The organism is Streptomyces niger, assembly GCF_000718305.1.
Taxonomy (GTDB): domain Bacteria; phylum Actinomycetota; class Actinomycetes; order Streptomycetales; family Streptomycetaceae; genus Streptomyces; species Streptomyces niger.
Map to the genome: position 1 here is coordinate 344,941 of NZ_JOFQ01000003.1, position 57,519 is coordinate 402,459.

The 57,519-nt window shown below is 72.9% G+C and carries 48 protein-coding genes (2 of these 48 cut by a window edge); 25 read left to right on the forward strand and 23 right to left on the reverse strand.

The window, feature by feature from the left end; all coding sequences use genetic code 11:
- Window positions 1-823, forward strand: the 3' portion of a protein-coding gene (locus IF20_RS08125; protein ID WP_052864311.1) for an SDR family oxidoreductase. It extends 743 nt beyond the left edge of the window; the window shows 823 of its 1,566 coding nt (coding positions 744-1,566); the start codon falls outside the window, past its left edge; the stop codon is at window positions 821-823.
- A gap of 94 nt (window positions 824-917) precedes the next feature.
- On the opposite strand, the gene IF20_RS08130 is transcribed toward IF20_RS08125, so the two are convergent.
- A complete protein-coding gene (locus IF20_RS08130) occupies window positions 918-1,166 on the reverse strand; it encodes a hypothetical protein (protein ID WP_052864312.1) in 249 nt (82 codons plus the stop codon).
- Between IF20_RS08130 and IF20_RS08135 the strand changes: the two genes are divergently transcribed.
- The 4 genes from IF20_RS08135 (at window position 1,165) to IF20_RS08155 (ending at window position 4,179) form a co-directional block, all read left to right on the forward strand.
- Window positions 1,165-1,455: a MarR family winged helix-turn-helix transcriptional regulator gene (locus IF20_RS08135; protein WP_052864313.1), complete on the forward strand. Its 291-nt coding sequence runs from the start codon at window positions 1,165-1,167 to the stop codon at window positions 1,453-1,455. The two genes, IF20_RS08130 and IF20_RS08135, sit on opposite strands and share 2 nt — an antisense overlap.
- A gap of 318 nt (window positions 1,456-1,773) precedes the next feature.
- Window positions 1,774-2,256: a hypothetical protein gene (locus IF20_RS08145; RefSeq protein WP_052864315.1), complete on the forward strand. Its 483-nt coding sequence runs from the start codon at window positions 1,774-1,776 to the stop codon at window positions 2,254-2,256.
- 61 nt (window positions 2,257-2,317) lie between these two features.
- Window positions 2,318-2,875, forward strand: a complete 558-nt coding sequence (locus IF20_RS08150) for a GNAT family N-acetyltransferase (protein ID WP_052864316.1) — start codon at window positions 2,318-2,320, stop codon at window positions 2,873-2,875.
- Window positions 2,876-3,288: 413 nt separating this feature from the next.
- Window positions 3,289-4,179: a hypothetical protein gene (locus tag IF20_RS08155; protein ID WP_052864317.1), complete on the forward strand. Its 891-nt coding sequence runs from the start codon at window positions 3,289-3,291 to the stop codon at window positions 4,177-4,179.
- A gap of 71 nt (window positions 4,180-4,250) precedes the next feature.
- Here the strand turns inward: IF20_RS08155 and IF20_RS08160 are convergent, their stop codons facing one another.
- Window positions 4,251-5,807, reverse strand: a complete 1,557-nt coding sequence (locus IF20_RS08160; RefSeq protein WP_234426568.1) for an APC family permease — start codon at window positions 5,805-5,807, stop codon at window positions 4,251-4,253.
- 201 nt (window positions 5,808-6,008) lie between these two features.
- On the opposite strand from IF20_RS08160, the gene IF20_RS08165 reads away from it, so the two are divergent.
- Window positions 6,009-6,407: a VOC family protein gene (locus IF20_RS08165; RefSeq protein ID WP_052864319.1), complete on the forward strand. Its 399-nt coding sequence runs from the start codon at window positions 6,009-6,011 to the stop codon at window positions 6,405-6,407.
- Window positions 6,408-6,501: 94 nt separating this feature from the next.
- Here IF20_RS08165 and IF20_RS08170 read toward each other — a convergent pair whose 3' ends face one another.
- On the reverse strand, window positions 6,502-7,284 hold the full coding sequence (locus tag IF20_RS08170; RefSeq protein WP_234426569.1) for a glutamine amidotransferase-related protein: 783 nt from the start codon (window positions 7,282-7,284) through the stop codon (window positions 6,502-6,504).
- Window positions 7,285-7,483: 199 nt separating this feature from the next.
- Between IF20_RS08170 and IF20_RS08175 the strand changes: the two genes are divergently transcribed.
- Complete coding sequence (locus IF20_RS08175) at window positions 7,484-8,488, forward strand: LysR family transcriptional regulator (RefSeq protein ID WP_110943992.1); 1,005 nt, start codon at window positions 7,484-7,486, stop codon at window positions 8,486-8,488.
- Window positions 8,489-8,491: 3 nt separating this feature from the next.
- On the opposite strand, the gene IF20_RS39020 is transcribed toward IF20_RS08175, so the two are convergent.
- Together IF20_RS39020 and IF20_RS08180 are read right to left on the reverse strand one after the other, a co-directional pair.
- On the reverse strand, window positions 8,492-8,647 hold the full coding sequence (locus IF20_RS39020) for a hypothetical protein (protein WP_199896525.1): 156 nt from the start codon (window positions 8,645-8,647) through the stop codon (window positions 8,492-8,494).
- A complete protein-coding gene (locus tag IF20_RS08180) occupies window positions 8,644-9,096 on the reverse strand; it encodes a MerR family transcriptional regulator (protein WP_052864320.1) in 453 nt (150 codons plus the stop codon). Before IF20_RS08180 ends, IF20_RS39020 begins: the two co-directional genes overlap by 4 nt.
- Window positions 9,097-9,238: 142 nt before the next feature.
- Here IF20_RS08180 and IF20_RS08185 point away from each other — a divergent pair, with 142 nt between their 5' ends.
- The gene (locus IF20_RS08185; protein ID WP_052864321.1) at window positions 9,239-10,474 is read left to right on the forward strand and encodes an MFS transporter; all 1,236 of its coding nucleotides are present in this window, start codon (window positions 9,239-9,241) and stop codon (window positions 10,472-10,474) included.
- Between the two features lie 196 nt (window positions 10,475-10,670).
- Here IF20_RS08185 and IF20_RS08190 read toward each other — a convergent pair whose 3' ends face one another.
- A complete protein-coding gene (locus IF20_RS08190; protein WP_052864322.1) occupies window positions 10,671-12,170 on the reverse strand; it encodes a UbiD family decarboxylase in 1,500 nt (499 codons plus the stop codon).
- An 87-nt stretch (window positions 12,171-12,257) separates the two neighbouring features.
- Between IF20_RS08190 and IF20_RS08195 the strand changes: the two genes are divergently transcribed.
- Entirely contained in the window at window positions 12,258-13,157 is a 900-nt protein-coding gene (locus tag IF20_RS08195; protein WP_052864323.1) for a helix-turn-helix transcriptional regulator, read from the forward strand.
- A 27-nt stretch (window positions 13,158-13,184) separates the two neighbouring features.
- Here the strand turns inward: IF20_RS08195 and IF20_RS08200 are convergent, their stop codons facing one another.
- Window positions 13,185-14,396, reverse strand: coding sequence for an ANTAR domain-containing protein (locus tag IF20_RS08200; protein ID WP_234426570.1), 1,212 nt, complete (start codon window positions 14,394-14,396; stop codon window positions 13,185-13,187).
- A gap of 287 nt (window positions 14,397-14,683) precedes the next feature.
- Here IF20_RS08200 and IF20_RS08205 point away from each other — a divergent pair, with 287 nt between their 5' ends.
- From IF20_RS08205 to pstS (IF20_RS08235), 7 genes are all read left to right on the forward strand, one after another.
- Window positions 14,684-16,219: a purine-cytosine permease family protein gene (locus IF20_RS08205; protein WP_052864324.1), complete on the forward strand. Its 1,536-nt coding sequence runs from the start codon at window positions 14,684-14,686 to the stop codon at window positions 16,217-16,219.
- A gap of 65 nt (window positions 16,220-16,284) precedes the next feature.
- Window positions 16,285-17,019, forward strand: a complete 735-nt coding sequence (locus IF20_RS08210) for a nitroreductase family protein (RefSeq protein ID WP_052864325.1) — start codon at window positions 16,285-16,287, stop codon at window positions 17,017-17,019.
- A 90-nt stretch (window positions 17,020-17,109) separates the two neighbouring features.
- Entirely contained in the window at window positions 17,110-19,257 is a 2,148-nt protein-coding gene (locus tag IF20_RS08215; protein WP_052864326.1) for an FUSC family protein, read from the forward strand.
- 7 nt (window positions 19,258-19,264) lie between these two features.
- Window positions 19,265-20,767, forward strand: coding sequence for a CoA transferase (locus tag IF20_RS08220; RefSeq protein WP_052864327.1), 1,503 nt, complete (start codon window positions 19,265-19,267; stop codon window positions 20,765-20,767).
- Window positions 20,768-20,944: 177 nt separating this feature from the next.
- Entirely contained in the window at window positions 20,945-22,144 is a 1,200-nt protein-coding gene (locus IF20_RS08225) for an alpha/beta hydrolase (protein ID WP_052864328.1), read from the forward strand.
- Between the two features lie 114 nt (window positions 22,145-22,258).
- Entirely contained in the window at window positions 22,259-23,980 is a 1,722-nt protein-coding gene (locus tag IF20_RS08230) for a chitinase (protein ID WP_052864329.1), read from the forward strand.
- A 171-nt stretch (window positions 23,981-24,151) separates the two neighbouring features.
- Window positions 24,152-25,294: a phosphate ABC transporter substrate-binding protein PstS gene (gene pstS / locus IF20_RS08235; protein WP_234426571.1), complete on the forward strand. Its 1,143-nt coding sequence runs from the start codon at window positions 24,152-24,154 to the stop codon at window positions 25,292-25,294.
- Between the two features lie 32 nt (window positions 25,295-25,326).
- On the opposite strand, the gene IF20_RS08240 is transcribed toward pstS (IF20_RS08235), so the two are convergent.
- Genes IF20_RS08240 through IF20_RS08260 form a run of 5 tightly spaced genes read right to left on the reverse strand, consistent with a single transcriptional unit; the run spans window position 25,327 to window position 32,801 of the window.
- Window positions 25,327-25,944, reverse strand: a complete 618-nt coding sequence (locus IF20_RS08240; RefSeq protein WP_199896526.1) for an HPP family protein — start codon at window positions 25,942-25,944, stop codon at window positions 25,327-25,329.
- A complete protein-coding gene (gene narI / locus IF20_RS08245; RefSeq protein WP_199896535.1) occupies window positions 25,941-26,666 on the reverse strand; it encodes a respiratory nitrate reductase subunit gamma in 726 nt (241 codons plus the stop codon). The genes IF20_RS08240 and narI overlap by 4 nt, the downstream gene beginning before the upstream one ends.
- A complete protein-coding gene (narJ, locus tag IF20_RS08250; protein ID WP_110943956.1) occupies window positions 26,663-27,385 on the reverse strand; it encodes a nitrate reductase molybdenum cofactor assembly chaperone in 723 nt (240 codons plus the stop codon). Before narJ ends, narI begins: the two co-directional genes overlap by 4 nt.
- Window positions 27,382-29,085, reverse strand: coding sequence for a nitrate reductase subunit beta (gene narH, locus IF20_RS08255; protein ID WP_052864331.1), 1,704 nt, complete (start codon window positions 29,083-29,085; stop codon window positions 27,382-27,384). Before narH ends, narJ begins: the two co-directional genes overlap by 4 nt.
- Entirely contained in the window at window positions 29,085-32,801 is a 3,717-nt protein-coding gene (locus tag IF20_RS08260; protein WP_052864332.1) for a nitrate reductase subunit alpha, read from the reverse strand. Before IF20_RS08260 ends, narH begins: the two co-directional genes overlap by 1 nt.
- A 434-nt stretch (window positions 32,802-33,235) precedes the next feature.
- Here IF20_RS08260 and IF20_RS08265 point away from each other — a divergent pair, with 434 nt between their 5' ends.
- Window positions 33,236-33,742, forward strand: a complete 507-nt coding sequence (locus IF20_RS08265) for a MarR family winged helix-turn-helix transcriptional regulator (protein ID WP_110943957.1) — start codon at window positions 33,236-33,238, stop codon at window positions 33,740-33,742.
- Window positions 33,743-33,755: 13 nt separating this feature from the next.
- Window positions 33,756-35,246 (forward strand): MFS transporter, encoded by a 1,491-nt coding sequence (locus IF20_RS08270; RefSeq protein ID WP_199896527.1) that lies wholly within the window; start codon window positions 33,756-33,758, stop codon window positions 35,244-35,246.
- Here IF20_RS08270 and IF20_RS08275 read toward each other — a convergent pair.
- On the reverse strand, window positions 35,224-35,772 hold the full coding sequence (locus tag IF20_RS08275) for a GNAT family N-acetyltransferase (protein WP_110943958.1): 549 nt from the start codon (window positions 35,770-35,772) through the stop codon (window positions 35,224-35,226). The genes IF20_RS08270 and IF20_RS08275 overlap by 23 nt on opposite strands.
- On the opposite strand from IF20_RS08275, the gene IF20_RS08280 reads away from it, so the two are divergent.
- Window positions 35,771-36,370: a helix-turn-helix domain-containing protein gene (locus IF20_RS08280; RefSeq protein ID WP_052864335.1), complete on the forward strand. Its 600-nt coding sequence runs from the start codon at window positions 35,771-35,773 to the stop codon at window positions 36,368-36,370. The genes IF20_RS08275 and IF20_RS08280 overlap by 2 nt on opposite strands.
- A 31-nt stretch (window positions 36,371-36,401) precedes the next feature.
- Here the strand turns inward: IF20_RS08280 and IF20_RS08285 are convergent, their stop codons facing one another.
- Window positions 36,402-37,682, reverse strand: coding sequence for a benzoate/H(+) symporter BenE family transporter (locus IF20_RS08285; protein WP_110943959.1), 1,281 nt, complete (start codon window positions 37,680-37,682; stop codon window positions 36,402-36,404).
- 155 nt (window positions 37,683-37,837) lie between these two features.
- Between IF20_RS08285 and IF20_RS08290 the strand changes: the two genes are divergently transcribed.
- The 3 genes from IF20_RS08290 to IF20_RS08300 all read left to right on the forward strand — a co-directional run bounded on the left by IF20_RS08290 (window position 37,838) and on the right by IF20_RS08300 (window position 40,466).
- Window positions 37,838-38,392: a helix-turn-helix domain-containing protein gene (locus IF20_RS08290; protein ID WP_052864336.1), complete on the forward strand. Its 555-nt coding sequence runs from the start codon at window positions 37,838-37,840 to the stop codon at window positions 38,390-38,392.
- A gap of 201 nt (window positions 38,393-38,593) precedes the next feature.
- Window positions 38,594-39,178, forward strand: a complete 585-nt coding sequence (locus IF20_RS08295) for a nucleosidase (RefSeq protein ID WP_052864337.1) — start codon at window positions 38,594-38,596, stop codon at window positions 39,176-39,178.
- Window positions 39,179-39,344: 166 nt separating this feature from the next.
- A complete protein-coding gene (locus IF20_RS08300; protein ID WP_052864338.1) occupies window positions 39,345-40,466 on the forward strand; it encodes an NADH:flavin oxidoreductase in 1,122 nt (373 codons plus the stop codon).
- A 25-nt stretch (window positions 40,467-40,491) separates the two neighbouring features.
- Here the strand turns inward: IF20_RS08300 and IF20_RS08305 are convergent, their stop codons facing one another.
- The 4 genes from IF20_RS08305 to IF20_RS08320 form a co-directional block, all read right to left on the reverse strand.
- Window positions 40,492-41,412 (reverse strand): alpha/beta hydrolase fold domain-containing protein, encoded by a 921-nt coding sequence (locus IF20_RS08305; protein WP_052864339.1) that lies wholly within the window; start codon window positions 41,410-41,412, stop codon window positions 40,492-40,494.
- An 84-nt stretch (window positions 41,413-41,496) separates the two neighbouring features.
- The gene (locus IF20_RS08310) at window positions 41,497-42,963 is read right to left on the reverse strand and encodes an APC family permease (protein ID WP_110943961.1); all 1,467 of its coding nucleotides are present in this window, start codon (window positions 42,961-42,963) and stop codon (window positions 41,497-41,499) included.
- Between the two features lie 439 nt (window positions 42,964-43,402).
- A complete protein-coding gene (gene pstS / locus IF20_RS08315; protein ID WP_052864340.1) occupies window positions 43,403-44,566 on the reverse strand; it encodes a phosphate ABC transporter substrate-binding protein PstS in 1,164 nt (387 codons plus the stop codon).
- A gap of 62 nt (window positions 44,567-44,628) precedes the next feature.
- Window positions 44,629-45,234 carry a flavodoxin family protein gene (locus IF20_RS08320; RefSeq protein ID WP_052864341.1) on the reverse strand — a complete coding sequence of 202 codons (606 nt, stop codon included), beginning with the start codon at window positions 45,232-45,234 and terminating at the stop codon, window positions 44,629-44,631.
- 202 nt (window positions 45,235-45,436) lie between these two features.
- Between IF20_RS08320 and IF20_RS08325 the strand changes: the two genes are divergently transcribed.
- Window positions 45,437-46,897, forward strand: a complete 1,461-nt coding sequence (locus IF20_RS08325; protein ID WP_052864342.1) for an aldehyde dehydrogenase family protein — start codon at window positions 45,437-45,439, stop codon at window positions 46,895-46,897.
- A 68-nt stretch (window positions 46,898-46,965) separates the two neighbouring features.
- Here the strand turns inward: IF20_RS08325 and IF20_RS08330 are convergent, their stop codons facing one another.
- The 4 genes from IF20_RS08330 to IF20_RS08345 form a co-directional block, all read right to left on the reverse strand.
- The gene (locus tag IF20_RS08330; protein ID WP_052864343.1) at window positions 46,966-47,376 is read right to left on the reverse strand and encodes a hypothetical protein; all 411 of its coding nucleotides are present in this window, start codon (window positions 47,374-47,376) and stop codon (window positions 46,966-46,968) included.
- 90 nt (window positions 47,377-47,466) lie between these two features.
- Window positions 47,467-48,462 carry an AraC-like ligand-binding domain-containing protein gene (locus tag IF20_RS08335; RefSeq protein WP_052864344.1) on the reverse strand — a complete coding sequence of 332 codons (996 nt, stop codon included), beginning with the start codon at window positions 48,460-48,462 and terminating at the stop codon, window positions 47,467-47,469.
- 149 nt (window positions 48,463-48,611) lie between these two features.
- Window positions 48,612-49,997: an MFS transporter gene (locus tag IF20_RS08340; RefSeq protein ID WP_110943963.1), complete on the reverse strand. Its 1,386-nt coding sequence runs from the start codon at window positions 49,995-49,997 to the stop codon at window positions 48,612-48,614.
- Window positions 49,998-50,104: 107 nt separating this feature from the next.
- Window positions 50,105-51,004: a LysR family transcriptional regulator gene (locus IF20_RS08345; protein ID WP_052864345.1), complete on the reverse strand. Its 900-nt coding sequence runs from the start codon at window positions 51,002-51,004 to the stop codon at window positions 50,105-50,107.
- Between the two features lie 125 nt (window positions 51,005-51,129).
- Between IF20_RS08345 and mdlC the strand changes: the two genes are divergently transcribed.
- Entirely contained in the window at window positions 51,130-52,722 is a 1,593-nt protein-coding gene (gene mdlC / locus IF20_RS08350) for a benzoylformate decarboxylase (protein ID WP_052864346.1), read from the forward strand.
- A gap of 21 nt (window positions 52,723-52,743) precedes the next feature.
- On the opposite strand, the gene IF20_RS08355 is transcribed toward mdlC, so the two are convergent.
- Window positions 52,744-57,207 carry an HAD-IC family P-type ATPase gene (locus IF20_RS08355; protein ID WP_052864347.1) on the reverse strand — a complete coding sequence of 1,488 codons (4,464 nt, stop codon included), beginning with the start codon at window positions 57,205-57,207 and terminating at the stop codon, window positions 52,744-52,746.
- Window positions 57,208-57,423: 216 nt separating this feature from the next.
- Here IF20_RS08355 and IF20_RS08360 point away from each other — a divergent pair, with 216 nt between their 5' ends.
- A protein-coding gene (locus IF20_RS08360) for a hypothetical protein (protein ID WP_052864348.1) crosses the window boundary here: on the forward strand, window positions 57,424-57,519 show its start. Its footprint extends 237 nt past the window's final position; only the first 96 of its 333 coding nucleotides appear in the window; it begins with the start codon at window positions 57,424-57,426; its stop codon lies off the right edge, out of view.

Sequence of the window (57,519 nt, forward strand, 5' to 3'; positions counted from 1 at the left end):
CGTACCGATGCTCACACCGCGGCTGTCCAGCCTGTGGGTGGGCGTCGTGACCCCCGTACCCGCCTCCCTCGCGCGGCCGCTCACCGAATCGTTGCGCCACGAGGTGGTCTGCCGCGAGCACGACATCGCCCAGTACGTGCCCGACCGCGCCGGGCAGCCGCTGCCGTCGCCCCTGCCGTTCGATGAATCGCTGGCACTCGCACTGCGGCGGGTGCGGGAGGCGGCTGTCGTCACGCGCTGGTCGTCGGCCTCGGTGCCCGGTGCGCCGAGCGATCCGCTGCCCACCGACCCGGACTGGGCGGGCGGCAGCCTGTACCAGGACGAACGGCAGCTCACGGTGGATGCTCCGCGCGAAGCCCTGTGGCGGGTGATCGAGGGCATCGGCGGTGACAACGGCTGGTACTCCTTTCCGCTCGCCTGGGCGGTGCGCGGCTGGCTGGACCGCTTCGTAGGCGGTGTCGGGCTGCGCCGCGGGCGCCGCGACGCCGAACGGCTGCGGATCGGTGACTCGCTCGACTTCTGGCGGGTGGAGGAGATCGAACCCGGTCATCTGCTGCGGCTCCGCGCCGAGATGCGCCTGCCGGGACTGGCGTGGCTGGAGATGTACGCCGAGCGCGACGAGGACGGCCGTACCCGCTACCGGCAGCGTGCCCTGTTCCACCCGCGCGGGCTGTCCGGGCACGCCTACTGGTGGAGTGTGGCCCCCTTCCACGCCGTTGTCTTCGGCGGGATGGCACGCAACATCACGCAGGCCGCCGCGAAGAGCATGAGCGCGCCCAAGAAAGGCCGCACGCACGAACGCCGGCCGGACCCGCCCCACTGACAAGCCCGATGATTCGAGTGCGGTGTCACGAATCCACCGAGCGGGCCCAGTGCTGCTGGGCCCGCAGGGTGATGTGGGGTTCGCCGGCGCGCGGTCAGGCGGGGAGCAGCTCCCTGCGGCGGTTGCGGCGGAGGGAGCGGAGGGAGCGGAGGGCGACGGCCAGGCCGGTCAGGGTGAGGAGCGCTCCGACGAGGGGGAGCGTGTGCAGGCCGCCCGGAGCGGTGTTGATGACCCGGCCGCCGAGCCAGCTGGCGAACGCGGCGGCGACCTGGAACGCGGAGGCGTTGACCGCAATGGCGAGGGTCGGTGCCGAGGTCGCCGTGGCGAGGCCCCGGGTCTGCATGCCCGGGATGATGGCGAAGGCCAGCGCCCCGACGAGAACTTTCTCGGCGGCTGGCTCTCCGACCGGGCCCAAATGCGTCCTCGACCGGCTGGAGCGGCAGGGGCTGCTGCGGCGTGAGCCGCACCCCTCGGACCGGCGCGCCACACAGATCGTCCGCACGCCGGAGGGCCTGCGCTACCGCGACGAGGTCCTGCAACGGCTCAGCGAGCACTCACCGTTGACGTCACTGGCCGACTCCCGGCAGGACGCATTGCGGGATCTGCTGCGTACGCTCGTCGCGGAGCATTGAGCCGCAGGCCCAGGGAGCGCTCAGCCGCGGTTCAGGACGAGCTCGTCCGGATGCCGCCGGCCACGTTCCGGGACGGCGCCTTCGGCCGCTACGGAGACCACCCCACGCACCGGTGGACCACCCACGGCAGCACCGCCGAGAACCGGACCACGTTCAGCACCGCCCAATGCTTCGGCTGCTTCGACCAGGGGGGCGAAGCGGCACGGCTCGGTGGCCGCGGTTGCTCGAAGAGCTGATGTCAGTGGGCCGCCCTACGCTTCGCGCGTTGCTGCTGAGACGTAGGGACAGGAGGCTCCCGTGACCGCCGAGGAAACAGCCATGACCGCCGAAGACGCGACCATGAAGCGCATCGAAGAGGCCATCGGGCTGCAGCACGCCGGTAATACCGACGCCGCCCGACAGCGGTTCACCGACATCTGGGCCGAGATCGCCTCGGGCGGTGATCCCTTCCACCGTTGTGTGCTCGCCCACTACATGGCCGACCTGCAAGAAGACCCGCGGGAGGAGCTGGAGTGGGATCTGCGGGCACTGGCGGCGGCAGGCTCGGTGACCGATGACCGGGCGAAGCAGCACCACGCGTCGTTGGCGATACGCGGATTCTATCCGTCGCTGCACCTGAACCTCGCCGCCGACCATCACAAGCTCGGGGACGACGACCGGGCGCGGGACCAGTTGTCCCAGGCCCAGCAGTACGTCGACGCTCTCCACGACGACGACTACGGACGGGGCATCCGGTCGGCGATACAACGCCTGGCCGCGCAGTTGGACGCAACGGCCGGCAAGGCGCAGGGGGACGTCTGAGCCGGTCCGGTGGTTGTCGTGCGAGGATTCGGGGACCGTTGGTGGTCGGGTGGAGGATGAGATGTTCGCGATTTCTCTGGGTGACGGGGCCGAGCTGCGGCCGTTGGAGCCGTGGCAGGCCGCGGAGTTCCTCGCACACATGGACCGCGGGCGCAACTACATCGGCCGGCACGTCGGGCTCCCCGACGCCGCGACCGACCTCGACTCCGCCCGGCGCTGGCTCCAGTCCTACGCCGACAAGGCCGCGGCCGACACCGGCCGGCTGTACGGCATCTGGCTCGACGGGCTCCTCGTCGGCGGTGTGCTCTTCCGGGTCTTCGATGCGGCCGAGGGCACTTGTGAGGCCGGTTGCTGGCTGGAGCCGGCCGCCGCCGGGCGCGGCCTGGTCACCCGTGCGGTGCGCGTCATCATCGACTGGGCGGTCCACGAACGAGGGATGCACCGCGTGGAGTGGCAGGTGTCCGCCGAGAACACACCGAGCATCAACGTGGCCAAGCGGCTCGGGATGACCCGCGACGGAGTGCTGCGCGAGAACCACCCCTACCGGGGCGCCCGGCAGGACACCGAGGTGTGGTCGGTGTTGGCGCCCGAGTGGTGTGCTGCGACAAACGGCCACTGAAGGGCACTTTTCTGCCGTCCTTGAGCGCGGCCACCGTGCCGTGTCGAGGGGCTCGATGCCCGTTCTCCCGGGCCGGCCCGTTGGTCGGCCGGCCCGGACAACACCGTGGTGGCGCGCTGCTGCCGTCCCTGTTCGCGGTGGGTTTTCAGGGGCGGCATGCGGGTGGTGCGGGGGTCGCTTCCGCGGCGAGGCCGTTGGCACCGCACACTTTCCCGCGCGCTTTGGTCGCCCGGTCTCCGGTTCACCGATTCGGGGCGGATGCGCACCGAGTGTGCCCACGCAGGTGCATTGATGCGTACTCTCTCGGGAACTCGACAACGTCACAGCGGCACACAACACCACGACAGCCCCGTAGGCTGCTCGCAGCACCATCGCGAAATAGCCATGGTGGCCGGAAACAGAAAGGCAGCATCATGACTTCCACCGTCAGCACGCCCGGCAGCATCGAGAACACAACGGCTCTGCTGGAGTCCGAACTCCCCGGCCTGGAGGCCCAGCAGCAGAAGCTGGAGAAGGAACTCGCCGCCGTCACCACACGGTTGGACTCGGTGCGTACCGCCCTGCAGGCGCTCCAGTCCCTCTCGGGCAACGGTGTCGCGCCGGCGTCCGCCACCGCCGCCGCGTCCGCTTCGGTGCCCGCCCCGGCGGCGGCCCCGAAGGCGGAGACCGCAGCGCCCGCCGAGTCGGCGAACGCAACGCCGGCCGGCACCACCGCGGAGAACACCGCAGCGGAGAAGGCGGCTTCCGCGCCGGCGACCGAGGAGAAGGCCACGGCCCCGGCCACCACCGTGCCCAAGGCCCGTAAGGCGCCCGCCGGCACCGGCCGCAAGAAGGCGGCGAAGGCTCCGGCCGCCGCGCAGGGCCGCAAGCGCAGCACGGCCGGCAAGACCGAGGCCGCCAAGGCCGGCACCACCGCGAAGGCCGCCAAGTCCACCAAGGCGGCCAAGTCCGTCAAGGACACGAAGGACGCCACCGCGGACGCCAAGGCGAAGGACGCCAAGGCCCAGGACACCACGGCGAAGGACGCCAAGGGCAAGGACGCTGTCGCCAAGCCCGCCGTCGCGGCGAAGAAGACGGCGGCGGCCGGTTCCGCCAAGGACAACGGCGGGCTGACCGAGCAGGTCGTCAGCGCCCTCGCCGAGAGCGGTGCCACTCCCGTGCGGGCCCGTGACATCGCCCAGGCCGTGGGCCGTGCCGACTCCCCGGCCGGTGTCAACGCCGTACGCAGCACCCTGGACCGGCTGGTCGCCACCTCCCGCGCCCAGCGCGCCGGTCGTGGCCTCTACCGGGCGACCGCCGGCTGAGTGCGGTCGCTCCCCCGCCCCGTCGCCTCAGGGCGAGCCGGGCCGGCCACTCGCAGGAAGGGCCGTGCCGGTCACTCGGCCTCGGGGCGGGAGGCCGCCCGTTGGCGGACGCCCGAGCGGACCGCCCAGAAGAACACCGCCGTGGCCAACACGGCGACGGCGAGCGAGTCGTACGGGGCGGGGAGCAGCCCGGAGCCTTCGAAGGTACCCAGCCCGGAAAGCACCGTGAGGGCGGCGAGGTAGGTCACCAGCCAGGCACCGGCACGCAGTTCTTCGGCGATCGGGCGGTGGCCGGGCCCGGCGTCGGCGCCCTCGCCCGCTCCCGACCGGCGCATGGCCAGGAAGATCAGCAGGCCGCCCAGTACGAGGGGCAGTGCCAGCCGCAGGTCCTGCCAGCCCGACCAGTAGACGAACTCACTGGCCACCACGAAGCTGAGCGGTGCGATCCACCGCAGCCCGCGGACCCAGCCGGCGGTGCGGCCGCCCGGTTCGGCGCGGAAGACGGACACGGCGACGGCGGATGCCGCGTAGATCAGCAGGTACATGTCGCCCATGACGCTGACGATGTCCTGCCAGCCGCCGAACGGCAGGAGGAACACCATGATGACGACGAGATTGATCACCAGGGCGCGGCGCGGGACGCCGAACCGCTCGTTGACCTTCATGAAGTACCGGGGGATCGTGCCGTTCTTGGCCAGTGCGTAGGTGTGCCGCGCGTTGAGCGCCACGCCTACGTACGCCGAGCCGCCGGGCGAGATCACCGCGTCCGCGTAAAGCAGGCTGGACAGCCAGTGCAGGTTGAGGACCAGGGCGAGCTGGCCGAACGGCGAGTCGAAGGAGACGCCCTGCCAGCCGTTGCCGAGCAGGTGCTCGGGGACGGTGAAGAGGAAGGCCACCTGGAGGGCCAGGTACATCAGGACGGCGAGGCCGATGCTGGTGAGTACGGCGGCCGGGATGGTGCGGCGGGGGTTGCGGGTCTCGCCGGAGAAGTCCAGTGGAGCCTGGAAGCCGTTGACGGAGTAGACGATGCCGCCGCCGGCCAGCGCGGTCAGGCACGCGACGTAGCCGTACGGCGCGAACCCGCCGTGGTCGGTGAGGCGGCCGGAGTGCCAGCCGGAGGCGACCAGTGCGAGGACGGTGACGATCGGTACGGCGATCTTGAAGATCGAGACGAGGTTGTTGAGCCGTGCGAAGAGCCGCACGGCGAACCAGTTCCCCGCCGTCAGCAGGGTGCTGAGCGCCGCGGCCAGGGCCAGCCCGGAGAGCGTGAGGGTGTGGCCGTTGTAGATGCCCGGGAGGTAGTGGGCGGCGTACTGCATGATCGCACTGATCTCGGCGGCGGTGGCACCGACGGACAGCAGGACGGACCAGCCGATGAGGGTGCCGACGAGGCGCCCGCTGGCGAACAGCGGCCAGCGGACGGTGCCGCCGCCCTCCGGCCGGGACGCGCCGAGCTCGATCATGACCAGTGCGACCAGGCCGCACAGCAGTCCGGCGCCCACCCAGGACAGCAGGGCCGCGGGGCCGGCCGTCTGGGCGGCGTACATCGCGGCGAACAGCCAGCCGGAGCCGACGATGTTGGAGAAGCCGATCCCGGTCAGGCCCCAGAACCCCAGGTCGCGACGCAAGCGACGCTCCTCGGCCTGGATCCCGATCGGTGCGACCGACACGGCTTCGCCGCCCCCGCCTGCTGCTGGCACCTGATGCCCCGTCACGACACTGGCCTCCTGGATTCGCACTGTTCGCTCGCCGGACCCTACTCGACGGACACCGAAGCGGAGGAATTCATTCCGACGCGTCCGCGCGGGGGAGGCACGTAGGCTCGGCTCATGCTCAGACTTGGCTTTCCGGTCATCGGCGTGGTGGACGTGGCCCGCGCCGTGGCGTTCTGGACGGCAGCACTGGACCTGGTCGAGACCGACGAGTGGCGGAGCGAGACCTGGCGGACGCTGAACCACGCCGACGGGTCCGGTCGCGCGCTGGCGCTGATGCGCAGCGAATCACCGGTCGAGCCCTACCCGCGTCTCCACCTCGACCTCTTCGTCGACACCACCGCCGAACAGGAAGCCGAGGTCGAACGGCTCATCGGGCTGGGGGCGAGCAAGGTGGACTGGGACCGGTACCCACCCGCCCCCGACTTCCTCGTCCTCGCCGACCCGGACGGCAACGCCTTCTGCGTCGTCGACCTGAGCAAGGCACCGAGCGGCAGTCACCTGCCGGAGGAGTAGCCGGCTCGGCCGAGTAGCCGGTGCCGGACGAGTGGCCTGTTTCGGACGAGTAGCCGGCTCGGCCGGCGAAGTGGGGGGTGAGCGCTTCTCGTACTCAGTGCGGCGAGACCGTGTGCCCGGCCGCGTGGTCCACGGCCGCCGCGGCGAGTGCGCGGACGGCGGGGTGCGGGCGGGTGCCGTCGCCGGCGAGCTCGGGCTGGAAGAGGGTGGCCAGGAAGAAGGGGTGGTCGGGGAGCTCCGCCATCCGCACCTCGCGCTGCCGGCCCGCCGGCCCACCGTCGGCAACGGCCGCCTCCGCACCGCTCCCCGCGCCGCCCTCGTCGACACCGCTGAAGCGCAGTCCGTGAGCGCGCAACACGTCGAGATGGGCCGGGTCGGGGCCGTACGAACAGCGGTACTGCTCGACCGTCCGCTCGGCGCCCAGCACGCGCTCCGCCAACGAGCCGGGCATCACCTCCACCGCGCCTTCGTGGCCGCGCAGGGAGCAGGCCAGCGGGACGATCAGCAGATCGTCGGTCGCCGATTGGTTCTCGGCGTGGCCGGCGCGGGTGAGCCCGCAGACGTTGCGCGCGTATTCCAACAGGGCGTGCTGGAAGCCACCGCAGGTACCCAGGAACGGGATGCCCTGCTCACGTGCGGTGCGCACCGCCGCTATCGCACCCGCTTCGCTGCGGTACGGGCTGCCCGGCACCAACCAGACGGCGTCGAAACCGTCGAGAGCGCCGGCGAGTTCCGCGTCCGGCGTCGGGATCCAGTACGCGTCCAGGACGAGCCCGTCGCGCCGGGCCAGCGCGTCGAGGAGGGCGGGGATACGGCCGTGGGCCAGAACGCCGGGCGAGCGATCGCCCACCAGCGCGATGCGGGCGACGCGGTCCACCGGTGCGGCCGGCTTCGGAGCAGAGGACGACGCCAGCGCAGGAGAAGGCGAAAGGGAAGGCGAGGAGGAACGGGAAGGTGAGGAGGAACGGGAAGAGGAAGGGGAAGGAGAAGGGGAGTTCATGGCCACATCCTGGTCCTCGCCGCCCGTTCAGCGCCAACGATGATTCGTGAGCGGTCCATCAGCAATACTGATGACCATGGACCCGCACCTTCTCCGTACCTTCGTGACCGTGGTCCGTTGTGGTTCCTTCTCCGAGGCGGCCCGCGAGCTGGGGTACACGCAGTCGGCGGTGTCCCAGCACATCGCCGCGCTGGAGGCCGACCTCGGCGCTGCCCTGTTGCGGCGGCGGCCGGTCGCCCCGACCGGTGTCGGTGAACGCCTGCTGGAGCATGCCGGGCCGTTGCTGTTGCGGCTGGACGCCGCCCGCGCGGACATCGCGCGGCTGACCACCGCGCCCGCCGCCCGCGTCGTCGTGGGCGTCGCACCGCTTGCCATGACACACCGGCTCGGCGCGGCGCTGGCTGCGTTGCGCCGTCAACAGCCGCTGGTGGAGGTGACGGTACGGGCCCTCGGCCGCGAGGCCGTCGCGCGGGACGTCGCGACCGGCGGCCTGGACCTCGGTCTGTTCGACGGTGCGACCGCTCCCCATGACCCGCTCCACCTCGCCGACACCGGCCCGCTCACGACGCGGGCGGTCACCGAACAGCCGTTGGCCGTCGCACTGCCCGCCACCCACCCGCTGGTCGGCCGGGCGGGCCTGCGCCTGTCCGACCTCGCCGACGCCCAGTGGATCGACGCACCCGACACCGCCGTTCCGCTCGCGCAGCTGCGGGCCGCGAGCGAAACGGACGGCTACCGCCCTGCGCTGCGTTACGACGGTACGGACGTACACGGGCTCCGCACCCTCGTCGCCGCCGGACACGGGCTCGCGCTGCTCCCCCGGCCGGCGGTCGGTGACGTGCCCGGTGCGGGTACCGCAGCCGCCGGGCTCGGGGTGGTTGCGGTGCCGCTCTCGGCGCCCCGCCTCGTGCACCGGATCGAGGTGGTGCACAGCAGCGCCGTCGCGGGCCCCGCCGCACTCCTCGCCACGGCACTGGCGGCCGACACCCGGAGCAAAGACCCGGCCGGCACCCCGAGCAGAGGCCCCGCCGAGCCCCCGACCGAGGACGCGGTCGAGGAACGGGGCGTGCGGGCCGGCTGACGGTCAGGCGACCGGGGCGGTGAAGCCGCCCGGCGGCGCCCCGTGGAGCGCCGTCACCGTGACACGCCCCAGGTGTCGTCCGGGCCGCATCGATCCGCCGGCCACCTCCAGGCCGTGCTCGGCCGGCCGCGCCGTCATCCCGTATCCGTGCGCGCTCACGCCTTGTCGGTCGGTGGCGGGAGGAAGTCGTCGACGAAGTCCTCGCCGGACAGTGCGGCGTCCACTCGGGAGCTGACGTACGCGCCGGTCATCGGGCACTCCAGCGCGCGGTCCGTCCGGCAGCCCAGCATGTGTTCCAGCACCGCGGCGGCCCGGGTGAGGCTGCGGATGCGGGCGAGCATGACCTCGCGTTGCGCGCTGATCATCGTGCGGCGGTCCGCGACGCTGTCGCTGTTGACGACGGCTGCGGTGTCGGCGACCGACATCAGGCCGTCGTCGCGCCACAGCTGCACGTAGGCGAGCTGTTCCAGGGCCGCACGGTCGTAGTACCGCACACGGCCGCGCCGCTCGGTGGAGCGGACCAGGCCGCACTCCTCGTAGTAGCGCAGCGCCGGCACCGACAGGCCGAAGGCCTTCGCCACCTCACTGATCGACCACAGTTCGGGCATCGCCGTTCGCCACCTCCGGGTTGCGCTCAAGTGCGCTTGAGCGTGAACACTACCGTTGCCGTCCCCCGGGACCCGCGTGCGTGCCGCACCGTCCGCCCGCACCGCATCGCCCGGCACCGTTTCCGCCGCTCAAGGGGCTGTCATGACCGTTTCCCCGTCCGCTTCCCCGTCCGCCGGTTCCACCACCTCCGCCGCCCCTACCGCCGCGCCGCCGGGTGGCGCACGCGCCTCCGGCGCACTGCTCGTCGTCGGGTTCGTGTTGCTCAGCCTCAACACGCGGGTCGCCTTCGGGCAGGTCGGCCCCCTCGCGCCGGTGGCGGGGTTCAGCAGTGGGACCGTCACACTGCTCGGCCTGCTGCCGCCGCTGTGCATGGGGCTCTTCGCGCCGCTGGGCGCGTTCGCGCGCCGGCATTACGGTGCGGAGCGCGGGCTGTTCGGGGCCAGTGCGGTCCTGGTCGTCGGCGCGGTGCTGCGCATGGCGGGCATGGCCGGGCTGGTCGCCGGTACGGTCCTGGTCTCCCTCGCCACCGCCGTGGTGAACGTCCTGGTGCCGGTGTGGGTGCACGCACGGTTCGCCCCGCGGCGCGTCGGCACGATGATGGGCGTCTACGCACTGTCGATGGGAATCGGCTCGGCGGTGGTCGCCGCCCTCGTCGTACCCGTCGCGCAGGCCGGCGGCGGCGCCTGGCAGCCGGCGATCGGCATCGCCGTGGTGCCCGCGCTGCTCGCCCTGGTCGGCATCGCCCCGCAGGCGGTCCGGCGGCGCACCGTGCCGGCCCCCGCCACCGCGACCTCCGGCGCCGTTCGGCGGCGGCCGGTGGCCCGTACCGCGCTCGGCTGGAGCCTGACGGCGTTCTTCGGGCTGCAGACGCTGATGTTCTACACCACGCTCGCCTGGCTGCCGTCCGTGCTGGTGGCGGCGGGCACGAGCCGGACGGCGGCGGGGACGTACCAGGCCGTCTTCATCCTCGGCATCGCGGCGGGCGGGTTCGCGGCCCCGGCGCTGGCCGGCCGGCGCACGGACCAGCGGCCGCACATCGCGGCGGCCATCGCCGTGCCGCTGTTCGGCTTCGCCGGGCTGCTGCTGGCCCCGGCCGCCGCGCCCGGCCTGTGGGCGGCCGTCCTCGGTGTCGGGCTGGGCGCGGCGCAGTCGCTCGCGGGGGTGCTGTACGTCCGCCGGGGCACCGATCCCCAGCACGTCACCGCGCTGTCGGCGATGGCGCAGACCTGCGGGTACCTCGTGGCGGCCACCGGACCGGCGCTCGCCGCCTGGCTGCACGCCACCACGGGCTCCTGGCAGGCGCTGCTCACGTCCTTCCTCGGCCTGTTGGCGGTGAACGCCGTCCTCAGCATGCGCGCCGGGCACGATCCCCGGTGAGCGGGCCCCGGAGCGGCCGCGGCCGGGTCACCGTCCGGCCCGTGACCCGCTGTGCACCGACCCGCCGCGCACCGACCCTCTGTGCACCGATCCGCTGTGCACCGTCCCGACGGGCTCGACCGCCCCGCCGCCCCGCTCGCTCCGAAGCGCCGACCACTTCAACCGCTTCGACCGCCCCGATCGCCCCGACCGCCCGTCAGCGGTAGCCGTAGGACGCCCAGTTGTCGAGGACGTGCTGTTGCATCTCCGCAGGGAACGAGGTGCGGAAGGAGGCGGTGGTGCCGCGCGAGGCGCCGCGGAACTGCTCCGGCTGAAGGCAGCTGATGACCGCCTTGCCGCCGCGCCCGGAGGCGACTTCGTCGGGGGTGAGGTAGGGCACCATCGGGATGCCGGGGGCGTCGGGGAAGCAGTACTCGTTCTCGCCGGGGCGGTAGCGGGTGGCCATCGCCCACACCACCTGGTCGATGTCGGTGATGTCGATGTCGTCGGCGACCAGGATCACCTTGGGGACCAGCCAGCCCGCATGGGAGCCGAACAGCACCTCGGCCACCCGCTCCACCAGTTCGCGTTCGCCGATGTCCAGCCGGGCCAGCCGCTCGATGTCGACGGAGAGGACGATCCAGCAGGTGGCGGCCTCGTACGAGCACCAGGCCAGGTCGATGGGGAGGCCGGCCGAGCGGAGCACGTCCAGGGCCGCCGCGGAGATCATCGTGCCCCAGACGGTGTGGTTCTCCTCCGGGGGCAGGCCGGCCGCGCAGACGGGCAGGACCGGGTCGTGGCGGTGGGTGACCGCCTCGACGTGGAAGACCGGCTGCGGCTTGCTGCGGCCGAAGGAGTAGCCGTGGTACTCCCCCATCGGCCCCTCGGGCGCCGTTTCGTCGTGGCTGATCCAGCCCTCCAGGACGATCTCGGCGTTGGCGGGGACGTACAGGTCGTGGGTCTCGGCCTTGACGACCTCCACCGGGCTGCCGGTCAGCGCGCCGACGTAACCGTCCTCGTCGACGTGGGCCGCGAGCGGCATGCCGGCGGCGGCGAGCGCGGCGGGTGGCGCGCCGAGGACCATGGCCCACGGCGTGGGCTGCCCCTTCTCCCGCCACATGTCGTGGATCATGCCGATGTGCTGCTGCGGCATTGCCGGACCGACGAGTGTGGTGCGGCCGTTGAGCATGGTGCGGGCGACCGACCAACTCGTCCAGGCCCCGTCCGGGCTGCGTACGACGTGGAAGCCGTAGGTGCCGAAGTACCGGCCGCCGTCCTCCTGGTGCAGCAGCGGTACGGGGAACGCCGTCAGGTCGACGGCGTCGCCGGTACGGATGTTCTCCTTGCACGGGCCGTCCTCGACGACGACCGGCGGCACCGGGTCCGCGTGCATCGCCCGGATCAGCTTCTCCAGGATGTCGCGGGGTGTGCTGTCACGCGCCAGCCCGAAGTGTGCGGCGAGCCGGCCGTACGCCCCCTTGCCGGTGCCGTCGGCGGTGCTCGGGCCGGCCGGTGCGCCGAGGATGCGGAAACCGGGTGCGGCGCCGGTGAGGCGGTTGAACAGCGGGGCGGGGGCCTTGGTCTCGTAGACCCGCCGGGTCACCGCGCCCACCTCCAGCTCCGGATCGACCGGCTGGTCGATGGGTACGGCGTCGCCGGCCGCGAGCAGTTCGTCGAGGAAGTCGCGGAAGTTCAGCGCCGGGCCGTGTTGTGTCATGGACGGTGCCTTTCACGTAGGTGAGCGCGTGCGGCTCCGACGCTAGGTACGGAAAATGCACTGGTCGGCACGGACTGAGGACAGGACATGAGCAGAAGCGGACACCTTGCGATCACGGAGGTCCGGTTCCCGGCCACCCCGGGCGGCCCGCCGGGTGTGGAGGTGGTCGACTTCGCGGGGCTGGTCGCGGCTGCACGCGGCCGCGGTGAGGACGAGTACGGCCCCCGCAGGCCTGTCTTCCACCAGCTGATCGCGGTGAAGTCCGGGGTGCTGCTCTGCTCCGTGGACTTCGCGGAGTACGTGGTGGAGGAGGGCGGCTGGGTGTGGGTGCGGCCGGGGCAGGTATTGCAGTTCCGTTCCGACCTCACGGCGGCGGAGGGCACGGTCGTCCTCTTCCAGCCCAGCTTCCTCAGTACGGCCACCGCCGACATCGCGCACGTGGACCAGCGGCCCCGACGGTTGCCGCTGGTCCCCACGGGCGCCGCGCGCGGTCCCGTACGGCACACCCTGGAGATGCTGGAGAGCGAGTACCGCCGGCTGGCGGATCTGCCGCTGGAGGTGCATGTGGAGGTGGTCCGGCACCTGCTGTCGATCCTCGTGCTGCGCCTGTCCCACCTGCCGGGCGATCAGCCGGGCCCGACGGCGGCCGGCACGGCGTTCCGCCGCTTCCAGCAGGCCGTGGAGCGCGACTTCACGCGCAGCCATCACGTGGCGGACTACGCGGCCGCGCTGGGCTACAGCGTCCGTACCCTCACCCGTGCCACCCGCGCCGCCGTCGGGTGCGGCGCGAAGCGGTTCATCGACGACCGCATCGTGCTCGAAGCCAAGCGGCTGCTGCTGCACACCGACCTGTCGGCCACGGCGGTCGGCGAGCGCCTCGGGTTTCCGGGGGCCACGGTGTTCAGCCGCTTCTTCCGCGAGCGCGCGGGCGAGACCCCGGCCGCGTTCCGGCTGCGCGCCACGGGGGCGCGGCCGTCGTCCCGCTGACGGTTGCTCCGCTCGCCGCCGCGCCGGTCAGGCGCTGAGGGCCAGGCGGTGGAGGTGCTCGAGGGCGTCGAGGACGACGGTGCGCTGGTGCCAGGCCAGCCAGCGGCCGGCCTGGTCGCCGATCCGGTCCATGGCGCGGGCCTGGGCCGGGCCCAGCAGATGGACGGGGCGCTCGTGGTGGCTGGAGACCATGCCGAGGCAGATTCCGCGCCCGGTGGTCAGCGGCGTGCTGTGGGCTGCGCGGCTGCCGGCCTGGAGGATCTTGTAGCGGGCTTCCTCGCTGAAGACGGGGTCGGTGGCCACGTCGGTGACGGTGACCCGGGTGACGTTGCGTGCCGCCTGCGCGCAGGAGGTGCCGTCCTTGCCCACGACGTCGAAGTAGTCGACGAACTCCTCGTTCAGGCCCTGGTGCTTCTCGATGCGCAGCCCGCCGGCATGGCGGTCGGCGAGCTGTACGTTGCCCATCGCGGTGTCCGAGATCAGCAGGGTCTGGTGCAGTACGGCCGAGATCACGGCGCCGCGGTTGGCGGATTCCGAGTTCACCTGCGGCAGCGCCGTCAGTTTCGGCGGACGGGTACGGACGCGGTCGGGGAACCAGCGTGTCTCGCCCTCCTCGGGACGGGGTGCGCTGAGCACCGCGGAGGCCAGGGAGCGCAGCTTGACGTTGTGGCGTTGCGAGGCCGTCTGCAGCAGGGTGAAAGCGGCCTGGCCGTCGCGCAGCCGGTACCGCTCCTGCAGGACGCCTTGGGCCTGTGCGATGAGGGGGTGGGTGCGGACCTTGGCCTGCAGGTCGCGCACCTTGCCGCGCAGCCGGTCGAGTTCCTCGCGGGACAGCGCGTCCAGCTCCGTGGCCGGCAGGGGTACCGCCGCGCTCGCGCCGCCGTTCCACAGGGAATCGGGCAGGTCGGGTACGCAGGCGGTGATGAGGTCGTGGATCTCCGGCAGCAGGATTAGACCGGAGTCGGCCACCTCGTCGACGGCGAGGGCCCGGGCGGCTTCGTCGGAGGGCGCGGCCACCATGAGGTGGATGTCCCGGCTGCCCAGTTCCGTCGCGCACTTGGCGAGGGCACGGGCGGCGGCGCCGGACATCCGCCGTACGCCGGACAGGTCGACCGCGACCGCCTGCGGCTGTCCTTCGGTCTCCAGGATCGTGGCGAAGAGCGGGTGATCGGCGGATTCGAGCATGCCGTCGGCGCCGAGCATCTGCAGCCAGCCGGCCGCGGCAGGCAGACGAATCACACCGGACCAGATTCCCTGCGCTCCCCTGTCGTTCATCACGCCTCCGCATGCAACCGTCCGATACCTGAACGGCCGGCAGGGGGCCGTGCAGGGTCCCAGTGGAACATCTTTCTTCCGGCCCGTCGCCGGCGGACGGTGTCCATCAGCCCACCGAGACACTTGTCACCATCCGGCGGCCGGGCACAGACTGTGCGTCCGGACAGCAGTCGCACGCCTCCGACCAGCAAAAACGGCAAAACAGCAAGATCTGTGAGAACAGCCCGGCAGCAAGAAGAAAGCAGAGCACCGTGACGACGTCGATCACCGAAATCGAGACCTACGGCGTGGAGCGGATACCTGACGAGGACCGCTCGGCCCGCCCGCTGGACCTTTTCCGGCTGGCTTTCGGCGGGGCCAACACCTTCGCCACGTGCGTTCTCGGCGCCTTCCCGGTCCTGTTCGGGCTGTCGTTCGTGCAGGGGCTCGCGGCGACCGTCCTCGGGCTGGTCGCCGGCGCGGCGTTGCTGGCTCCCATGGCGCTGTTCGGCCCGGCGAACGGCACGAACAACGCCGTCTCCTCCTCCGCCCATCTCGGCGTGCACGGCCGGATCGTCGGATCCTTCCTCTCCCTCCTCACCGCCATCGCGTTCTTCTCCATTTCGGTGTGGTCCTCCGGGGACGCGCTCGTCGGCGGCGCGCACCGGCTCGGCGGGGTCCCGGAGTCGGGCGTGCTGTACGGCCTGGCCTACGCGCTGTTCGGCGGGCTCGTCCTCGTGGTGTGCCTGTACGGCTTCCGGTTCATGCTGCTGGTCAACAAGGTCGCCGTGGTGGCGGCGTCGGCGATGTTCGTGCTCGGCGCCTTCGCGTTCGCCGGGGATTTCGACCCCGGTTACGCGGGCTCGTTCGCCTCGACCGCCGACCCGCTGTTCTGGCCGTCCTTCATCGGCGCCGCGCTGATCGTGCTCTCCAACCCGGTGTCCTTCGGCGCGTTCCTCGGCGACTGGTCCCGGTACATCCCCGCCACCACCCCGCGGCGCCGGGTCATGGGCGCGGCTTTCCTGGCCCAGCTGGCAACGCTGCTGCCGTTCGTCTTCGGGCTGGCCACCGCGTCGGTCATCGCCGAGAAGGCCGGGCGGTATCTCGACCCGGCCGCGCCGAACTACGTGGGCGGTCTGCTCGCCGTGTCGCCGGGCTGGTACTTCCTGCCGCTCTGCCTGATCGCGCTGATCGGCGGCCTGTCCACGGGAACCACCGCGCTGTACGGGACGGGGCTGGACTTCTCCAGTGTCTTCCCGCGCTTCAGCCGGGTGCAGGCCACGCTGTTCATCGGGGTGCTGTCGATCGCGTTCATCTTCGCTGGGCGCTTCGCGCTGAACCTCACCCAGTCCATCTCCACGTTCGCCACGCTGATCATCACCTGCACCGCACCGTGGATGGTCGTCATGATCCTCGGCTACGTCACCCGCCGTGGCTGGTACGACGGGGACGCCATCCAGGTCTTCAACCGCCGTCAGCGAGGCGGCCGTTACTGGTTCACGCACGGCTGGAACTGGCGCGCCATGTCCGTCTGGCTGGTGTCGGCCGCCGTGGGGCTGCTGTTCACCAACCTGCCGGGCCAGTTCGTCGGCCCGCTCGGGGACCTGGCCGGCGGCGCCGACATCTCGCTGCCGGTAGGTCTCGTCCTCGCGGCGGTGCTGTACCTCGCGCTGCTCGCCGTCTTCCCCGAGCCGCGTGCGGTGTACGGGCCGGCCGGCCCCCGGTTCGTCCGGGCGGCGACCGCCCAGGTCCCGCCGATCACCGGCGGTCCGGAGACGCCCGCCGACGTACCGGCAACCGCCGGCTGAGCGCCTGCCGTACGGGGGCGACGGGCCGGCGCTGTCACGTGACGCACCACCTACACTCGGCGGCCATGATCGACACTACGACCACCTCCCCCGCCGCCCCGTCCGCCCACCAACCGCCGCTGTTCGACACGATGTCGACCATGCGCGCCATGCGCCGGCTGAAGCCCGATCCGGTACCGGACGAGCTGCTGGACCAGCTGATACAGGCGGCGGTCTGGGGCCCCAGCGGCGGCAACATGCAGCGTTACGAGTACGTCGTCGTCACGGACCCGGAGGTGATGGCGCGGCTGGCGCCGCTGTGGAAGCGGTGCGTGGACGCCTACCTGGCCACCACCGGCAGGCACGGGCCCGAGGGAATGCCGGAGGCGGCGTACGCGCGGATGGTCGCCGCCATCGAGTACCAGCGCGACCACTTCGCGGCAACGCCCGCTCTGATCATCCCCTGCTACCGGATGCCCGAGCTGCAGACGGACGATGCCGGGGTGCAGGCGTACGTGGCGGCGCTGGGCACGACGGCGGCGGCGGAGCTGGCGGGGACGCAGGAGCGCTTCACGGCGCTGGCCGAGGGCTCGTGCGTCTATCCGGGCGTGCAGAACCTGCTGCTCGCCGCGCGCGGCCTCGGCCTGGCCGCCAACATCACCATCTGGCACCTGATGCTGGAGTCGGAGTGGAAGGACGCCCTGGGGATCCCCGCGGGCATGCGGACGTTCGCCGCGATTCCGGTCGGCTGGCCGATGGGCAACTTCGGCCCGGTGCGGCGCCGCCCCGTCTCGGAGGTCGTGCACCGCAACGGGTGGTGACGACGGTGTGACCGTACGGCGGGAGGGTGGCCCGGCTCACGCCCTCTCCCGCTCGCCTCACCCGCATTGTTAGGTGTAGTATGCATCTATATGAGTGAGGTCAAGGCATGGGGCTCCGCCCTCCAGCACAGCTTCCGGGCTGCGCTGAAGGTGGAGCGCGTATTTTCGGATCCCTGGGCGATCGCCCGGGCCGTACTGGCCGTCATCGCGGCATCGGTCATCGGCGCACTGCTGGACGACCCGCTGGCCTGGGCGATGATGACCGTGGGCACCTTCATCTGCGGCATCGGCACACTGCTGGCGCCCATCCGGCACCGCGCGGTGAACGCCCTCGCTCTCGGCGCGGGCTTCACGCTCGCCACGCTGATCGGGGTGTTCCTCCACCCGATGGGCTGGTGGTTCCTGATCGTCCTGGCGCTCGCCGCCTACCTCGCCGGCCTGTGGCGCGCCCTGGGCGTGGCCCCCGGCATCCGCGCCTGCCTGGTCACCATCGGGCTCATGATCACCGCGGACCTCTCCCCCGGCATCTCCGCCGGGCTGACGATGGTCCAGTGGATCGCGGCCGGCGCCGCACTGGTGGTACTCGTCCAACTGCTGCCCCCGTACGGCCGGCGCCACCAGGCCCAGCGCAAGGCGGTGGCGGCCGTGTACCGGACGCTGGCGGACACCGCCCGGGCCGGCGAGCCCGCGCCGTACCTGTCGTCCGCGCCCTTCTCCGCGGCCCGCTCCGCCCTCGACCTGCTTCCGGGCTTCGCGCGCCCCGCAGCGGCCCCGCTCTACGGGCTGCTCACGGAGGCGGAGAACATCCGGCGCGCGCTGCTGTTCCTGCCCACGGGCCGGGCGGCGCGCCTGCCGCGGCCGGCCATCGCCGAGGCACTGGACGCGGTCGCCCGTACGGTACTGACCGCTCAGCGCCAGGACGCCGACGCCGAGACCGCCCGGCTGCTGGACTCCTGGACCGGCCCCGAGGCCGAGACGCTGCGCCCCCGCCTCCGGGAAGCGGCGCGACTGGCCGACCACTGGCTGGAATCGCGCGGCCCTGACGGGCTGGACCAGGTCCTGGACGCTTTCCCGGCCGAGAACGCACTCCGCTCCGGATGGCGCCGGCTGCGCGCCGAGCTGCGTCCCGGCGCCCCGCTGTTCCTGCACGCCATCCGCATCGCGGTCGGCACCGCGGCCGGTGAGGCGGTGGGCCGCGCGTTCGGCGACTTCTGGGGGTACGCGCTGCCCGACCACGGCTTCTGGGCGGCACTCACCACGATGCTGGTGCTCTTCCCCGACTACGGGCACACCTTCGCCCGCGGCTGGGCCCGCCCGATCGGCTCGATTCTCGGCGGGCTCGCGGCATGGGTCGTGCTGCTGCCGAGCGGGTGGTCCGCCGGCTGGCTGGTGGCCGTGGCGACGGTCCTCGCGGCGTGCGTCTTCCTCACGCTCCGCGTCGGCCAGCTCGTCCTGAACTTCTTCATCACCGCCTGGATCGTCTTCCTCATCTCCCGCCTCGGCTCGGCCCCGCACCTGATCGAATGGGGCCGCCCCGCCGACACCCTGGTCGGCGCGCTGCTCGGCCTGGTGGTCTTCGTGGCCATCCCGACGTACCACCACCACCGCACGCACGAGCTGCTGGCCGACTGGCTGCGGGTGCAGCGGCGGCTGCTGCCCGCGCTGGTCACCGGGTACGCCGAGGCCGGAGCCGCGGACGCCGCGGAGATCGACGTACTGCGGCGGCAGGCCCGGCAGGCGCGCGAGCGCCTGGACGGGGCGATCGCCAGCCTCGGCCACGAGCCGCGCCGGCACCGCTCCCGCTGGTCCGCCGCCGAGCTGACCGGGATCCAGCACGCGGTCTACGAGATCAGCCGGTGCGCCTCGGTGCTGTACGACCGGCAGCCGGGCAGCGCGGCGGACGCCGTACCGGAGACCGCCGAGTTCGCCGCGGTCCTCGACCACCACCTGGCGGAGCTGGCCGCCGTGGTCGCCGCGAAGGGCCGCCCGGCGCCGGGCGAGCTGCGCGCCGCCTTCGACACGACGGCCACCCGCAGCGGCCTCGCCGACCTGGTCGACCCCGCCGCGCCCGACGGCGTCGCGCACGCCCGCGGCCGGGCCCTCACCCTGTGCCTGCGCACCGTGACCGCCGTCGAGGAGCTCGTCTCCCGGCTGGCGACCGGCCCGCAGGACCAGGCGACCACCTCGTCCACCGGCCCGGCTGCCCGCCGGGCCGCCACCACCCACGCAGGGAGCTGATCCACCGATGACCACGGGGAACGCGCACACGCTCACCCAGCGGATCGAGGCCGCCGTCGCCGCGCCGGCGACCGACGACGCCTTCGACGTCCGGGCCGCCTTCGCGGAGGTCCTCGCGGGCATCGGCATGAGCCCCGAGGACACCGGGGGCGAGATCACCTTCCACGGCGCCGACCCCGTCGTACCGAGCACCCTGCGCCTCGGTGCGGCGGCCGGCATCGCGCTGGCCGTCAAGTCCGCCGCGCTCGCCAAGCTGTGGCGGCTGCGCGGCGGCGCGGGCCAGGACATCTCCGTCGACCTGCGCAGCGCCCCGCACCGGCTGTGCCCGTTCTACGACCGCCGCTGGGAGCTGCTGAACGGCTATCCGCCGGCCTCCACCGCCAACGTGAACCAGGCGCTCGGCTTCTCCTTCTACCCCACCGCCGACGGCCGCTGGGTGATGCCGCTGAACCCCTACCCCGGCATCAAGACGGCCGCCCAGAAGCTGCTGGGCACCCCGGACGACCCGGACGCCGTGGCCGCGGCCGTCGCCAAGTGGAAGGCCGCCGACCTGGAGCAGGCCGGCGTCGAGGCCGGTGTGGTGATGCCGGTGCTGCGCTCCCCGTTGGAGATCCTGGACGAACCGCAGTACCGCGACCACCTCGCACACATGCCGCTGATCCAGATCGAGAAGATCGGCGACAGCCCGGCCGAACCCCTGCCGGAGGGCGCCGAGCAGCCTTTGTCGGGCATCCGGGCGCTGGGCATGGGGCATGTGATCGCCGGGGCGGGCGCGGGGCGGGCGCTGGCGCTGCACGGGGCCGACGTACTGAACATCTGGCGCCCGGGCGAGCACGAGCACGACGCGACGTACACCACCGCCAACGTCGGCGTCCGCTCCGCCACGCTCGACCCGCGCTCCGCGGACGGTTCGGCGCGGCTGCGCGAACTGCTGGGCGGGGCCGACGTGTTCTACGCCAACCGGCGCCCCGGCTACCTGGAGAGCATCGGGCTCGGCCCGGAGCAGGCCGCGGCGGCCCGGCCCGGCATCGTGCACGCGACGGCCACCCTCAACGGCCCCACCGGGCCGTGGGCCGACCGGGTCGGCTTCGATCAGACGGCCGGCAGCCTGGTCGGGATGATGAACCTGGAGGGCGACGGGGAGCGGCCCGGGCTGCCGCCGATCCTGGTGGTCAACGACTACATCGTGTCCTGGCTGATGGCCGCCGGGGTCAGCGAGGCGCTGGCCCGCCGGGCACGCGAGGGCGGCAGCTACCGGGTGCACGTCTCGCTGACCCGGGCCGCGCTGTGGATCCTCAGCCTCGGCGTCTTCGACAAGGCGTACGCGGCCGAGGTCGCCGGCACCGGCGAGCGCCACGCCTACCTCGACCCCGAGACGTTCACCGCCGACACCCCGCTCGGCACGTACCAGGGCGTCACGGACCAGGTGCGGATGTCCGGTACGCCGGGCCGTTACCCGTTCACGCTGGTCGCCCGGGGCTCCTGCCGCCCGGAGTGGCTCGCGGGCTGAACACCTCGCGTCCGGCAGCACAAGGGGAAGCACGCCCTTGGCAAGAACTGTGCCAAGCCGGAACGCACCGTGGTTCGCTCACCTCCTCATCGATGAGCGGGGCACGGGCCGCCCACCATGAAGGCGTTGCCGGGCGGCCCGGCCCCGGAGGTCTCGACGTGTGGGAGTGATGGGTGCATGGGTCTGACCAGCCGGGCGCTCGAATACGTGGTGCTGGTGACCGCGGTGCTGTGTGTGGTCCTCACGGTGTGGCTGTGGCCACTGCTGGCCGGGCGCGGACTGCTGCCCGTACTGGGCCGGTTCGTCTCGATCGGCGTCACCCAGCTCGCGATCGTCTGCGCGCTGGCCCTCGGCGTGAACTCCGCCTACGAGTTCTACGGCTCGTGGGACGAGCTGCTCGGACACAACGAGCAGGCGCCGGCACCGGTCATCCGGCACAGCGGCCGGGACGTGACCGCCGGGGTGCGGGGCGGGCTGGTGCAGGCGGCCGGGCCGCAGGGGCTGGACCGGGTGCCGGGGCTGCCCACCGGGCCGCCGGAGAAGGCCGGCCGGGTGGAGTCCGTACGCATCATGGGACGCCGGACCCGGGTGGTGAATCCGGCCTTCGTGTATCTGCCGCCGCAGTATTTCCAGCGCCAGTTCCGCCGGCAGCGGTTCCCCGTCGTCGTCGCGATCAGCGGCTACCCCGGCGGCATCATCAACCTCGCGCAGTACCTCCGGGTGCCGCAGACCGCGGGCCGGCTGATCTCCCGGAACGCGATGCCGCCGACCGTCGTCGTCATGGTCCGGCCGACCATCGCGCCGCCGCGGGACACCGAGTGCGTGGACGTGCCCGGCGGACCGCGGGCCGAGACGTTCTTCACCAAGGACCTGCCGGACGCGCTGAAATCGGCCTACCGTGTCGGCCACGACCCGAGCGCGTGGGGCGCCCTGGGCTACTCCTCGGGCGGCACCTGCGCCCTGCAGCTCGCCATGCGCAACCCGCACGTCTACACCGCGGCCGCCGCGTTCTCCGCCGACTACCGCGTGCGCGACGACCTCACCACGGGGCGCCTCTTCGGCTCCGGTCCGCGCGCCGCCCAGCGGCAGCGCGAGCACGACCTGTTCTGGCGGCTGGCCCACCGGCCGGTGCCGCGGATCTCCGTATTGGTGGCCAGCAGCAAGCGGGGCGAAGGCGGGTATCCCGACACGATGCGGTTCGTGCGCGCGGCGAAACCGCCGATGGCCGTGGACTCCCTCATCCTCCCCCGCGGCAGCCACCACTTCACGACCTGGCGACAGGAGATCACCCCGGCGATGAAGTGGATGGGCACCACGCTGACCTTCCCGCAGGACGTGGCGCCGCGGCCGCACAAGAACGGGCGGCCCGCGTCCTGACCCTTGACAACGGCATTGGTCTGAACCATTTTTAGCGCAGACACGGTGGCCGCCGTCTCGTACGTGCAGTGACCCGCACGACTTCCTGGTCCGCCTCATGCACCGGAGACAGCCATGCCCCGTACCGCAGATGTCCGACCCGGCCGGCACAGACGCCGGCTCACCACCCTCCTCGCCGCCGTCGCGGCCGCCGTGTGCGCGGCGGGCGGCACACAGGCGGTCGCCGCGCCACAGGCCGACGTCAACGTCGCCAAGAACGCCGGATACGAGTCGGGGCTGTCCGGCTGGACCTGCTCGAACGGCAGCGGCACGACCGTCACCAGCCCCGTGCACGGCGGCACGAGCGCGCTCAAGGCCACCCCGGCCGGCTCCGACAACGCCAAGTGCACCCAGACCGTCGCGGTGAAGCCCGCCTCGACGTACCGACTCAGCGCGTACGTCCAGGGCTCCTACGCCTACCTCGGCGCGTCGGGCACCGGCACCACCGACGTCTCGACGTGGACGCCGGGCGGCTCGTCCTGGCAGCAGCTGAGCACCACCTTCACGACCGGCCCCGACACCACGTCCGTCACCGTCTACACGCACGGCTGGTACGGGCAGGCTCCCTACTTCGCCGACGACATCAGCGTCTTCGGGCCCGACGGCGGAGGCGGCACCGACCCGATCCCCGGCGTGCCGGCCACACCCACCGGGCTCACCGTCGGCACCGTGACCAAGTCCTCGGTCGCGCTGTCCTGGAACGCCGCCGAGGACGCCACCGCCTACACCGTCTACCGCGACGGCGCCAAGTCGCAGACCGTCAGCGGCACCTCCGCCACCGTCACCGGCCTGAGCCCCGCGACCGCTTACCGCTTCCAGGTCGCGGCGTCCAACGCGGCCGGCGAATCCGCCAGGTCGGCCGAGATCACCGCCACCACCGCGCCCGACGGCGGTACCGGCGGCAACCCGGCGGTACCCGAGCACGCGGTGACCGGGTACTGGCAGAACTTCAACAACGGCGCCGCCGTACAGAAGATCAGCGACGTGCCGAGCCAGTACGACATCATCGCGGTCTCCTTCGCCGACGCCACCGGCACGCCCGGCGCCGTCACCTTCAACCTCGACACCGCGGGCCTGAACGGCTACACCGTCGACCAGTTCAAGGCCGACATCAAGGCCAAGCAGGCGGCCGGCAAGTCGGTCATCATCTCGGTCGGCGGCGAGAAGGGCACCGTCTCCGTCAACGACGCCACCTTCGCCGCGAACTTCGCGAACAGCGTGTACGCACTGATGCGGGAGTACGGCTTCAACGGCGTCGACATCGACCTGGAGAACGGCCTGAACCCCACCTACATGTCGCAGGCTTTGCGCTCCCTGTCGCAGAAGGCGGGCAGCGGGCTCGTCATCACGATGGCGCCGCAGACCATCGACATGCAGTCGACGTCGGGCGGCTACTTCAAGACGGCACTGAACATCAAGGACATCCTGACCGTCGTCAACATGCAGTACTACAACAGCGGTTCGATGCTCGGCTGCGACGGCAAGGTCTACAGCCAGGGTTCGGTGGACTTCCTGACCGCGCTGGCCTGCATCCAGCTCGAAGGCGGCCTCGACCCGTCCCAGGTCGGCATCGGCGTACCGGCCTCCACCCGCGGTGCGGGCAGCGGCTACGTCGCGCCGAGCGTCGTCAACGCCGCACTGGACTGCCTCACCAAGGGCACCGGCTGCGGTACCTTCAAGCCCGCGAAGACCTACCCCGGCCTGCGCGGCGCGATGACCTGGTCCACCAACTGGGACGCGACCAGCGGCAACGCCTGGTCCAACGCGGTCGGCCCGCACGTGCACGCGCTGCCGTAACGGCGCCGGCCCGCCCGTCCCCACGTGCGCGGACGGGTCGCAGTTCACTCGACCGTGACCCAGACATCACCTTCCGTTCGCCCGCACGACACTCACCTCATACGAAAGATCGGCGAGCATTCATGCGCAGTTCGTTGTGTCGATGAGTGTGGCGCCGTGAGGGGAACAAAAGTGCAGAGCCGACATCTGGTCCGTACGGGACGTACGAGTCGATGGAGCGCTCTGCTCGCCGGAGCCTGCGCAGGCACCCTGCTGCTCACCGGGTGCGGTGCGCAGGCCACCGGCGGGACGAACGGGAACGGACGCGCCGCCGAGCCGGTGCCCGCCGGGATCGACTGCGCGGGCGCCGGCAAGGTGCGCGGCTCCGGCTCGACGGCACAGCAGAGCGCGATGGAGCACTGGATCGACGAGTACCAACGGGCCTGCCGGGGCGCCCGCATCGCCTACAACCCGCTGGGGTCCGGCGCCGGCGTCGCGCAGTTCCAACGGGGGGCGACCGCGTTCGGCGGCACCGACGGGGTGCTCAGCAAGCAGGAGATCGCCTGGTCCCGGGACACCTGCCGGGGTGGCCGGGCCATCCACCTCCCGATGGTCGGCGGCCCCGTCGCCATCGGCTTCAACCTGCCCGGCGTCGACCACCTGGTGCTGGACGCCCCGACGCTCGCGAACATCTTCGACTCCCGCATCACCACCTGGGACGCGCCGGCCATCCGGAAGCTCAACCCGGATGCGGAACTGCCGTCCTCGCCCATCCGGCCGATGCACCGCTCGGACGACTCCGGTACCACCCAGAACTTCCAGGACTACCTGGCCGGGGCCGCGCCCGGCGCCTGGCCGCACCCCGTCGCCAAGTCGTGGCAGGGCAAGGGCGGCGGAGCCGGCAGCGGATCGTCACGCATCGCCTCGGAGGTGGCGTCCTCCCCCGGCACGATCGGCTACTTCGAGCTGTCCTTCGCCGCCGCGCGCAACATCACCACGGTCAGCATCGACACGGGCGCCGGCGCCCCGGTGGCCCCCACCACGGAGACCGCCTCGGCCGGGATCGGCGCCGCGGACATCGTCGGCGAGGGCAACGACAAGACCCTCGCCTTCGACTATGACGCACCGAGGCCCGGCGCGTACCCGATCGTCCTGATGACCTACGAGGTCGTCTGCGACAAGGGCAACCAGCCCGGTTCGCTGCCGGTCCTGAAGTCGTTCCTGAGCTACACCGCCGGTGCCGAGGGTCAGAAGCGCCTCGCCGCGCTGCACTACGCCCCCCTTCCGGCCGCGGTCGCCACGGAGGTCCGCCGGGCGGTGCGCACGCTGTCCTGACCCCCTGTCCTGACCGGCGGGCGGCGCGGCCGTCAGGTGCCCTTCCGCTGGTCGCGGGGGTGGCGCCACAGTGGGTACGGGAGGCCGGCCAGGCGGTTGATGAGACAGCCCTGCGCGCTGAGCACCAGCACCGCGAGCATGATGGTGGCCAGCTCGGCGGGGCTGCGCAACAGGCCCAGGGCGACGATGAGGGTGGTGGCGCCGGCCGGCGGGTGGTCGGCGCGGAAGACCGGCATCAGCGTGCAGGTCAGGCCGAGGGCGATGACGGCGGCCAGCACCCGCCGCCAGTCGACGTGCATCAGGTCGGGCCCGGTGTGCAGCAGCCCGGTGACCGCGAGCCCGAACCAGCCCGCCAGCACACCGATGAGGTGGCCGTACACGGTGTTGTGCGGCGAGGCCGTCGGCGCCTCGGGGGTGCGGAAGAGCAGGAACGCGGTCGGCCCGAGGGAGGGGAACAGGAACGGCTGGTGCGTGACCAGCGCGATGACGGCCATGAGCAGCAGCGCGATGAAGGCGTTGACACCGCAGTACGCCGCGCGCAGCCACCGGGAGGGGTAGCGCCGCTCCAGCACGTCGAGGTGGAGCGCGTCGAGGTGCCGGCCTTCGGCGCGCGGTGCCGCGCCGAACAGCCGCTTTCCCAGGCGGGTCACGATCCGGTGCGCTCCCATCCCCGTCGCGGGCGGGCCGTCCCGGGTCCGCGGGTGACGTCCCGCGAGCGGTAGACGAGGTACGGGCGGAAGAGGTACGCCACCGGTGCGGTGAACGCGTGCACCAGGCGGGTGAACGGCAGCAGTGCGAAGAGCAGCAGGGCGATGGTGACGTGGAGGTGGTACTCGGTCGGCGCCTCGGCCATCAGCCCGGTGTCGGGGAGGAAGGTGAACAGGCTGCGCAGCCAGGGCGAGACGGTGGTGCGGTAGTCGTAGGTGGCGCCGAACGCGTTGATCAGTGTGGTGGCGAGTCCGGTGCCCAGGGCGGCGACGAGGAAGACGTACATGACCTTGTCGTTGCGGGTGGTGGCGAGGAAGACCGGTCCCGTGGTCCGGCGCCGCCAGATGAGCAGCACCAGGCCGCCGAAGGTGAGCACGCCGGCCACCACGCCGAGGGCGAGGGCCAGGGCGTGGTAGGTGGCCTCGTTCACTCCGACGGCGGCCGTCCAGCTCGCGGGGATCAGCAGTCCGATGACGTGGCCGGCGATGACGAAGAACAGGCCGATGTGGAAGAGCGGGCTGCCGATCCGCAGCAGCCGGGACTCGTACAGCTCCGAGGAGCGGGTGGTCCAGCCGAACCGGTCGTAGCGGTACCGCCAGATGGTGCCGGAGATCAGCAGTCCGATGGCCAGGTAGGGCAGTGCGCCCCACAGGAAGGTGTTCAGGGCAGCCATCGATTGCCTCCGGGGCTGTCGTAGGGCTGAAGGCCGACCAGTTCCGGGCCTGCGAGGTCGGCGGGGACACGGGCAGCGGGTGACCGCGCGTACAGTGCGCGCGCCTCTTGCTCGGTGCGGGGCGAAGGACCGGGCAGGGTGGCGCACACGGCTCGGAGGAGCAGCGCGTAGGGCGTGCCGGCCTCGACGAGGGCGAGCCGGAGCAGTTCCAGGCCGGTGCGGTGTTCCTGGAGGAGTGCCGTGCCGTCCGCCGGCTCATGGGCGGCGTACTCCAGGACGACCGGGAGGTGGTCGGGGAGTTCGGTCTCGGCCGGGTGCAGGCCGTGTGCCCGGTAGCGGGCCTTGAGGGCCGCGAGGGAGTGGCCGCGGCGGCGGGTGTCGCCGTCGCTCCACCAGGTGAGGTGCAGGGAGCGGCGGTTACGGGTGTCGAAGACGGCGACGTAGTGTTCGCCGGCCCGGAGGGGGTCCTGCTCCGCGAGGTACGCGACGAAGGTGCGGACGTCCGCCGCCGCGTCCGAGGCGGCCGTCCCGTCCAGGGCCGCCGTGATGAGCGGCAGGCGGTCGAGCAGGGTTCGGTCGGGGTGGTCCAGGCAGAGGCCGGCGGCGCGGCGGAGCACCGCGTGGTCGTGCGGGTCGGGGTGGTGGGCGTCGGGCTGCCCCTGCGGTGCCGTGCGCCGGCGGAGAGCGGCGGCGATGCGCGGTGTTTTCATCGCTCCCCCGTATGTGTGTCGTCGGTCGTGTCGCGCTCCGGGCGGGGCGGGAAGAGTCCGGCGGGCCGGCCGTTGCCGTCCCAGTTCAGGAGGTTGACCCGGGCGCCGGGCCCGGCGGCGTCGGCGGGCCGGTCGTCGGTGGCGCGGGAGCGCAGTGCGTGGAAGTTCTCCACGGCGGCCGGCGCCGGTCGGCCGGACGCCTCGCCGAACGGGCCCGAACCGTGGCCGCCTCCCATGCCGGGCCCGCCCTCGAAGTCCAGGCTGCACCCGCCGAGGGCCGACTCCTCCAACGCCTCCGCCGCCCCCACCGCGGCGGTCGGGATGACGTACCGGTCCTCGTACTTGGCCAACGCGAGCAGCCGGTACATGTCGTCGAGCTGCTCGGTGGTCATGCCGACCGACGCGGCGATGGCGGGGTCCGGCGCGTCGCCGAGGTTGAGGCGGCGCCGGTGGGCCCGCATGGCGGCCAGTCTGCGCAGGGCGGCGTCGACCGGTGCGGTGTCCCCTGCGGTGAACAGTTCGGCGAGGTAGGCGACCGGGATGCGGAGCGTTTCGATGGCGCCGAAGAGGTTCTGCTCGTCCTCCCCGTCGTGGCCGGTGGCGGTCAGCGACTCCACCACCGGGGAGAGCGGCGGGACGTACCAGACCATCGGCATGGTGCGGTACTCGGGATGCAGTGGCAGCGCGACGCGGTGGGTGGCGATCAGGTCGTACACCGGGGAGCGGCGGGCGGCGTCCAGCCAGGCGAGCGGGATGCCGGCGCGTTCGGCGGCGTCGGCGACGGCCGGATCGTGCGGGTCGAGGAAGAGCCGCAACTGGGCCTCGTACAGGTCCTGTTCCTTCGGGGTGGCGGCGGCCTCCCGCACCCGGTCGGCGTCGTACAGCAGCACGCCGAGGTTGCGCAGCCGGCCGACGCAGGTCTCGGAGCAGACGGTGGGCAGTCCGGCTTCGACGCGCGGGTAGCAGAAGGTGCACTTCTCGGCCTTGCCGGTGCGGTGGTTGAAGTAGATCTTCTTGTACGGGCAGCCGGTCACACACATTCGCCAGCCGCGGCAGCGGTCCTGGTCGACGAGGACGATGCCGTCCTCCGCCCGCTTGTAGAGCGCGCCGGACGGGCAGGTGGCCACGCACGAGGGGTTCAGGCAGTGCTCGCAGATGCGCGGCAGGTAGAACATGAAGGCCTGCTCGAACTCCAGCCGCACCTGCTCCGACATCCGCGCCAGTACGGGGTCGTCGGGGCCGTGCTGGGGCATGCCGCCGAGGTTGTCGTCCCAGTTCGCGGACCACGGGACGGTGTCCATCCGTTCCCCGCTGATCAGGGAGCGGGGCGCCGCCACGGGGAAGTCGTCGCCGGTCGGCGCCTCGGTGAGGGTGCGGTAGTCGTACGTCCACGGCTCGTAGTAGTCGCGGATGTTCGGCAGCACGGGGTTGGCGAAGATCGAGACCAGGCGGCGGAGGCGGCCGCCGGAGCGGGGCCGCAGCCGGCCGCGGCGGGTCAGCTCCCAGCCGCCGCGCCAGCGCTCCTGGTCCTCGTGGCGGCGCGGGTAGCCCTGCCCCGGGCGGGTCTCGACGTTGTTGAACCAGGCGTACTCCACGCCGGCCCGGTTGGTCCAGGTCTGTTTGCAGGTCACCGAGCAGGTGTGGCAGCCGATGCACTTGTCGAGGTTCATCACCATGGCGATCTGGGCCATGACCCGCATCAGTAACGCACCTCCTGGGAGCGGCGGCGGATCACGGTGACCTCGTCGCGCTGGTTGCCCGTGGGGCCGAAGTAGTTGAAGGCGAAGGAGAGCTGGGCGTAGCCGCCGATGAGGTGGGTGGGTTTGAGGAGCACCCGGGTCAGGGAGTTGTGGGTGCCGCCGCGCCGGCCGGTGGCCTCGCTGCGAGGGACGGCGACGGTGCGGTCCTGGGCGTGGTGGACGTAGACGGTGCCGGTGGGCATGCGGTGGGAGACGACGGCGCGGGCGACGAGGACGCCGTTGCGGTTGACGGCCTCGATCCAGTCGTTGTCGGCCACGCCGATGGCCTGGGCGTCGGCGGGGCTGATCCAGAGGAGCTGGCCGCCGCGGGAGAGCGCCTGCATGAGCAGGTTGTCCTGGTACTCGGAGTGGATGGACCACTTGTTGTGCGGGGTTAGGTAACGCACCGTCACCTCGCGGCCACCGTCGGGGCCGAGCCGTGGTTCGCCGAAGAGGCGGTGGATGTCCAGCGGCGGCCGGTACAGCGGCAGGGCCTCGCCCAGTTCGTGGATCCAGTCGTGGTCGAGGTAGAAGTGCTGGCGCCCGGTGAGGGTGTGCCAGGGCTTGCCGTACTCGGTGTTGAGGGTGAACGGGCTGTAGCGCCGGCCGCCGGACTCCACGCCGGACCACTCGGGGCTGGTGAGGCTCTGCTGCGGCTGCACTCCGGTGTCGGCGAAGCGGATCCGCCGCTCCCGCTCGCCCTGCCCCAGCTCCGCGATGCCGGGGCTGCCCACCCGCCGCGCGAGTGTGCGGAAGCCCTGGTCGGCGAGGCGGCCGTTGGTGGTGGCGGAGAGCGCGAGGACCGCCTCGCACATCTTCTCCGCGGTGTCGAGGAGCGGCCGGCCGTCGGCGGGGCCGCCGCGCGCCGTGCCGCATCGCCGGGCGAGTTCGGCCAGTTCCTCGCCGACCTCGTAGGTGAGGCCCTTGGCGGTGAGTCCCTTGGCGTCGGCGAGCGGCCCGAGGGTACGCATCCGGTCGGCGACGGCACCGTAGTCGCGCTCGACGACGGTGAGCGCGGGCATCGTCCGGCCCGGCACCGGCGTGGTGCCCTCGGTCCGCCAGTCGTGGTCGGCGCCCAGTGGGTCGCCCAGTTCGGTGGGGGTGTCGTGCTGGTGCGGGGTGGCGACCACGTCGCGGCGTACGCCGAGGTGCCGGGCGGCGAGCGCGGAGAACGCCTCGGCCAGCGCCTGGAAGGTGTCGTGGTCGGTGCGGGCCTGCCAGGGCGGATCGATGGCCGGGTTGAAGGAGTGCACGAAGGGGTGCATGTCGGTGGTGGAGAGGTCGTGTTTCTCGTACCAGGTGGCGGCCGGGAACACCACGTCGGACAGCAGGGCCGTCGACGTCATCCGGAAGTCCAGGTTGACCAGCAGGTCGAGCTTGCCCTCGGGGGCTTCGGGGCGCCATCGCACGTCGCGTGGGCGAGCGTCCTCGGGAGCCTGCTGGGCGCGGAGGTTGGCGTGCGTGCCGAGCAGGTGGCGCTGGAAGTACTCGGCTCCCTTGGCGGAGGAGCCGAGCAGGTTGGACCGCCAAGTGAGCAGGATGCGCGGCCAGTTGGCGGGGTCGTCGGGGTCCTCGCAGGCGAACCCGAGGCGGCCGGCGGCCAGTTCGGCGGCGATGTGTGCGCCCGGGTCGCGGTCCCCGTCCGCGGCGGCCTCGTCGGCGAGGTCGAGCGAGTTGCGGTCGAAGGTGGGGTACGAGGGCATCCAGCCCATCCGCGCCGAGCGGGCCAGCACGTCCACCGCCGACATCCCGGCGAACCGCCCCTCCCCCAGCGGGGACGCCAGCGCATCGGCGCGGAACGGGTCGTAGCGCCACTGGTCGGTGTGGAGGAAGAAGAAGCCGGTGCCGATCATCTGGCGGGGCGGGCGCTGCCAGTCGGCGGCGCCGGCCAGCGCGGTCCAGCCGGTGAGCGGCCGACACTTCTCCTGGCCGACGTAGTGTGCCCAGCCGCCGCCGTTGCGGCCCTGACAGCCGGTGAGCAGCAGCAGGGTCAGGAAGGTGCGGTAGATGGTCTCGGAGTGGAACCAGTGGTTGGTCCCCGCGCCCATCAGGATCATGCACCGGCCGTGGGTGCGTTCCGCGGTCCGCGCGAACTCCCGGGCGATGCGCACCACGGCGGCCGCCGGTACTGAGGTCAGCGCCTCCTGCCAGGCGGGGGTGCCCGGGCTCGCCGCGTCCTCGTAACCCGTCGGCCACTCCCCCGGCAGCCCGTCCCGGCCCACGCCGTAGCCGGCGAGCAGCAGGTCGAAAACCGTGGTGACCAGCGGCCCGTCGGGGGTCAGGCGGCGCGCCGGTACGCCGCGTCGCAGTACGTCCCCCGTGCCGTCCGCGGTGTCGAAGCGCGGCAGCAGCACTTCGACGCCGTCCGCCGCCGCGTCCTCGTGCAGTGTCAACCGGGGCACCACCTCGCCCAGTTCCAGGTTCCACCGGCCGTCCTCCCCCGACCAGCGGTCGGCCACCGTCCCGTCCGGCACGACCGGGCGCCCGGTGGCATCGTCCAGCAGCACCGTGCGCCACTCGGCGCGCTCGGCCGTGGCGTCCGCGCCGCCCAGCTCCGAGGCGCGCAGGAAGCGGCCCGGTACGTACGCGCCGTCCCGCTCCCGCAACGTCACCAGGAACGGCAGGTCGGTGAAGCGGCGGACGTAGTCGGTGAAGTACGGCACCTGCCGCTCGACGAAGCACTCGCGCAGGATCACGTGCCCCATCGCGAAGGCCAGCGCGCCGTCGGTGCCGGGGTGCGGGTGCAGCCACTCGTCGGCGAACTTGGCGTTGTCGGCGTAGTCCGGCGCGACGACCACGACCTTCTGGCCGTTGTACCGTGCCTCGGCCATCCAGTGGGCGTCCGGCGTGCGGGTGACCGGCACGTTCGAGCCCCACATCAGCAGGTACGCGGCGTCCCACCAGTCGCCCGACTCGGGTACGTCGGTCTGGTCACCGAACACCTGCGGCGAGGCCACCGGCAGATCCGCGTACCAGTCGTAGAACGACAGCATCTGACCGCCGATCAGCGACACGAAGCGGGCGCCCGCCGCGTGCGAGACGATCGACATGGCCGGGATCGGCGAGAAACCCGCGATCCGGTCCGGGCCGTGCTCGCGGATGGTGTGCACATGGGCCGCGGCGACCATCTCCAGCGTCTCCGCCCAGGTCGACCGCGCCATCCCGCCCTTGCCGCGGGCCTGCTGGTAGCGGCGCCGCCGCTCCGGGTCGCCGACCACGTCCGCCCAGGCCAGCACCGGATCGCCGAGCCGTTGCCGGGCCTCCCGGTACATCTCGGCCAGCACCCCGCGCACGTACGGGTAGCGCACGCGCGTGGGCGAGTAGGTGTACCAGGAGAAGGCCGCACCCCGCGGGCAGCCGCGCGGCTCGTACTCGGGGCGGTCGGGCCCCGCGCTGGGGTAGTCGGTCTCCTGGGTCTCCCAGGTGATGATCCCGTCCTTGACGTACACCCGCCAGCTGCACGAGCCGGTGCAGTTCACGCCGTGCGTGGACCGCACCACCTTGTCGTGCGCCCAACGGTCCCGGTAGAAGACGTCCCCGTCCCGGCCGCCCTTCAGGTGCACCGCGCCGAGATCCCGCGTGTACTCACCCCGGCTGAAGAACCCGCCGAGGCGCAGCAGCGCGTCGGCCGCTCCGCCCGTCGGCGCGGGGCCCCCGGTCGTCACCGCGTCGCTCATCGCCCCTCCTCGCCACCGGGACGCGGGGCGCCGCCCACCGGCGGACATCTGCGGACATGAACTGTAAAGCCACCATGGCTGCCCAAAGGTTAGTCCGCCCGCCTCCCACCGTCACCGGGACCACGCCGCACGTCTCCGCCAATACCGGCACGCACGTTCCCTTCATGGGCGGAGGAGCACGCCGACCTCTTCCGGTGAGCCCGGCCCCGGCGCTCTTCCCCGTGCCGTGACCGCCGCTCCCCCATTGCCCGGCGGGCCCTGTGCCACAGGCGCCGATCCCGGCCACCAGGAGCACCGGCACACCGGCACGTGTCAGTCGCTGCTGTTTGCTGAGCATGTCTCCCCTCTGCGGCCGCTCGGCGTGACCAGCCCCGGCAGGCCGGCCGGGCACCGCAAGCAATTTCACTGCACATCTATTGAGCTATGCTGAAGAAATGTCCTCCGGCGAAGAGCTCGATCACGCGGCCGTCGAACTGCGCAACAGTCTGATGCGCGTCGCGCGGCGCCTCCGGGCGCAGCGTCCGCCCGGTGAGCTGACGCTCGGCGCGATGGCCGTACTGGGCCGGCTGGATCGCGACGGGCCGGCCACCGCGAGCGAACTGGCGGCCGCGGAGCGCGTCACCCCGCAGTCGATGGCGCGCCCGGTGGCCAGGCTCGTGGACATGGGGCTGGTCGAGCGGCGCCCCGACCCGGCCGACGGGCGGCAGACGCTGCTGCACCCGACCGAGCGGGGCCTGGAGTTCCTCCGGGCCGACCGGGAGCGCCGGGACGTCTGGCTGGCCCGCGCGATGGCGACGCACCTCAACGATGTGGAACGCGATCTGCTCCGGCTCACCACCCGCCTGCTGGACCGGCTGGCCACCGCCCCCGACGAGCCCGGCCCCGCGCCCCCGGACGGGGCGACGGCCGCCCCCGTACCCCCCACTCCCCCGCGCCCGTAGAAGGACCGCTCCGGTGCCCCCCTCCAGTGAGAACTCCCCCGCTCTCCGCCCCTCGGGCGACGAGATGGCCAGCACTGCTGAAGATCAGATCGATCGGCGCGCGGACACCGCCGTGCCCGAGGCCCGGCCGCAGCTGCCGCAGCGCATGGTCGGCCCCATCGCCTTCGGCACGATCCTCCAGCCGCTGAACTCCTCGATGATCGCGGTGGCGCTGGTCGGCATCCAGGCGCACTTCGGGGCCGGGCCCGCCACCGCGTGGCTGGTCTCCGGGCTCTACCTCGCCACCGCCGTGGCCGCCCCCGCCGCCGGCCGGCTGGCCGACACTCTGGGACCGCGCAAGGTGTCCCTCGCCGGGCTGGCGCTGGTCGCGCTCGCCTCGCTCGTCGCGCCCTTCGCCCCGTCCGTGGGCGTGCTGGTCGCCTGCCGCGTCGTCATCGGCATCGGTACGGCCGCGCAGTACCCGTGCGGGCTGGCGATGGTCCGCCGTGCGGCCGACCGGATGCGGGCGGACTCGCACAACGCGCTGGCGGCGCTCACGGTCTGCTCGCAGGTCATGGTCGCGCTCGGCCCGACGCTGGGCGGCGTGCTGGTGGGCGGCTTCGGCTGGTCCGGCATCTTCTGGGCCAACGTGCCGCTCACGGTGGTCGGCGCGACCGCCATCCTCCTGTGGGCCCCCGCCGACCCGGTGCGCGAGTCCAGCGCGCTGCGCCGGACCCTGGCCGAGCTGGACCTGCCCGGCATGCTGCTCTTCGTGGCCGCCATGGGCCTGCTCATGTACTGGCTGCTGTCCCTCGCGCAGACGCCGTTCTGGTGGGCGCTGGGCGGCGCGGTGGTCGCCGGGCTGTGCACGGTGTGGCGGTCGCTGCGGGCGCCGGTGCCGTTCCTGGACCTGCGGCTGCTCTCGAACCGCGCCCTGTCCTTCACCTACGTACGCACGATCGCCACCTACACCGCGTACTACGGCATCTTCTACGGCCTGCCGCAGTGGTTGGAGGAGTCCCGCGACCTGGGCGCTTCGGGGGCCGGCCTGGTCATGCTGCCGCTGGCGCTGATGGGCATCGTCTCCACGCTCACCGCCACCCGGGTGCAGAAGCGGCGCGGGCCCGGCCCGCTGCTGCTCATCGGTTCGGTGGTGCTCGCGGTGGGCGGGCTGCTGCTGACGCTGCCCACGCACACCTCCCCGGTCTGGCTGCTGGTCCTGCTCTGCCTGGTGCTCGGCATCCCCAACGGCTACAACTCGATGGCGAACCAGAACGCCGTGTACGAGGCGGCGCCCGCCGCCCAGGCCGGTGCCGCGGGCGGGCTGTACCGCACGGCGCAGTACGTCGGCGCCAACCTCGCCGCCGCGATGCTCGCCCTGCTGATCGGCACCCACTCCACCGACGGCGGCCTGCACCACACCGGCCTGGCCATCGCCGCGATCAGCGGCTGCCTCGCCGTCGCCGCCCTGGGACGGCTGCGGAGCGGCCGGGCCCGGGGCCTCAGGACAGCTGCAGGCGCATGATCGTCAGGTCCAGCCAGCGGCCGAACTTGGTGCCGACCTCGCGTACGGTGCCGACGTTCTCGAAGCCGAAGCGTTCGTGCAGGCGGATCGAGGCGGTGTTGCCGGCCTCGATGTCGGCGATCATGACGTGATAGCCGGCCTGTCGCGCTGCGGCGATGAGGACGGTCAGCAGTTCGGTCCCGATGCCCAGGCCGTGCCGGTCCCCGCGGACGTAGACGGAGTTCTCCGCCGAGTGCCGGAAGCCCTCCAGCGGCCGCCAGGGGCAGTAGACCCCGAACCCCACGACCTCACCCGCGTACTCGGCGACGAACGCGGCGTCCTTCTCCAGGAACCCGGCGAACCAGGCCGCGCCCTCGGCGGGCGTCTGGGGCGTCTCGGTCCACAGCGCGGTCGACGTCGCGACGGCATCGTTGCGGATGGCGAGGACGGCCGCGAGGTCGTCGGGGTGCGCCGCGCGGACCCGTACCGCGGCCGGCGCCGCTTCCGCCTCCGCGACCGCCACCCCGGTCTCATATATTGGATCCATGTCCAACATGATAGATCCCCTGGTGGGGCGCATCGGCGCGCGGGTACGCGTCGAGCGGGAGCGGCGCCGGTGGACCCTGGCCCAGCTGGCCGAGGCCTCGGGCGTCTCGCGGGCGATGATTCACCGGATCGAGCGCGGCGAGAGCAGCCCGACGGCCGTCGTCCTCGGCAAGCTGTCCGGCGCCTTCCGGATCAGCGTGTCCGCGCTGATGGCCCTGGCGGAGGGCGCGGCGGACCAGCCGGCGGACGGGCCGGACGGCGGCACCGAGGAGGGTACCGGCGACATCGCCGAATGGCGCGACCCGGCCACCGGGTACAGCCGGCGCCAGATCTCCGGGCCCCGCTTCCCGGCGGACATCGCGGAGGTGCGGCTGCCTGCCGGTGCGCGCATCCCGTATCCGGCCGAGACCTTCGCCTTCGTACGGCAGATGGTGTGGGTGCTCGACGGCCGGCTGACCTTCCACGAGGGCGACGCGGTGCACGAGCTGGCGGCCGGACACCGCCTCGAACTCGGCGCCCCGGCCCCCTGCACCTTCGTCAACGACGGCGCGGAGGAGTGCCGGTACGCGGTGGTCCGCGTACGGTCCGAGGCACCATGAGGCGGCGCCGGCCCGCGCCTGCCGCGCCCGGTCAGCGGGCGGCGCGCGGCACGGTCTCCGCGGCCGGCTCCGTCGGGGCGGTCTCCGCATCGGATGCGCGTCCCTCTTGCGCCTCCGCGCCCCGTTCCGTTCGGCGCCTGCCGCCCGCGGAGAGGAGCACGCTGGTCAGCACGCCCGCGAGCAGGCCCCAGAACGCCGAGCCGATCCCCAGCAGGGTCACGCCGGACGCGGTGGCGAGGAAGGTGACCACGGCCGCCTCCCGGGCGCCGGGGTCGGAGACCGCGGTGGTCAGCGAGCTGGTGATGGTGCCGAGCAGGCCGATGCCGGCGATGCCGAGCACGAGCGCGTGCGGCATGGCGGCGAGCAGGGACGCCACCGTGGCGCCGAGGAGGCCGACGCACAGGTAGAAGATGCCGGCCCAGACGCCGGCGGTGTAGCGCCTGCGGGGGTCGGGGTGGGCCTCCTCGCTCGTGCAGATGGCGGCGGTGATCGCCGCGAGGTTGAGGCCGTACGCACCGAACGGCGCCAGCAGGAAGTTCGCGGTGCCGGTCCAGGTCATCAGCGGCGAGACCGGTACGTCGTAACCCGAGCCCCGCAGGACCGCGACGCCGGGCAGGTTCTGCGAGGCCATGGTGACGACGAACAGCGGGACGCCGACGCTGACCAGGACCTTCCAGTCGAATTCCGGGGTGACGAACACGGGCGTGGCGACGGAGAGCCGGATCCGGTCGGCGTGCCAGCCGCCGGTGAACACGGTCGCGAGGACCCCCACCGCCAGGGCGAGCAGTACGGCGTAGCGCGGCAGCAGCCGGCGGCCCAGCAGGTACGCCAGGAACATCGGGAAGGCCACGGCGAAGCTCGCGTGCATGGTCGTGAAGAGGCCGGTACCGAACTCGAAGAGGACTCCCGCGAGGAGCGCAGCGGCGAGCGGCACCGGGATGCGGTTCATGGCACGCGCGAACCAGCCGGTCACCCCGCTGACGAGGATGAGCAGCGCGGAGAAGAGGAACGCGCCGATGGCCTGCGCCATGGAGACCCCGCTGAGGCCGGTGGTCAGCAGGGCGGCGCCCGGCGTCGACCAGGCGGTCACCACGGGCGACCGGTACCGCACGGACAGGCCGATGCAGGTGCAGGCCAGGCCCACGCCGAGGGCAAGCATCCAGGAGGAGATCTCGCGGGAGTCGGCGCCGGCCGCCTTGGCCGCGGTGAAGACGAGGGCGGCCGAACTGGTGACGCCCACCAGCACGGCGATCAGTCCGGCGACCACCGCCGAGGGCGGGGCGGCAGCGCGTATTCGAGCCATCGAGGACATCGTTTCCAGATTCTGTGCTGACGGGTCCGGCGGTGCAGGTGGCGTTCTGTTTACGGAACGTTCTGTTCCCGGAACAGTAGAGAGTAGGCTGGTCAGCCGTCAACGACCTCGCCGACGAAGGCGAACACGGGCGAAGAGGAGCGGACGCGCGCGGTATGGGCCTGAACGACGAGGTGGGACGCCGACTGCGGGAGCTCCGTCAGCAACAGCGGCTGTCGCTGTCCGAGCTGGCCCGGCGCTCCGGCGTGGGCAAAGGCACGCTGTCCGAACTGGAGGGCGGCCGGCGCAACCCCACACTGGACACCCTCTACGCGCTCACCACCGCACTCGACAGCCCTCTCAGCGCCGTGCTCAGCGATCACCCACGACACGCCTTCGAGGCCGGCGGCGAGGGCGTCTCCGGTGACGCCGTCACGGCGGTGCTGATCGAGCGCTTCGAGGAGCCGCCGGCCGTCACCGACGTCTTCCGCATTCGCATCGCAGCCGGCAGCGTCCAGGAGTCGGCCGCACACATCGCGGACACGTCGGAGAGCCTGATGGTGCTGACCGGCACGGCCGTGGTGGGCGACCCGGCGCAGCCGCAGACGGCGGGCCCGGGCGAGTACGCGCACTGGCGCGCCGACACCCCGCACCTCTACAGCGCCCCGACCGGCGACGTACACGGCATCCTCTTCGTCCGGTATCCGCGCGCAGGCGCCCACCGCGCCTGACCGACCCCCTGGCTCCGCTCCGGCGTCGACCTCGACACCTATAGTCAGGAGCCTTGTCCAACCATCTGCGGTATGCCATGCCACCCTCGTCCGCCGCGCCGACGGCACTCGCCTGACCTGCGGTGGACCCGCACCCCCGGCACTCCGGGGGCGCGGCGCCCCACCGCCCCGCCGAGTGGCGGCTGAGGTTACCGTGACCTCATGGAACTCATAGGTGAGATCACCGCCGACCGTCCGCTGCTCGTCCTCGCCCTCAAGGAAGAGGCGCAGTTCCTCGGTGCCGGTCTCCCGGTGCTGCTCACCGGCATGGGGAAGGTCAACGCGGCGACCGCGCTCGCCACCGTACTGGCGCGCGGCCCCCGCCCCTCGGGCATCGTCAACCTCGGTACGGCCGGCGCGCTCCGTCCCGGCCTGCGCGGCACCCATGTCATCGGTTCGGTGCTCCAGCACGACCTGGACAGCGAGCTGCTGGCCACCCTGACCGGGGACATCACGGGCGCGCCGCTGGACCTGGCCGACCGGGGCGGGCCGGTGCTGGCGACCGGCGACTCCTTCATCGCCGACGACGCGGCCCGCGACCGGCTGGCGGCACGGGCCGCGCTGGTGGACATGGAGGGGTACGCGCTGGCGCACGTCGCGCAGCAGGCAGAGGTGCCGGTACGTCTCGTCAAGCACGTCAGCGACGAGGCGGGGGACGGCGCCGACCGGACCTGGCAGGAGACGGTGACGGCCTGCGCCCGCGAGCTGGCGGCCTGGGTCGCGGCGAACGTGTCCGAACGGGCCTGAGGCGCCCTCGCCGGCCGCCGATGCGCGACGGCGGCCGGCCGTGGGCGGGGAGTGTGACGGAGGCCACAAGGGAAAACGGATGCTGGCTCCGGTTCGCGGTGTTCGGAACAGCGGAACGTCCGCCCACCGGCGGCGTTCGCACCGCTTTCCGATCGAGGAGAACCCCGTGACATCCAGCGACACCACCGCCCGCGCGGCTCAGGTGCTCTCCCGCCCCTTCTCCCTGGGCGGGCTCACCGTCCCCAACCGCATCGCCATGGCGCCGATGACCCGTGAGTTCTCGCCGGGTGGCGTGCCGGGTGCCGATGTCGCGGACTACTACGCCCGCCGGGCCGCCGGCGGAGTCGGCCTGATCATCACCGAGGGCACGTACGTCGACCACCCGGCCGCCGGGACCAGCGGCAAGGTCCCCCGCTTCCACGGCGAGGACGCGCTGGCGGGCTGGGAGCGGGTCGTGGCGGCGGTGCACGCGGCCGGCGGCACGATCATGCCGCAGCTGTGGCACGTGGGCATGGCCCGGGAAGCGGGCGCGCCGCCCTTCCCGGACGCCCCGCCGTCCGGCCCGTCCGGCCTCGCCATCGACGGCACGCCGGCCGGCCACGCCATGACGCAGCAGGACCTCGACGACGTCGTCGCGGCGTTCGCCAAGGCCGCGGCCGACGCGGAGCGCATCGGCTTCGACGGGATCGAGCTGCACGGCGCGCACGGTTACCTCATCGACCAGTTCCTGTGGGCGCAGACCAACCAGCGCACCGACGCGTACGGCGGTGACGCGGTGGCCCGCACCCGCTTCGCTGCCGAGATCGTCGCGGCCTGCCGCGCGGCCGTCTCGCCGGACTTCCCGATCCTCTTCCGGATGTCCCAGTGGAAGATGAACAACTACCAGGCCCGGCTCGCCGAGACCCCGGAGGAGCTGGACGCCGTCGTCGCGCCGCTCACCGCGGCGGGCGTGACCTCCTTCCACGCCTCCACGCGCCGCTACTGGCTGCCGGAGTTCGAGGGCTCGGACCTCAACCTCGCCGGCTGGGTGAAGAAGCTCTCCGGCCTGCCGACGGTCAGCGTCGGCTCCGTCGGCCTCGACAACGAGTTCATCCAGGCGTTCCAGGGTGAGCAGGCCGGCGTCGCCGGCATCGACCGGCTCCTGGACCGCATGGAGCGCGACGAGTTCGACCTCATCGCCGTCGGCCGCGCGCTGCTCGGCGACCCGGAGTGGGCCGCCAAGATCTTCGAAGGCCGCACCGGCGAACTCGTACCGTTCGACGCCTCGATGCTGCGTACGCTGAGCTGACCGCCGGCCCGCCGGGTCGCCGCGCTCACCTCTTCACGAGCGGCGACCCGGCGGGCGCGGGCAGCGACGCCAGCAGATGGCGGCGGGCCTGATGGCCCTCGGCGGTGGGCCACAGCGGATAGACGTGGATCTGGCCCGCCGCCTCGGCGAAGTCCACCTCGACGCCCTCGGCGGTCGCCCGGTCGCGGAAGCGGCGGGCGTCGGCGGTGAGGATGTCGCGGGTACCGGCGAAGACCGTCGTACGGGGCAGCCCGGCCAGCTCCCCGCGCAGCGGACTCACCCAGGGGTGGGGGAGGTCGAGCTCGCCGGCCCAGAGCGAGCCGCAGTAGCGCAGCGCCTCCACGCCCAGCATGGGGTCGTGCGGCAGCAGGTCCGCGAGGGCCGGGTTGTCCATGACGACGTCCAGCCAGGGCGAGATCAGCACCAGTTCGTCCGGCGGGGCGCCGCCGGTGTCCCGCAGTCGCTGCGCCAGCGTCACGGACAGCCCGCCGCCGGCCGAGTCGCCCATGAACACGGTGGGCAGCGAGCGGTCGGCGGTGAGCCGGCCCGCCAGCGCGGTGAGGTCGGGGACGACCGTGGCGGCCGTGCCGCGCGGCGCCAGCGGGTGGACCGGAACGATCACGCGGGCCGACCCGTCGGTCACCAGCTGCTCGATCAGGTTCCAGTGGTTGTCGCCGATCTCCTCGATGTAGGCACCGCCGTGCAGGTACAGCACCTGCACGCCGGCATCGCCGGCGCGCGGGGCGACCTCGTAGCAGGGCCAGCCGTGCCGGAAGTGGGCGGTCACCCGGCAGTGCCGGTCGAGCCGCCGGGGCGGCCCGAAGGCAGCGGGCCGGCGCTGCTGCTTCTCGACCTTCCGCCGGACCTCTTCCAGGTCGCGGTACCCCATCTTGTGCCCCAACGCCGACGCGATGAGCAGCAGGGCGCGGCTGCTGAAGCTGGGCACGGCGTCACCTCCTCCGACACTGCGTGTCTCGCTTCACCTGTGACCACTCGCGTTCCACGCAGCGCGGAAGGGAAACCGGGCCGGTCAGGTCGCTTCGGTGCGGGTGTCCTCCGGAAGGGTCACCAGCCAGTGCGTGTCCCGGCGGGGGCGGAGGTAGCAGGCCCAGTACAGGGTCGCCGCCGCCATGGTGCCGCCCGTCCACAGCAGGTACTGCGTCTCCTGCTGGGTGAGGATGTAGACCAGGACCACGATCAGCAGCAGCGGGACCGCCGGCCACAGCGGCATCCGCCAGGCGGCCGTCTTCTTGTGCGCGCCGCGCCGGGCCGCGAGCGCCGCGACCGCGACGAGCAGGTACATGCCCGTGACGGACACGCCGGTCACGCCGTAGAGGGTGTCGAGGTCGACGAAGCACAGGGCCGCGCCGGGCAGGCCGACGAGCAGGGTCGCCACCCACGGGGAGCCGAAGCGGCCGAGCCGGGACAGCGCGTCGTTGACCGGCTGGGGCCAGGCCTTGTCACGCGCGGAGGCGAACAGCACCCGGGAGTTCTGGATGACCATGACAATCCCGGCGTTGATGATCGCAAGGGCGACGCAGAGGCTGACGAAGGTGCCGACCGCCGAGTTGCTCCAGGCGATGACCATGGTGCTGATGTCGCCGGAGGTCAGGGCCTGGAGGCTCGGGGCGCCGAGCGTGATGGCGATGACCGGTACGAGGATGACCGCGGTGGAGATGGCCAGTGTGGCCAGCACGGTGCGGGCGACGTTGCGGCGCGGCTCCTCCAGCTCCTCGGAGAGGTAGACGGCGGTGGAGAAGCCCTGGGTCACGAAGAGGGCGATGGCGAGCCCCGAGACGACGAGCAGGCCGGTGACCGGGCCGGGGACGCCGCCGTGGCCGGCGACCGTGCCGTGCACGAGGGCGGAGCCGCCGCGCTCGGCGTGGGCGAAGCCGAGGACCGCGACCACGCCCGCGGCGATGACCTCCAGGACCAGGAAGATGCCGGTGATCCAGGCGTTGGCGCGCAGGTCCAGCAGGCCGGCGAGGGTGGCCAGGAGCATCACGGCGGCGCCGGCGGCGGGCGCGGGGACGTGCACCACGGGGGCGAGGTAGTCGGCCGTCCCCATGGCGATCACCGGCGGCACGATCATCACGACCAGCAGCGAGAGGACGAACACCAGCCAGCCCGCCAGCCGCCCGGTCAGCGTCGAGACCATGGCGTACTCGCCACCCGCGCTCGGTATGAGCGTGCCCAGCTCCGAGTAGCAGAAGGCCACCGCGATGCAGAGCACGGAACCGATCGCGATGGTCAGGGCGGTGGCGGTGCCCAGGTCGGCGAAGAGGTCCGGCACCACGACGAAGAGCGTGGAAGCGGGCGTGACGCAGGACAGCGTCAGCAGGGTGCCGCCGACGACGCCGATCGAGCGTTTGAGCGTCCGCGCACCGTCCAGGGCGGGACCGTCGGCAGGGCGGGCGTCGGCGCCGGGGGCGTCGAGGCGGTCGGTGGCCGCGGGGGCGCTGTCGCCTGCGGGTGGCTGGCTGAGGATGTCGGTCATGGAGCGGTTCCGATCGACTGGGTGTGGCAGGTGCTGTGCGGGAGCGGTATCGCCTCCGTGGACGGCTGTGTCGTGCTTCGCTGTGCTCCCGGCGCAACATGGAAGCCCGACGGGATCCGGAGCGTCAAGGCCTGATTACCTACGGAATCCGTCGCTGCGTCGGACCCTCAGTGCGCTTTCCGCAACTCGCGACAGCGACTGACGTCTGAGCCGTCGCCGCCGGGAGCACGTAAGAACCTTTGAAGATTCGACCGAATCGATGAGAACTCCTGGGAAACGCAGGAGATGCGGTCCTCTCGCCAGGGACGGGCACCGCTCCGACCCGCCCCTACGGGAATCGCAGAGCGGCCGCCCCGATCAATTTCCCTGGTCAGGGACGTTCCCCGGGCATGCCCATGACCGCGCCGTTCCGGCGGCGCGGTCATGGGTGGGGCGGGTGTCAGGAGATGTCGCTCAGCTTGTGGCGGACCTTGTCCATGACCTTGGCGGGGAGGGTGGCGTAGCCCTGGAAGGAGAGGTCCTTCTGCCCCTGCAGGCCGGCGGTGTACGTGAGGAAGGACTTGGTGGCCGGCCAGGTCGCCGCCTTGTTGCCCTTGTCGCAGACGATCTCGTACGTGACCATCGCGATCGGGTACGCGCCGGCGGCCTTGGTCGTGTGGTCGAGGCGGAGGACCAGGTCGCCGTGCGAACCGGTCGCCTTCGCACCGGCGAGCGCCTTCGAGGCGTTGACGACGGTGGCCTCGACCGGCGCGGCGGCCCCGGTGTCGATCGCGGCGGTGGGCAGCGACCGCTGGATCGCGTAGGCGAGTTCGACGTACCCGATGGCGCCGCGGGTCTGCTTCACCTTGTCGGCCAGCTCCGTCGAGCCGTCGGCGGCGACGCCGCCCTCGGCCGGCCACCGCTGCCCTTGCGGGTGCGACCAGTCGTCCGGCGCGGCGGCGTGCAGATAGGCGGTGAAGTTGTCGGTCGTGCCGGATTCGCCGGCACGGTGCACCGTCTTGAGGGGGGTGGCGGGCAGATCGGCCTTCGGGTTCAGCCGGGCGATCGCCGGATCGTTCCACTTCGTGATCCGGCCGTCGAAGATCCGGGCCAGGGTACGGACGTCCAGCACGAGCTTGTCGACGCCCGGCAGGTTGTACCCGACCGCGATGGGGCCGCCGAGCATCGGCAGGTGGACGGCGCGGCCGCCGTCCCCGCAGGCCTTCTCGGAACGGGCGACCTGCGCGGACCGCAGCGGAGAGTCCGAGCCCGCGAAGGCGGTACGCCCCTTCAGGAAGTCCGCCTGCCCCGCGCCCGAGCCGGAGGCCTCGTAGTCGATCCGCGTCCCCCGGCACTCCTTTTGGAAAGTCTTGGTCCAGGCCCGCATGGCGTTGTGCTGCGCGGTCGAGCCGGAGGCCCGTACCGTCGCCTTCTTGCCGCACCGCACCCCGCCCGCGGGCGCGGCGGTACGGGAGCCGGAGGCGGTCGCCTTCTTGGACGCGCCGGCGGACCCGCCGGACTCCGACGAGTCGTCGGAGCCGCAGGACGTGAGGGCCAGTACGCCCGAAAGGGCCAGCAGCCCGGCGGCCAGGGGGCGCAGGCCCCGGTGTCGCTGTGCGGTCACGGTCGACCACTCCTCAAGGTTTCGGCGGGTCGGGGACGCTCTCGGGCGCGGCCCCTGCTGGGTCAGGACGGCGGGGCCGGGAGGGGGTGCGCGGCGAGGGCGCGGGCCGTGTGGAACAGGTTGGACGCCATGGCGCGGGCGGTGGAGGCGGACCAGTCGTGGCCGCGGGCCTCGTCGAGGTAGTCGGGGCCCGGGCCGGGACCGAGGTGCCAGTACGTCCAGCTCTGGCCGGGGATCGTGTAGCCGATGTCGACCAGGGCCCCGTTGATCTCGCTGATGACGTGGTGGGCGCCGTCCTCGTTGCCGGTGACGACGACGCCGGCCACGCGGTTGAAGGCGACCGGACGGTCCTGGTCGTCGGTCTCGCTCATCATGGCGTCCATCCGTTCCAGTACGCGCTGCGCCACGGAGGAGGGGCGGCCGAGCCACGTCGGCGAGGCGATGATCAGGATTTCGGCGTCGAGGACCTTCGCGCGTACCGAGGGCCAGTCGTCCCCCTCCCCCATGTCGCTCGCCACGCCGGGACGGAGGTCCAGGTCGACGGCCCGAACCGTCCGAGAGGTCACTCCGTGCGTGTCCAGGGCCTTGACCACGACGTCGGCAAGGGCTTCGGTGTTCGACGGCTGCGGGGAGGATTTGAGGGTGCAATTGATCACGAGGGCACGCATGGGGCTTCTGTACCCCGGTAGGGCGCCGGCCCCCGGGGGCGCCGCGGGCTTCACCCGGGTGCGCGGATCTTGACATTCGGGACGGCCGGAAGCAGCATTTCCGGAACGAGTGAACGAAAGTTCACAACACGAACGCCGCCTCTCCCGGCCGGCCCCTCCCCCCGCTTCCGTCTCCCGCCCGCGACAAAGGATCATTGACCCCATGGCCACCACGCGTGAACTCTTCATCGGCGGCAAGGACGTGCCCGCCGCCTCCGGTCGCACCGCCGAGGACATCAGCCCCTTCACCGGCGAGGTGTACGCCACCGTCGCCGCCGGCGGGCCCGAGGACATCACGCGGGCGGTGGACGCCGCGGACGCCGCCTTCCCCGAGTGGGCCGCGCTCGCCCCCTTCGCCCGCCGCGCCATCTTCCTCAAGGCCGCCGACCTGCTGGACGCCAAGGGCGAGCAGGCCGCCGAGCTGATGGCGCAGGAGGTCGGCGGGACGGCGCCGTGGGCGCACTTCAACGTCGCGCTCGCGGCCAACGTGCTGCGCGAGGCCGCCGCCGCGATCACCGCGCCGCGCGGTGAGGTGCTCAGCAGCCAGGACACCGGCGCGCTGGGCATGGCGATACGCGAACCGCTCGGCGTCGTCGCGGCGTTCGCGCCCTGGAACGCGCCGCTGATCCTCGGCGTGCGCGCCGTCGCCGCACCGCTCGCCGCCGGCAACACCGTCGTGGTGAAGCCGAGCGAGGACGCGCCGCTGGCCTGCGGGCTGTTCGTCGCCGACGTGCTGCGCGAGGCGGGGCTGCCGGACGGCGTGCTGAACGTGGTCACCAACGCGCCGGAGGACGCCGCCGAGGTCGCCGAGGCGCTGGTCGCCGACGCCCGCGTACGGGCCGTCAACTTCACCGGCTCGACCGGCGTCGGCCGCATCATCGGCACCCACGCGGCGCGCCACCTCAAGCCCGCCGTACTGGAGCTGGGCGGCAAGAACGCGATCCTCGTGCTGGACGACGCGGACGTGGACTACGCGGTCGACGCGGTCACGTTCGGCGTCTACATGAACGCGGGTCAGATCTGCATGTCCGGGGACCGGATCCTGGTGCACGAGAGCCTGGCCGAGGAGTTCACCCGCAAGTTCACGGCGAAGGTCGCCGCACTGCCGACCGGTGACCCGCGCGACCCGAGCACGGTCGTCGGGCCGCTGGTCCGCGCCTCCGCGGCGCAGCGGGTCGCGGCGCTGGTGAAGGACGCGGTGGACAAGGGCGCCACGGTGCTGACGGGCGGCGGCGCCCCGGACGGCGCGGTGCACCCGGCGACCGTGCTGACCGGTGTCACCAAGGACATGGACATCTACTACGGCGAGGCGTTCGGGCCGGTCTGCGTGGTCGAGACGTTCGCCGACGACGCGGCCGCCATCGCGCTGGCCAACGACACCGAGAACGGCCTGACCTGCGGTGTGATCACCGAGAACGCCACCCACGGGCTGGCCGTCGCGCGCCGGATCCGTACCGGCATCGTGCACGTCAACGACCAGTCCGTCGGCGACGAGCCGCAGGCGCCGTTCGGCGGCGTCAAGGACTCCGGTTACGGACGGTTCGGTGGTCGCTGGGGCATCGAGGCCTTCTCCAGCACCCGCTGGGTCACGGTGGCGACCCAGCAGGCGCACTACCCGTTCTGAGTACCTGTGGCCGGGGCACCGGGCCGGCACGGTCCGGTGCCCCGCCACGGGTCTCCCGTGTCAGCGCCTCAGTAGGCGATCTTGCCGGTGCTCGCGTTCACGCCCTTGAACTGGACGTAGAAGCCGGAGCCGTCCTTCACTCCGCTGGCGATCACCTTCCATACGCCCTTCTTCGCCGACTTCCAGGCGTTGCAGCCGCCGGTGGCCTTGAAGCAGACCCGGACCGTCCGGGTGTAGTTGGTCTTCAGGTTGATGTCCGCGCAGTTGGCGGTGGTGTAGGCCCACTTGCCCGTGCCGGGCCAGTGCGCGTTGCTGCTGCCGCTGCCCGGCGTTCCGCTGTAGTTCTTCGCGGTGCCGAGGCACGACGCCGCCGCGTGCGCCGCCGGCTCCGAGGCGCCGGCCGACCCGGTCGTCGCGGCGGCCACGCCTCCCCCGAGCAGGACGGCGGTCATCGCGAGCGGAAGGACGCGCATGCGCATGGTGATTCCCCCTGTGTGAAGTGGTCTGTCGTACGTCGCGTGCGGCGATGCACGCAGGGGACATACTGGCCGGGCGCCGGGGGCCGCGCCTCAGCGTGGCGCGCCAGGGTCTTGGCCCGGTGCGCCAGTTCCCGTGCCGGGCCGTCGTGCCCGGTCCCGGTAGTCGCTGGGAGCGGTGCCGTACCGGGCGCGGAAGGCGCGGGCGAAGTCCGCGGGGCGGGGGAATCCCCAGCGGGCGGCGATCGCCTGGACCGGCACCGAGCACAGGGCGGGTGACGCGAGGTCGCGCCGGCAGGCTTCGAGCCGCTGCTCCCGGAGCCAGTTCCGGACCCCGCCGGTGTGCTGGAACAGGCGCTGGAGGGTGCGGAGCGAGATGTGGTGTGCCGCGGCGATGGTGTCGGCGCGGAGTGACGCGTCGTGCAGGTTCCGCCGGATGAAGTCGAGCACCTGCTGGTAGGTGGCCTGCTGCCGGGTCTCCGGCGGCAGGAGCCCGGAGGCGCCCAACTGGTGGGCCAGTACCGCGGCGACCATTTCCAGGCACACCGCGCCCAGCCGCTCGGCGTCCTCGGCGGTGCAGCTCGCGCTCTCGTCGGCGAGGCCGGTGAGGAAGTCGGCCAGCAGGCGCCCCATGCCCGCGCGGAACGGCAGCGCGGTGTGGCTCAGCGCCTCCACCCGCTCGGCCGGGAGGGGAAGGCGGCAGCGGGGGAACTGCAGGAGCATCGACTCCCCAGCCGCCCGCGCGGTGAAGGCGCGCGAACTGTCGTAGAGCACGAACTGCCCATGTCTCAGTGGCACTTGCTGCCGCGCCTGGTCCAGTACGTGCAGTCCGGAGTGGATGAACGCGATCTGGTGGAGCTCCGGGTCCGACTGGCGGATCATCCTCGGCGTGCGCCGGGATTCGAGCAGCGCGTACCGCATCGCGGCGAGCCGGACCGCCCCCATCGGCAGCACCTCCAGCCGTCCGCTGAACGGCCCGGTGTGCACCGGCCGGAACCGGGTGGGCATCACCTCGTCGCGCGTGACCTCCTCCCACGCGCCGAACGCCGCCGCCGGAGACAGCACACTGCTGTCGAAGACCCTCTGCACCGCTCCCCCTCCCCCCGGCTCCGCTCCCGGCGATGCGGGCGCCCCTGCCCGGCCGTGGTGCACACGGGCCGGGCGGGGCGGGAGCCGACGACGGGGCCCATGGTAGGAGGGGGCCACCGGCGGTACCAGTACGGCAGGAACGGCCCTCGTCAGTCGAGGGGCGACGGGCCGCCCGCCACCCGCACCGCGCCGTCCTGGGGCGTGGCATCCGCGCTCCCCCGGGAGCGTCGGGCGAGGGGCACCAGGGCGATGGCCGCGGCGCCGGCCAGGCCGGCCAGCGCGAAGGCGGTGAAGCCCCAGGCCTGGCTGCCGGTGGCGGCGAGGGCGCCGATGAGCCAGGGGCCGAAGGCGGCGCCCGTCCGGCCGACGCCGGTGACCATGCCGAGCCCGGCGGCGCGTTCGCTGTCGCGGTAGACGGTGTCGGTGACGGCGTAGACCATGACCTGGGCGCTGAAGAGCCAGACGCCGGTGAGGGCGACGACGGCGTAGGTGACGCCCAGCGGCAGCTGGGACTTGAGCAGCAGCGCACCGGCCGCGGTGAGCGCGAACCAGAGCGCGGAGATCCGTACGGCGCCGAAGCGGTCGGCGGCGCGGCCCGCGACGAACATGCCGACGATGCCACCGCCGTTGATGACCATCAGGAAGGTGACGGAGGAGCTGAGGCCGTAGCCGGAGGAGCGCATCATCTCGGGCAGCCAGGTGGACACGCCGTACACCAGGAGCAGGCCGCAGAAGGAGGCGAGCCACAGCAGGAGGGTGGCCCAGCGGGATTCGGGGGCGAAGAGGGCGCGGACGGCGGCGATCCGGCCCTTGGCGCCGGCGGCCGGGGCCCGGACGGGGGTGGGGCGGGGCAGCCCGTAGCGGTCGGCGACGGCGTCGGCGCGGGTCCGGTCACCTCGCGCGAGGAGCACGCCGGGCGACTCGGGGAGGTACTTCAGCAGCAGCGGTACGGCGATGAGGGCCGGGAGCACGCCGGCCCAGAAGACGGCGCGCCAGCCGGCGGCGGGCGCGAGGCCGAGCCCGATGCCGGTCGCCGCCATGCCGCCCGCGTGGTACGAGGACATCAGCAGGCCCGTGGTGAGGGCTGCGCGGCCGGGCGGCGCGAACTCCAGCACCATCGCGAGGGCGAGCGGGGTGAGACCGCCGAGGCCGAGACCCGCGACGAACCGGCCGGCACCGAAGACGTCCGGGCCGGCGGCGAGGGCGCAGACGGCGGAGCCGAGGGAGAAGAGCACGACGCTGGCGACGAGTGTGGCGCGGCGGCCGAGCCAGTCGGTGACGTTGCCGGCGGCGAGCGCGCCGAAGAACATGCCGAAGGCGGTCCAGCCGCCGATCGTGCCCGCGCTCGCCGGGGAGAGGCCGAGGCCGGGGTCGTCGAGCATGTGCGGCATGACGGCGCCGTAGATGTTGACGTCCATCCCGTCGAAGAACACCGCCAGCCAGCACAGCGCCAGGACCGGGAAGACCGTGCGGAAGGTGTGCGGCGGGCGGTCGGTGTTCGGGCGGCCTGGCCCGGGCATGCCGGAGGAAGTCATGGGTGTCCCTGGAGTCCGTGGGCGTACGGCCCGTACAGGTTCGTTCGCCTGGTGAAATCTGATTCACCAGGTGGGTGGCATGAGTGTCAGCGTCCGCCCGGCGACTGTCAATGGCTGGACGTGAGCAGTCCGGTGATCGTGGCGCGCAGCCACTCCACCGCCGGCGCGGGGAGCGTCCTGCGGTACGTGTGGAGCGCGACCTCGACGGGGGGAATGTCGAAGGGCAGGGCGAAGGTACGCGCCGGCGCCGCACGGGTGAAGGCCCGGACGGCCCGGCTCGGCACGACCGCCAAGTACCCGGTACGCGCGACCAGTTCGGGCAGCACGGCGAAGTGCGGTACGTGGACCACGATGTCGCGCGGGTGACCGAGCCGGGCCAGCACCTGGTCCGCGTCGACGTGGCCGGCCGCGGCAGCGACGGCGATGTGCCGCTCCGCCAGGTACTCCCCCAGTTCGGGCCGGTCGCCGATCCGCGGGTGGTCCGTGGCGCAGAGGCCGACATAGCGCTCCTGGAAGAGCGGGTCGCGGCGGATGTCCGGCGCGTCGAGGCGGGGCGTGCAGAGCACGGCGTCGGCCCGGCCCTGGCGCAGTTCCTGGGCGGCGTCGGCGAAGTCCAGCGGCGCGACCTCGATCCGGCAGTGCGGCGCGCGGGCCTCCAGCTCCGCGAGGACGGCCGGCAGCAGGATCAGCTCGCCGAGGTCGGTGGCGCGGATCCGGAACGTCCGCTGCGAGGTCAGCGGGTCGAAGGCGCCCGTACCGGCCACCGTCTCCGTGATGACCTCCAACGCCTGGCGCAGCCGCGGGTACATCCCGTCCGCGGTCTCCGTCGGGCGGAGCCCGTCGGCGGAGCGGACGAACAACTCGTCGCCGAAGTGCCGGCGCAGCCGCCGCAGGGCGTGGCTCGCCGAGGGCTGGGTGAGGAACAGCGCCTCCGCCGTCCGCGTGACGCTCCGTGTCTCGTAGAGCAGCACGAACGTTTTCACCAGGTTGAGGTCGAGGTCCGGCACGCCGCCGACCCTAGGGCACGCCCGCGCATAGATGTCATCCATGTACCCATCGACAGCAGTCATTGGCTTTACGGTCGCGGCCTTTCTACCGTGCGGTGGGTCAGTGCCACATGAATGGAGTACCGATGGCCAGCGTGAGCGAAGCGACGTACGACCTGTTGAGGGCGCACGGCCTGACGACGGTCTTCGGCAATCCGGGCTCCAACGAGTTGCCGTTCCTCGCCGGCATGCCGGCGGACTTCCGTTATGTCCTCGGGCTGCACGAGGGTGCTGTGCTGGCGATGGCCGACGGGTACGCGCAGGCCCGCGGTGGCGCGGCGTTCGTGAACCTGCACGCGGCGGCCGGTACCGGCAACGCGATGGGGATGCTCACCAACGCGGTCTCCGCGCACAGCCCGCTGGTGATCACCGCGGGCCAGCAGGTCCGCTCGACCATCGGCCAGGAGGTCATGCTGGCCAACGTGGACGCGGCGGCGCTGCCGAGGCCGCTGGTGAAGTGGGCGTGCGAACCGTCCTGCGCGACGGACGTGCCGCGCGCGCTGAGCCAGGCGATCCAGCTGGCGAACCTGCCACCCAAGGGGCCGGTGTACGTGTCGGTGCCGTACGACGACTGGGCGCACGAAGCACCGGCGGAGGCCCGCCGTCTGAGGGAGCGTCGGACGGCCGCGGCCGGTTCGCTGAGCGGTGCGCAGCTCGACACGCTCGTGGCGGCCCTGGACGGGGCCGCGAACCCGGTGCTCGTGCTGGGCCCCGAGGTCGACGCCGAGGAAGCCAACGCCGACGCCGTACGGCTGGCGGAGAAGCTGAGCGCGCCGGTGTGGATCGCGCCCTCGGCGTCCCGCTGCCCGTTCCCCACCCGGCACCCCGCCTTCCGGGGCGTCCTGCCGGCCGCCGTGCGGGGCGTGAGCGACGCGCTGGCGGGGCACGACGTGATCCTCGTGGCCGGTGCGCCGGTGTTCCGGTACCACCAGTTCGTGCCCGGCGCGTACCTTCCCGAGGGTGCGCAGCTGATCCACCTGACCGGCGACCCGGGCGAGGCCGCGCGGGCGCCGATGGGCGAGGCACTGGTGGGCGGGGTGCGGGACGCGCTGGCGCGGCTGGCCGGCGCGGTGACCGGCGGGCGGCGCCCGGTGCTGCCGCCGCTGCCCGACTTCCGGCCTGCTCCCCCGGCCGCCTCCGCCGACCGGCTGCACCCGGAGGAGCTGTTCGCGCTGTTGCGCCGGACCGCTCCCGAGGACGCGGTGTACGTGAAGGAGTCCACCTCCACCACCGGCGCCTTCTGGGCCCAGATGGACCTGTCCCGGCCGGGCAGTTACTTCTTTCCCGCCTCCGGCGGCCTCGGCTTCGGGCTCCCGGCCGCCGTCGGCGCGCAGCTGGCGCACGCCGACCGGCAGGTGATCGGGCTGATCGGCGACGGGTCGGCGAACTACGGCATCACGGCGCTGTGGACCGCGGCCCGGTACGGCATACCGGTGATCATCGTTATCCTCAACAACGGCACGTACGGGGCGCTCCGCTGGTTCTCCAAGGTCCTGGACTCCGGGGAGACGCCGGGCATGGACGTGCCCGGCATCGACTTCGTCCAGCTCGCCGGGGGGTACGGCGTCGCCGCGACCGCGGTGCGGACCGGCGACGCCTTCGTACGTGCCCTCAAGGACGCGCTCGGCAGCCGCCGGCCCGCGGTGATCGAGGTGGCGACGGAGCTCACCGAGCCGTGAGCCCCGGCGCCCCGGGCGACCTCACGCCGTGACCGTCTCCGGCTCCTCCTTCCCTTCGGAGGGTTCCGCGGCCGGCTCCCCCTTCCCCCGGGAGGCCAGCGCCTCCATGCGGGTGATCAGCGGCGGGAGCAGGGACGAGCCCGCCGTCGCCGCGCCGGCCGCGGACAGGGCGATCGTCCAGGCGACCGGGCCGAGCGGAGCGCAGCCGAAGAAATGGCTGAGGCCCGGGGTCTGGACGACGGCCGCGAGCGCCGCCATCGAGCCCGCCGCCGACGCCACGACCGACCGGTCCCCACCGCCGATCACCAGCGTCTGGCCGAGCTGGGTGGCGACCAGCGCGGCGAGCGCGACCGTACGGGCCCGGGCCGGGCGGCCGGTGAGCCGTGCCGCGAGCCAGCCGGCGGCCGCACCGGTCGCCGTGGCCAGCGCCCGCTGCGCCGTCTCGTCGGTCAGCGCCGCGCCCAGCGACGCCTCCGGCCCCTCGCGCAGCAGGCGGACGACGGCTTCGGGGTGGGGCGCGCGTACGGCGAGGGCGATGGCCGGGAGCAGGTCGGTGAAGAGGTTCACCAGCAGCAGTTGACGCGCCGTCAGCGGAGAGGTGCCGGAGACGGTGGCACCGAGCACGGTGAAGGCGATCTCGCCGAGGTTGCCGCCGACGAGCATCGCCAGCGCCTGGCGTACCGAGGCCCACATGGCGCGGCCCTCGATGAGCACGGCGAGGATGGTCTCCAGCCGGTCGTCGGTCACCACCAGGTCGGCGGCGGCGCGGGCCGCCGGGGTGCCCCGGCCGCCGAGCGCGATGCCGACGTCGGCGATCCGGATGGCGGGCGCGTCGTTGGCGCCGTCACCGGTCATGGCGACCGTACGGCCCAGCCGCTGGAAGGCCTGGACGACGCGCACCTTGTGCTCCGGCGTGCCGCGGGCGACGACGCCGACGTTCGGCAGCACCTTGTCCAGCGCCGCGTCGTCCAGCCCGTCCAACTCGGCGCCGGTGACGACGCGGTGGCCGTTGATGAGGCCCAGTTCCTTGGCGATGGACTCCGCGGTCTGCGGGTGGTCGCCGGTGATCATGACGATGTGCACGCCGGCGTCCGCCAGCTCGCGCACGGAGTCGCCGGCGGTGCCGCGTACCTGGTCGGAGAAGGCGAGGAAGCCGAGGAAGCCGAGCTTGCCGACGGCCTCGTCGGTGAGCTTCCCCTCGTCCGCCGGCTCCTTGCTCGTGCGACGCTCGGCGACCGCGAGGACGCGATGCCCCTCGGCGGCCAACTTCTCGCCTTCGGCGAGGAGTTCATCGCGGTCGGCGGGCTCCAGCTTGCGGCCCGCCCGGCTCGTACAGCGCTGGATCACCTCCTCGGGCGCGCCCTTCACCGACAGCACCCACTCCTTGCCGCTCCGGCCGATCGCCGCGTGGAAGCCGCGGCTCGGCTCGAAGGGCAGCTGGTCCGCGCGCTTCCAACCGGGCGCCGAGCGGGTGCGGTGCACACCGGCCTCCTCGGCGCCGGCGACCACCGCGTTGTCGGTGACGTGGGCCAGCGGCTGCTTGCGGCGCCGCCTGGGGGTGGCACGCAGCCCGGCCGCCAGGACGTCCTGGTGCTCGTCACCGAGGCGTTCCAGGGCGAGGCTGCGGCCGGCCACCGAGACGGCGGTGAGCGAGATCTGCCCGTGGGTCAGGGTGCCGGTCTTGTCGAAGCACAGTACGTCCGTACGGCCGACCGCCTCGATGGTGCGGGGGTCGCGGACCAGGACGCCCTGCGTAGACAGCCGCCGCGCTGCGGCCAGTTGGGCGGCCGAGACCAGGAAGGGCAGCCCCTCGGGGACGCTGGCCACCGCGAGGCCGACGCCCGCGCCGACGGTCTCCCGGGCGGGGTGGCCGCGCATCAGGCCGACGGCCATCAGGGTGCCGGCCGCGCCGAGCGCCACCGGCATCGTGGTGCGGGTGATCTGCGCGAGGCGGCGCTCCACGCCGACCGGCGCGGCGGCGCCCCGCCCGGCCTGGGCCCCGCGGCCCGCTTCGGTGGCCGCGCCGGTGGCGACGACCACGGCACGCGCCCGCCCCGCCGCCACGGTGGTCCCCTCGTACGCCATCGACGTACGGTCGGCGAGGTCCGCGGCGAGGACGGGGGCGACGTCCTTGGCCACCGGCAGCGACTCACCGGTCAGCGCGGACTCGTCCGCCTCCAGGCCGCGGGTGGTGAGGAGCCGGCAGTCGGCGGGGACGACGTCGCCGGCGGTCAGTGACACCACGTCGCCGGCCACCAGTTCCTCGGAGGGGAGCTGGCGCTCCTCGCCGTCCCGCAGTGCGGTGGCCATGACGGCGGAGCGCCGGTGCAGGTCGGCGACGGCCCGGTCGGCCAGGTGTCGCTGGACGCCGCCGATGCAGCCGGACAGCAGGGTGACGCCGACGATGATGTACGCGTCCAGCAGTGCGCCGACGCCGGCCGACAGGGCGGCGCCGCCGAGCAGCACCGGGGTGAGCGGGTTGGCGGTCTCGGTGGCGACCGCCCGGAGCAGCGAGGGCTCCTGCGTCCGGTCCTCCGTCGCCCTGGTGCGACTCCGGACCTGACGCATCGTCAGGCCCTCCTCGCTGCCGCCCGTCATGTCCAGCACGGTGTCCGGCGTCATGGCGTGCCAGGGGCGGCGCGCCGGCATACGGGCGCCGCCGGCGCGCAGCGCCTGCGCCGCCGACCACACGCCCTGCGCCATGCCCAGTGCGGCGGCCGCGTTGACGGCGAGCAGGCTGCGCGCGGCCATCCCGCGCTTCCGGCGCCCGGCGAGGGTCGTCACCGTGCCGACCACGGCCGCCGCCTGGGCCAGCCGTACGCCGCGCTGCGAAACCGGGCGGGCCGCGCCGCACGCCGCCACCAGCACGCCGAGCTGCGCGAGGTCGTGCCCCACGTACAGCGAAGCGCCCCACGGGAGCACCCCGTCCCGGCCGGTGACGCCGGCCCCCACGTCGGCGGCGGCCAGCGCGGTCCGGTCCGCCGAGGCGAGCAGGACGCCCGAACCGTCGCGCTGCAGGTCACGGACGGACGCGGCCAGCCGGTCGCCGCCGGGCACGCTGCCGTGCGCGTCGGAGAGGGCGACGTGGGAGACGTACGAGCCCGCGGTCAGAAGGGTGAGGCCGTGCTGCCGGGCCGCCGCGACCAGGCCCTCGGCCGCCTCGTGCAGTTCGGGCACCACGGCGACCAGCGCGCACGGCCGGCCCCGGTGCGCGAGCGCCAGGATGTGCTCGGCGCCACCGCGGCGCAGCCGTCGCTCCGCCTCCGTCTCGGCCGCCGCCTCCGGCTCGTCCTTCCCACTCCGGCCCGCGGGCCGATGCGGCGCCAGCGTCCAGTCGCCCTCCTCGTGCACCGCCGTGGGCCGGTGGCCGTCGAAGAGCCGGTAGGCGGTCGCCGCGAGGTCGCCGGTGGAGCGCTCCTCGTCCAGCGGTAAGAGGTCGGCGAGCAGGTGAGCGCCCGTCAGCAGGGCATCGGTGTCCAGGACGACGGTCCGCACCCGGTCCAGACGCCGCAGCGCTCCGGGGTCGGCGATGAGGACGCCGCGCTGGGACAGGCCGCGGCCGAGGGCGCCGGCGAAGGCCTCGCGGGCCGTCCAGGGCGGCTTGGGCAGGGCGGCCACGGCCGCGCTCGCCGCGGGCATCGCCTTGCGGGTCACGGCGAAGGTGCCGGTGAAGACCGTCCCGGCCACCCAGCCGGACCGGCGCGCGTACCGCTCGACCGGCCCCTCCCGCAGCGGCACCGCACGCGGTTCGGTGGGTATCACGGCGGCGCGGGCGTGCCGCTCGCTCTCGCTCACGCGCTGCTCCGCCGCCTCCCACGCCTCGCGGTGGGCGACCGTCTCGGCCAGCCGCAGGGCGTGCCGTACGGAGTCCACGCCCAGCCCGATGAAGCCGCCGTGGCCGGCCTGGGCGAGCGCGCTCAGGCCGGCGAGCACCACGTCGACGTTGCGGGGGCCGACCACGGCCGTCACCCTGCGGCGCAGCGCAGGCTGGGCGTCGATGAGGCTGACCAGCGCGGAGAGGCCGACCGGCAGGGGGGTGCGCTGTGCGAGCCGGACGGCGGTGGCGACCGGTACGGCGGCCGCCTGCAGGGCGAGGGAGAGGGCGGCGCGCTGGATGTCGCCGTGCGTCGCGGGGTGTTCGGGCAGCGGACCGGTCAGCCCGTGCTCCTCCTCGATCTCCTCGACCGCTTCGGTCAGCGCCTTCGCCGTGTCGGCATCGATCCCGCCCTCGGTCTCCAGCGCCAGGACGGCGTACCCGAGCACGGTGTTGACCGCGGCCCACCGGACGGCGGGCAGGGCGGCGAGCCGCCGTTCGACGGCTGCCGTGACCGCCGTCGCCGTTGCCTCTTCCGCCTCCTGCAGTCCGCGTACCGCGATGTGTACCCGCTCGCCGATGATCCGCGTGCGTGGTCGCGCCGGCGTGCCGAGCGCGCTCACCGCGCTCCGCGCCACCGTCCGTGCGATGTCGATCCCCGGAACCTTCACCGTCCGCCACCCACCTCCCGGCACCCGGTCCCCCGAAGCCGGTGCCCGCCCGCTTCGTTCCGATGCCCCGTCGCGTCCTCGACGCGCGAGAATGGAGTACGCACAGCACACCGTACTCGGGCCAAACAAGGAGTTGGGATGCCCAGTACAGCTGAAAGCACGCGGAAAACCGCTGCGAAACGGACGGCACCGCAAGAGCCCACCGAGGAAACGCACGTGCACCGCAGCAAGCAGGGCATGAGCGTGCACACCCTCGATGTCCGCGCACCGCTGCACGTCCCGTACTTCACGCCCGGGGACGTGGTGAACAAC

Excerpts from the sequence above, each read along its gene's own strand:
- IF20_RS08135 (WP_052864313.1), top strand. The coding sequence starts at position 1,165 with ATGCCCGGGATGATGGCGAAGGCCAGCGCCCCGACGAGAACTTTCTCG.
- IF20_RS08130 (WP_052864312.1), bottom strand. The coding sequence starts at position 1,166 with ATGCAGACCCGGGGCCTCGCCACGGCGACCTCGGCACCGACCCTCGCC.
- IF20_RS08145 (WP_052864315.1), top strand. The coding sequence starts at position 1,774 with ATGACCGCCGAAGACGCGACCATGAAGCGCATCGAAGAGGCCATCGGG.
- IF20_RS08150 (WP_052864316.1), top strand. The coding sequence starts at position 2,318 with ATGTTCGCGATTTCTCTGGGTGACGGGGCCGAGCTGCGGCCGTTGGAG.
- IF20_RS08155 (WP_052864317.1), top strand. The coding sequence starts at position 3,289 with ATGACTTCCACCGTCAGCACGCCCGGCAGCATCGAGAACACAACGGCT.
- IF20_RS08165 (WP_052864319.1), top strand. The coding sequence starts at position 6,009 with ATGCTCAGACTTGGCTTTCCGGTCATCGGCGTGGTGGACGTGGCCCGC.
- IF20_RS08175 (WP_110943992.1), top strand. The coding sequence starts at position 7,484 with ATGGACCCGCACCTTCTCCGTACCTTCGTGACCGTGGTCCGTTGTGGT.
- IF20_RS08180 (WP_052864320.1), bottom strand. The coding sequence starts at position 9,096 with ATGCCCGAACTGTGGTCGATCAGTGAGGTGGCGAAGGCCTTCGGCCTG.
- IF20_RS08185 (WP_052864321.1), top strand. The coding sequence starts at position 9,239 with ATGACCGTTTCCCCGTCCGCTTCCCCGTCCGCCGGTTCCACCACCTCC.
- IF20_RS08190 (WP_052864322.1), bottom strand. The coding sequence starts at position 12,170 with ATGACACAACACGGCCCGGCGCTGAACTTCCGCGACTTCCTCGACGAA.
- IF20_RS08195 (WP_052864323.1), top strand. The coding sequence starts at position 12,258 with ATGAGCAGAAGCGGACACCTTGCGATCACGGAGGTCCGGTTCCCGGCC.
- IF20_RS08210 (WP_052864325.1), top strand. The coding sequence starts at position 16,285 with ATGATCGACACTACGACCACCTCCCCCGCCGCCCCGTCCGCCCACCAA.
- IF20_RS08215 (WP_052864326.1), top strand. The coding sequence starts at position 17,110 with ATGAGTGAGGTCAAGGCATGGGGCTCCGCCCTCCAGCACAGCTTCCGG.
- IF20_RS08220 (WP_052864327.1), top strand. The coding sequence starts at position 19,265 with ATGACCACGGGGAACGCGCACACGCTCACCCAGCGGATCGAGGCCGCC.
- IF20_RS08225 (WP_052864328.1), top strand. The coding sequence starts at position 20,945 with ATGGGTCTGACCAGCCGGGCGCTCGAATACGTGGTGCTGGTGACCGCG.
- IF20_RS08230 (WP_052864329.1), top strand. The coding sequence starts at position 22,259 with ATGCCCCGTACCGCAGATGTCCGACCCGGCCGGCACAGACGCCGGCTC.
- narJ (WP_110943956.1), bottom strand. The coding sequence starts at position 27,385 with ATGAAAACACCGCGCATCGCCGCCGCTCTCCGCCGGCGCACGGCACCG.
- narH (WP_052864331.1), bottom strand. The coding sequence starts at position 29,085 with ATGCGGGTCATGGCCCAGATCGCCATGGTGATGAACCTCGACAAGTGC.
- IF20_RS08260 (WP_052864332.1), bottom strand. The coding sequence starts at position 32,801 with ATGAGCGACGCGGTGACGACCGGGGGCCCCGCGCCGACGGGCGGAGCG.
- IF20_RS08265 (WP_110943957.1), top strand. The coding sequence starts at position 33,236 with ATGTCCTCCGGCGAAGAGCTCGATCACGCGGCCGTCGAACTGCGCAAC.
- IF20_RS08280 (WP_052864335.1), top strand. The coding sequence starts at position 35,771 with ATGTCCAACATGATAGATCCCCTGGTGGGGCGCATCGGCGCGCGGGTA.
- IF20_RS08275 (WP_110943958.1), bottom strand. The coding sequence starts at position 35,772 with ATGGATCCAATATATGAGACCGGGGTGGCGGTCGCGGAGGCGGAAGCG.
- IF20_RS08285 (WP_110943959.1), bottom strand. The coding sequence starts at position 37,682 with ATGTCCTCGATGGCTCGAATACGCGCTGCCGCCCCGCCCTCGGCGGTG.
- IF20_RS08290 (WP_052864336.1), top strand. The coding sequence starts at position 37,838 with ATGGGCCTGAACGACGAGGTGGGACGCCGACTGCGGGAGCTCCGTCAG.
- IF20_RS08295 (WP_052864337.1), top strand. The coding sequence starts at position 38,594 with ATGGAACTCATAGGTGAGATCACCGCCGACCGTCCGCTGCTCGTCCTC.
- IF20_RS08310 (WP_110943961.1), bottom strand. The coding sequence starts at position 42,963 with ATGACCGACATCCTCAGCCAGCCACCCGCAGGCGACAGCGCCCCCGCG.
- IF20_RS08320 (WP_052864341.1), bottom strand. The coding sequence starts at position 45,234 with ATGCGTGCCCTCGTGATCAATTGCACCCTCAAATCCTCCCCGCAGCCG.
- IF20_RS08325 (WP_052864342.1), top strand. The coding sequence starts at position 45,437 with ATGGCCACCACGCGTGAACTCTTCATCGGCGGCAAGGACGTGCCCGCC.
- IF20_RS08330 (WP_052864343.1), bottom strand. The coding sequence starts at position 47,376 with ATGCGCATGCGCGTCCTTCCGCTCGCGATGACCGCCGTCCTGCTCGGG.
- IF20_RS08340 (WP_110943963.1), bottom strand. The coding sequence starts at position 49,997 with ATGACTTCCTCCGGCATGCCCGGGCCAGGCCGCCCGAACACCGACCGC.
- mdlC (WP_052864346.1), top strand. The coding sequence starts at position 51,130 with ATGGCCAGCGTGAGCGAAGCGACGTACGACCTGTTGAGGGCGCACGGC.